At 70.8% G+C, this 53,747-nt stretch carries 65 protein-coding genes, 1 pseudogene and 1 riboswitch (1 of these 67 running past the window's edge); of the genes and pseudogenes, 53 read left to right on the top strand and 13 right to left on the bottom strand.

Annotated features, from left to right (window positions below; genetic code table 11):
- A protein-coding gene (locus NQU54_RS23135) for an FAD-dependent oxidoreductase (protein ID WP_257632757.1) crosses the window boundary here: on the top strand, positions 1–252 show its final stretch. The gene continues 951 nt to the left of window position 1, outside the view; the window shows 252 of its 1,203 coding nt (coding positions 952–1,203); its start codon lies off the left edge, out of view; it ends in the stop codon at positions 250–252.
- 155 nt (positions 253–407) lie between these two features.
- Here the strand turns inward: NQU54_RS23135 and NQU54_RS23130 are convergent, their stop codons facing one another.
- On the bottom strand, positions 408–1,877 hold the full coding sequence (locus NQU54_RS23130) for an FG-GAP-like repeat-containing protein (protein WP_257632756.1): 1,470 nt from the start codon (positions 1,875–1,877) through the stop codon (positions 408–410).
- 323 nt (positions 1,878–2,200) lie between these two features.
- On the opposite strand from NQU54_RS23130, the gene NQU54_RS23125 reads away from it, so the two are divergent.
- Positions 2,201–3,664 (top strand): GuaB1 family IMP dehydrogenase-related protein, encoded by a 1,464-nt coding sequence (locus NQU54_RS23125; protein ID WP_257632755.1) that lies wholly within the window; start codon positions 2,201–2,203, stop codon positions 3,662–3,664.
- Between the two features lie 89 nt (positions 3,665–3,753).
- On the opposite strand, the gene NQU54_RS23120 is transcribed toward NQU54_RS23125, so the two are convergent.
- Positions 3,754–4,509, bottom strand: a complete 756-nt coding sequence (locus NQU54_RS23120) for a DUF2637 domain-containing protein (protein WP_093705313.1) — start codon at positions 4,507–4,509, stop codon at positions 3,754–3,756.
- The gene (locus tag NQU54_RS23115) at positions 4,506–4,712 is read right to left on the bottom strand and encodes a hypothetical protein (RefSeq protein WP_257632754.1); all 207 of its coding nucleotides are present in this window, start codon (positions 4,710–4,712) and stop codon (positions 4,506–4,508) included. The genes NQU54_RS23120 and NQU54_RS23115 overlap by 4 nt, the downstream gene beginning before the upstream one ends.
- A gap of 298 nt (positions 4,713–5,010) precedes the next feature.
- Between NQU54_RS23115 and NQU54_RS23110 the strand changes: the two are divergent.
- The 4 genes and pseudogenes from NQU54_RS23110 to NQU54_RS23095 all read left to right on the top strand — a co-directional run bounded on the left by NQU54_RS23110 (position 5,011) and on the right by NQU54_RS23095 (position 10,039).
- A pseudogene (locus NQU54_RS23110) lies at positions 5,011–6,478 on the top strand (amino acid permease).
- Between the two features lie 10 nt (positions 6,479–6,488).
- Complete coding sequence (locus tag NQU54_RS23105) at positions 6,489–6,944, top strand: Lrp/AsnC family transcriptional regulator (RefSeq protein WP_257632753.1); 456 nt, start codon at positions 6,489–6,491, stop codon at positions 6,942–6,944.
- A gap of 520 nt (positions 6,945–7,464) precedes the next feature.
- The gene (locus NQU54_RS23100; RefSeq protein WP_257632774.1) at positions 7,465–8,262 is read left to right on the top strand and encodes a carbon-nitrogen hydrolase family protein; all 798 of its coding nucleotides are present in this window, start codon (positions 7,465–7,467) and stop codon (positions 8,260–8,262) included.
- 67 nt (positions 8,263–8,329) lie between these two features.
- Complete coding sequence (locus NQU54_RS23095) at positions 8,330–10,039, top strand: flavin monoamine oxidase family protein (protein WP_257632752.1); 1,710 nt, start codon at positions 8,330–8,332, stop codon at positions 10,037–10,039.
- Positions 10,040–10,090: 51 nt separating this feature from the next.
- Here NQU54_RS23095 and NQU54_RS23090 read toward each other — a convergent pair whose 3' ends face one another.
- Together NQU54_RS23090 and NQU54_RS23085 are read right to left on the bottom strand one after the other, a co-directional pair.
- The gene (locus tag NQU54_RS23090) at positions 10,091–10,792 is read right to left on the bottom strand and encodes a DUF5995 family protein (RefSeq protein ID WP_306278971.1); all 702 of its coding nucleotides are present in this window, start codon (positions 10,790–10,792) and stop codon (positions 10,091–10,093) included.
- An 89-nt stretch (positions 10,793–10,881) separates the two neighbouring features.
- On the bottom strand, positions 10,882–11,766 hold the full coding sequence (locus NQU54_RS23085; protein WP_257632751.1) for an NAD-dependent epimerase/dehydratase family protein: 885 nt from the start codon (positions 11,764–11,766) through the stop codon (positions 10,882–10,884).
- A gap of 132 nt (positions 11,767–11,898) precedes the next feature.
- Between NQU54_RS23085 and NQU54_RS23080 the strand changes: the two genes are divergently transcribed.
- Positions 11,899–12,765 (top strand): helix-turn-helix transcriptional regulator, encoded by an 867-nt coding sequence (locus tag NQU54_RS23080; protein ID WP_257632750.1) that lies wholly within the window; start codon positions 11,899–11,901, stop codon positions 12,763–12,765.
- A 54-nt stretch (positions 12,766–12,819) separates the two neighbouring features.
- On the opposite strand, the gene NQU54_RS23075 is transcribed toward NQU54_RS23080, so the two are convergent.
- The 3 genes from NQU54_RS23075 to NQU54_RS23065 all read right to left on the bottom strand — a co-directional run bounded on the left by NQU54_RS23075 (position 12,820) and on the right by NQU54_RS23065 (position 16,474).
- A complete protein-coding gene (locus tag NQU54_RS23075; protein ID WP_257632749.1) occupies positions 12,820–14,202 on the bottom strand; it encodes a uracil-xanthine permease family protein in 1,383 nt (460 codons plus the stop codon).
- Between the two features lie 68 nt (positions 14,203–14,270).
- Positions 14,271–15,155: an isocitrate lyase/PEP mutase family protein gene (locus NQU54_RS23070; protein WP_257632748.1), complete on the bottom strand. Its 885-nt coding sequence runs from the start codon at positions 15,153–15,155 to the stop codon at positions 14,271–14,273.
- A gap of 86 nt (positions 15,156–15,241) precedes the next feature.
- Positions 15,242–16,474 (bottom strand): MFS transporter, encoded by a 1,233-nt coding sequence (locus NQU54_RS23065; RefSeq protein WP_257632747.1) that lies wholly within the window; start codon positions 16,472–16,474, stop codon positions 15,242–15,244.
- A 145-nt stretch (positions 16,475–16,619) separates the two neighbouring features.
- Between NQU54_RS23065 and NQU54_RS23060 the strand changes: the two genes are divergently transcribed.
- The 11 genes from NQU54_RS23060 to NQU54_RS23010 all read left to right on the top strand — a co-directional run bounded on the left by NQU54_RS23060 (position 16,620) and on the right by NQU54_RS23010 (position 28,089).
- Positions 16,620–17,846, top strand: a complete 1,227-nt coding sequence (locus NQU54_RS23060) for an ROK family transcriptional regulator (RefSeq protein WP_257632746.1) — start codon at positions 16,620–16,622, stop codon at positions 17,844–17,846.
- A 138-nt stretch (positions 17,847–17,984) separates the two neighbouring features.
- Positions 17,985–19,289: an alginate lyase family protein gene (locus NQU54_RS23055; RefSeq protein WP_257632745.1), complete on the top strand. Its 1,305-nt coding sequence runs from the start codon at positions 17,985–17,987 to the stop codon at positions 19,287–19,289.
- Between the two features lie 328 nt (positions 19,290–19,617).
- Positions 19,618–19,748, top strand: a riboswitch (FMN riboswitch).
- Between the two features lie 155 nt (positions 19,749–19,903).
- Positions 19,904–21,013: a bifunctional diaminohydroxyphosphoribosylaminopyrimidine deaminase/5-amino-6-(5-phosphoribosylamino)uracil reductase RibD gene (gene ribD, locus NQU54_RS23050; RefSeq protein WP_257632744.1), complete on the top strand. Its 1,110-nt coding sequence runs from the start codon at positions 19,904–19,906 to the stop codon at positions 21,011–21,013.
- A gap of 1 nt (position 21,014) precedes the next feature.
- Positions 21,015–21,647: a riboflavin synthase gene (locus tag NQU54_RS23045; RefSeq protein ID WP_257632743.1), complete on the top strand. Its 633-nt coding sequence runs from the start codon at positions 21,015–21,017 to the stop codon at positions 21,645–21,647.
- A gap of 41 nt (positions 21,648–21,688) precedes the next feature.
- On the top strand, positions 21,689–23,020 hold the full coding sequence (locus NQU54_RS23040) for a bifunctional 3,4-dihydroxy-2-butanone-4-phosphate synthase/GTP cyclohydrolase II (protein ID WP_257632772.1): 1,332 nt from the start codon (positions 21,689–21,691) through the stop codon (positions 23,018–23,020).
- Positions 23,021–23,086: 66 nt separating this feature from the next.
- The gene (gene ribH, locus NQU54_RS23035) at positions 23,087–23,572 is read left to right on the top strand and encodes a 6,7-dimethyl-8-ribityllumazine synthase (protein ID WP_059145759.1); all 486 of its coding nucleotides are present in this window, start codon (positions 23,087–23,089) and stop codon (positions 23,570–23,572) included.
- A 36-nt stretch (positions 23,573–23,608) separates the two neighbouring features.
- The gene (locus NQU54_RS23030) at positions 23,609–23,881 is read left to right on the top strand and encodes a phosphoribosyl-ATP diphosphatase (protein ID WP_037951821.1); all 273 of its coding nucleotides are present in this window, start codon (positions 23,609–23,611) and stop codon (positions 23,879–23,881) included.
- Positions 23,882–23,931: 50 nt separating this feature from the next.
- The gene (hisG, locus tag NQU54_RS23025; RefSeq protein WP_069869828.1) at positions 23,932–24,780 is read left to right on the top strand and encodes an ATP phosphoribosyltransferase; all 849 of its coding nucleotides are present in this window, start codon (positions 23,932–23,934) and stop codon (positions 24,778–24,780) included.
- A gap of 59 nt (positions 24,781–24,839) precedes the next feature.
- Positions 24,840–25,295, top strand: coding sequence for a PH domain-containing protein (locus NQU54_RS23020; RefSeq protein WP_257632742.1), 456 nt, complete (start codon positions 24,840–24,842; stop codon positions 25,293–25,295).
- Between the two features lie 320 nt (positions 25,296–25,615).
- Complete coding sequence (locus NQU54_RS23015; RefSeq protein ID WP_257632771.1) at positions 25,616–26,983, top strand: hemolysin family protein; 1,368 nt, start codon at positions 25,616–25,618, stop codon at positions 26,981–26,983.
- The gene (locus NQU54_RS23010) at positions 26,980–28,089 is read left to right on the top strand and encodes a hemolysin family protein (protein ID WP_257632741.1); all 1,110 of its coding nucleotides are present in this window, start codon (positions 26,980–26,982) and stop codon (positions 28,087–28,089) included. The genes NQU54_RS23015 and NQU54_RS23010 overlap by 4 nt, the downstream gene beginning before the upstream one ends.
- A gap of 163 nt (positions 28,090–28,252) precedes the next feature.
- On the opposite strand, the gene NQU54_RS23005 is transcribed toward NQU54_RS23010, so the two are convergent.
- Together NQU54_RS23005 and NQU54_RS23000 are read right to left on the bottom strand one after the other, a co-directional pair.
- Entirely contained in the window at positions 28,253–30,145 is a 1,893-nt protein-coding gene (locus NQU54_RS23005; protein WP_257632740.1) for an AAA family ATPase, read from the bottom strand.
- Between the two features lie 399 nt (positions 30,146–30,544).
- A complete protein-coding gene (locus NQU54_RS23000; RefSeq protein WP_257632739.1) occupies positions 30,545–31,174 on the bottom strand; it encodes a uridine kinase family protein in 630 nt (209 codons plus the stop codon).
- A 171-nt stretch (positions 31,175–31,345) separates the two neighbouring features.
- Between NQU54_RS23000 and NQU54_RS22995 the strand changes: the two genes are divergently transcribed.
- Positions 31,346–32,782, top strand: coding sequence for a C39 family peptidase (locus NQU54_RS22995; RefSeq protein ID WP_257632738.1), 1,437 nt, complete (start codon positions 31,346–31,348; stop codon positions 32,780–32,782).
- An 86-nt stretch (positions 32,783–32,868) separates the two neighbouring features.
- Here the strand turns inward: NQU54_RS22995 and NQU54_RS22990 are convergent, their stop codons facing one another.
- Entirely contained in the window at positions 32,869–34,149 is a 1,281-nt protein-coding gene (locus NQU54_RS22990) for a tyrosine-type recombinase/integrase (RefSeq protein ID WP_257632737.1), read from the bottom strand.
- Positions 34,150–34,509: 360 nt separating this feature from the next.
- A complete protein-coding gene (locus NQU54_RS22985) occupies positions 34,510–34,983 on the bottom strand; it encodes a hypothetical protein (RefSeq protein WP_257632736.1) in 474 nt (157 codons plus the stop codon).
- 520 nt (positions 34,984–35,503) lie between these two features.
- Between NQU54_RS22985 and NQU54_RS22980 the strand changes: the two genes are divergently transcribed.
- The 26 genes from NQU54_RS22980 (at position 35,504) to NQU54_RS22855 (ending at position 46,186) form a co-directional block, all read left to right on the top strand.
- Entirely contained in the window at positions 35,504–35,761 is a 258-nt protein-coding gene (locus tag NQU54_RS22980) for a helix-turn-helix transcriptional regulator (RefSeq protein ID WP_257632770.1), read from the top strand.
- Between the two features lie 88 nt (positions 35,762–35,849).
- Entirely contained in the window at positions 35,850–36,260 is a 411-nt protein-coding gene (locus tag NQU54_RS22975) for a hypothetical protein (RefSeq protein WP_257632735.1), read from the top strand.
- A complete protein-coding gene (locus NQU54_RS22970; protein WP_257632734.1) occupies positions 36,257–36,550 on the top strand; it encodes a hypothetical protein in 294 nt (97 codons plus the stop codon). Before NQU54_RS22975 ends, NQU54_RS22970 begins: the two co-directional genes overlap by 4 nt.
- The gene (locus NQU54_RS22965; RefSeq protein ID WP_257632733.1) at positions 36,547–36,777 is read left to right on the top strand and encodes a hypothetical protein; all 231 of its coding nucleotides are present in this window, start codon (positions 36,547–36,549) and stop codon (positions 36,775–36,777) included. Before NQU54_RS22970 ends, NQU54_RS22965 begins: the two co-directional genes overlap by 4 nt.
- A complete protein-coding gene (locus tag NQU54_RS22960; protein WP_257632732.1) occupies positions 36,774–37,388 on the top strand; it encodes a hypothetical protein in 615 nt (204 codons plus the stop codon). Before NQU54_RS22965 ends, NQU54_RS22960 begins: the two co-directional genes overlap by 4 nt.
- Positions 37,385–37,849: a hypothetical protein gene (locus NQU54_RS22955; protein ID WP_257632731.1), complete on the top strand. Its 465-nt coding sequence runs from the start codon at positions 37,385–37,387 to the stop codon at positions 37,847–37,849. Before NQU54_RS22960 ends, NQU54_RS22955 begins: the two co-directional genes overlap by 4 nt.
- On the top strand, positions 37,846–38,226 hold the full coding sequence (locus NQU54_RS22950) for a DUF6197 family protein (protein WP_257632730.1): 381 nt from the start codon (positions 37,846–37,848) through the stop codon (positions 38,224–38,226). Before NQU54_RS22955 ends, NQU54_RS22950 begins: the two co-directional genes overlap by 4 nt.
- A complete protein-coding gene (locus NQU54_RS22945) occupies positions 38,223–38,420 on the top strand; it encodes a hypothetical protein (protein WP_257632729.1) in 198 nt (65 codons plus the stop codon). The genes NQU54_RS22950 and NQU54_RS22945 overlap by 4 nt, the downstream gene beginning before the upstream one ends.
- Positions 38,417–38,647, top strand: coding sequence for a hypothetical protein (locus NQU54_RS22940; RefSeq protein WP_257632728.1), 231 nt, complete (start codon positions 38,417–38,419; stop codon positions 38,645–38,647). Before NQU54_RS22945 ends, NQU54_RS22940 begins: the two co-directional genes overlap by 4 nt.
- On the top strand, positions 38,644–38,811 hold the full coding sequence (locus NQU54_RS22935; RefSeq protein WP_257632727.1) for a hypothetical protein: 168 nt from the start codon (positions 38,644–38,646) through the stop codon (positions 38,809–38,811). The genes NQU54_RS22940 and NQU54_RS22935 overlap by 4 nt, the downstream gene beginning before the upstream one ends.
- Positions 38,808–38,990 (top strand): hypothetical protein, encoded by a 183-nt coding sequence (locus tag NQU54_RS22930; protein WP_257632726.1) that lies wholly within the window; start codon positions 38,808–38,810, stop codon positions 38,988–38,990. The genes NQU54_RS22935 and NQU54_RS22930 overlap by 4 nt, the downstream gene beginning before the upstream one ends.
- A 103-nt stretch (positions 38,991–39,093) precedes the next feature.
- Positions 39,094–39,480 (top strand): hypothetical protein, encoded by a 387-nt coding sequence (locus NQU54_RS22925; RefSeq protein WP_257632725.1) that lies wholly within the window; start codon positions 39,094–39,096, stop codon positions 39,478–39,480.
- Complete coding sequence (locus NQU54_RS22920; protein ID WP_257632724.1) at positions 39,480–39,827, top strand: hypothetical protein; 348 nt, start codon at positions 39,480–39,482, stop codon at positions 39,825–39,827. Before NQU54_RS22925 ends, NQU54_RS22920 begins: the two co-directional genes overlap by 1 nt.
- Positions 39,827–40,327, top strand: coding sequence for a hypothetical protein (locus NQU54_RS22915; RefSeq protein ID WP_257632723.1), 501 nt, complete (start codon positions 39,827–39,829; stop codon positions 40,325–40,327). Before NQU54_RS22920 ends, NQU54_RS22915 begins: the two co-directional genes overlap by 1 nt.
- Positions 40,327–40,572, top strand: a complete 246-nt coding sequence (locus NQU54_RS22910) for a hypothetical protein (protein WP_257632722.1) — start codon at positions 40,327–40,329, stop codon at positions 40,570–40,572. The genes NQU54_RS22915 and NQU54_RS22910 overlap by 1 nt, the downstream gene beginning before the upstream one ends.
- Positions 40,569–40,904, top strand: coding sequence for a hypothetical protein (locus NQU54_RS22905; protein WP_257632721.1), 336 nt, complete (start codon positions 40,569–40,571; stop codon positions 40,902–40,904). Before NQU54_RS22910 ends, NQU54_RS22905 begins: the two co-directional genes overlap by 4 nt.
- Positions 40,904–41,194: a hypothetical protein gene (locus tag NQU54_RS22900; RefSeq protein ID WP_257632720.1), complete on the top strand. Its 291-nt coding sequence runs from the start codon at positions 40,904–40,906 to the stop codon at positions 41,192–41,194. The genes NQU54_RS22905 and NQU54_RS22900 overlap by 1 nt, the downstream gene beginning before the upstream one ends.
- Before the next feature lie 74 nt (positions 41,195–41,268).
- Positions 41,269–41,475: a hypothetical protein gene (locus tag NQU54_RS22895; protein ID WP_257632719.1), complete on the top strand. Its 207-nt coding sequence runs from the start codon at positions 41,269–41,271 to the stop codon at positions 41,473–41,475.
- Between the two features lie 60 nt (positions 41,476–41,535).
- Entirely contained in the window at positions 41,536–41,997 is a 462-nt protein-coding gene (locus tag NQU54_RS22890; protein ID WP_257632776.1) for a hypothetical protein, read from the top strand.
- Between the two features lie 65 nt (positions 41,998–42,062).
- Entirely contained in the window at positions 42,063–42,290 is a 228-nt protein-coding gene (locus NQU54_RS22885; protein WP_257632718.1) for a hypothetical protein, read from the top strand.
- 106 nt (positions 42,291–42,396) lie between these two features.
- On the top strand, positions 42,397–43,263 hold the full coding sequence (locus tag NQU54_RS22880; RefSeq protein WP_257632717.1) for a PD-(D/E)XK nuclease-like domain-containing protein: 867 nt from the start codon (positions 42,397–42,399) through the stop codon (positions 43,261–43,263).
- Positions 43,260–44,120, top strand: a complete 861-nt coding sequence (locus NQU54_RS22875; protein WP_257632716.1) for a hypothetical protein — start codon at positions 43,260–43,262, stop codon at positions 44,118–44,120. The genes NQU54_RS22880 and NQU54_RS22875 overlap by 4 nt, the downstream gene beginning before the upstream one ends.
- A gap of 73 nt (positions 44,121–44,193) precedes the next feature.
- The gene (locus tag NQU54_RS22870; protein ID WP_257632715.1) at positions 44,194–44,478 is read left to right on the top strand and encodes a hypothetical protein; all 285 of its coding nucleotides are present in this window, start codon (positions 44,194–44,196) and stop codon (positions 44,476–44,478) included.
- A gap of 210 nt (positions 44,479–44,688) precedes the next feature.
- On the top strand, positions 44,689–45,039 hold the full coding sequence (locus NQU54_RS22865) for a hypothetical protein (protein WP_257632714.1): 351 nt from the start codon (positions 44,689–44,691) through the stop codon (positions 45,037–45,039).
- Positions 45,036–45,248, top strand: a complete 213-nt coding sequence (locus NQU54_RS22860) for a hypothetical protein (RefSeq protein ID WP_257632713.1) — start codon at positions 45,036–45,038, stop codon at positions 45,246–45,248. The genes NQU54_RS22865 and NQU54_RS22860 overlap by 4 nt, the downstream gene beginning before the upstream one ends.
- Positions 45,245–46,186: a hypothetical protein gene (locus NQU54_RS22855; RefSeq protein ID WP_257632712.1), complete on the top strand. Its 942-nt coding sequence runs from the start codon at positions 45,245–45,247 to the stop codon at positions 46,184–46,186. The genes NQU54_RS22860 and NQU54_RS22855 overlap by 4 nt, the downstream gene beginning before the upstream one ends.
- A 164-nt stretch (positions 46,187–46,350) precedes the next feature.
- On the opposite strand, the gene NQU54_RS22850 is transcribed toward NQU54_RS22855, so the two are convergent.
- Positions 46,351–46,527: a hypothetical protein gene (locus NQU54_RS22850; protein ID WP_257632711.1), complete on the bottom strand. Its 177-nt coding sequence runs from the start codon at positions 46,525–46,527 to the stop codon at positions 46,351–46,353.
- Between the two features lie 202 nt (positions 46,528–46,729).
- Between NQU54_RS22850 and NQU54_RS22845 the strand changes: the two genes are divergently transcribed.
- The 8 genes from NQU54_RS22845 to NQU54_RS22810 all read left to right on the top strand — a co-directional run bounded on the left by NQU54_RS22845 (position 46,730) and on the right by NQU54_RS22810 (position 53,674).
- Complete coding sequence (locus NQU54_RS22845) at positions 46,730–47,626, top strand: hypothetical protein (protein WP_257632710.1); 897 nt, start codon at positions 46,730–46,732, stop codon at positions 47,624–47,626.
- On the top strand, positions 47,607–48,227 hold the full coding sequence (locus NQU54_RS22840) for a DnaA ATPase domain-containing protein (protein ID WP_257632709.1): 621 nt from the start codon (positions 47,607–47,609) through the stop codon (positions 48,225–48,227). The genes NQU54_RS22845 and NQU54_RS22840 overlap by 20 nt, the downstream gene beginning before the upstream one ends.
- Positions 48,224–48,616, top strand: coding sequence for a hypothetical protein (locus NQU54_RS22835; RefSeq protein ID WP_257632708.1), 393 nt, complete (start codon positions 48,224–48,226; stop codon positions 48,614–48,616). Before NQU54_RS22840 ends, NQU54_RS22835 begins: the two co-directional genes overlap by 4 nt.
- On the top strand, positions 48,613–49,980 hold the full coding sequence (locus tag NQU54_RS22830; protein ID WP_257632707.1) for a replicative DNA helicase: 1,368 nt from the start codon (positions 48,613–48,615) through the stop codon (positions 49,978–49,980). Before NQU54_RS22835 ends, NQU54_RS22830 begins: the two co-directional genes overlap by 4 nt.
- Complete coding sequence (locus NQU54_RS22825; protein ID WP_257632706.1) at positions 49,977–50,216, top strand: hypothetical protein; 240 nt, start codon at positions 49,977–49,979, stop codon at positions 50,214–50,216. Before NQU54_RS22830 ends, NQU54_RS22825 begins: the two co-directional genes overlap by 4 nt.
- Entirely contained in the window at positions 50,213–50,404 is a 192-nt protein-coding gene (locus NQU54_RS22820; RefSeq protein WP_257632705.1) for a hypothetical protein, read from the top strand. Before NQU54_RS22825 ends, NQU54_RS22820 begins: the two co-directional genes overlap by 4 nt.
- The gene (locus NQU54_RS22815; protein ID WP_257632704.1) at positions 50,404–53,031 is read left to right on the top strand and encodes a DNA cytosine methyltransferase; all 2,628 of its coding nucleotides are present in this window, start codon (positions 50,404–50,406) and stop codon (positions 53,029–53,031) included. The genes NQU54_RS22820 and NQU54_RS22815 overlap by 1 nt, the downstream gene beginning before the upstream one ends.
- A gap of 67 nt (positions 53,032–53,098) precedes the next feature.
- Positions 53,099–53,674 (top strand): hypothetical protein, encoded by a 576-nt coding sequence (locus NQU54_RS22810; RefSeq protein WP_257632703.1) that lies wholly within the window; start codon positions 53,099–53,101, stop codon positions 53,672–53,674.
- Positions 53,675–53,747 lie beyond the last annotated feature (73 nt).

Genomic DNA, 53,747 nt, shown 5'->3' with positions numbered 1-53,747 from the left:
GCGATGCTGGACGGCGCGGAACTCGCGCACGCCGTCAGCCGGGCGGCCGGCCTCGACGAGGCGGTCGCCCAGTACGAGTCGGGCATGTTCGCCCGCTCCGGAGAGCTGGCCGTGAGCTCGAACGAGGCCCTGGTGCGGTTCTTCGCCACCACCGACGAGCCGGACCTGCCGCCGGACCCCGAGCAGGAGCACCGGGATTACCTCGCCCGGGCGGAGGCATACCGACAGGAGCGGGCCCGGCGGGCGGGGTGAGCGCACCGGGGCTTGAGCACGTCGGGCATGCCGAGGTGCGCAGTGGTGTCTCGGGCTGACGAGTTGGCCGATTCCGTTGACGTCCGAGGTGTCGGCCCGTCGCCCGGCGGGTGAACCGGTGCTGTGGGGGTGGGTACGACGACCGCAGGTCGGACTCAGTGGCTGCTCAGCGGCTTGCCGTACTTCTGAGCCGTGGACAGGTACGGAAGGCCGAGCGTGCGGGGCGAGAAGGCCGTCGAGCCGTCGGCCGAGCCGCCGCGGAAGAGCCATGCGGCGCCCAGGGAACCGTTCTCGCCAGGGGATCCGACCGTGACATCCGGTACACCGTCGGCGTTGCCGTCGCCCGAGGCGACCGCCGCGCCGAAGGTGTCGCCCGGCTCGGCGACGCCCGGGACACCGGGCGTGTCCTGGTTCCAGGAGACGGATGTGGCGGCGCCGCCCGCGTCGAGCAGGCCCTGAGCGCTGCCGGAGAGCAGCCAGGCGGCGCCCGCTCCCGCTTTGCTTCCGATGGCCTCACCAGGAGCGCCCACGATCAGGTCGTCGCGGCCGTCGCGGTTGACGTCGGCGACCGCGAGGGCGGCGCCGAAGCGGTCGCCGTCCTCGGCCACGCCCGGGACGCCCGCCGTGTCCTGGTTGAGGGTCTGGGTGCGGCTGCCGAACGAGCCGCTCGCGGGGCTTCCGTAGTGGAGGTGGACGCCGCCGCCCTTGGCGAGTTCTTCGGGGCCGCACGGGTCGTCGATGTTCTCGTCGGCGATCTCACGGCACTCGCCGAGCGCCAGGTCGTCGTGGCCGTCGCCGTCGAAGTCGCCGACGGCCAGGGCGGTCACGCCGGCGTTGTCCGTGTTCCAGAAGTTGGCCATCTCGGACCGGTCGGCGTCCCACTTCCACAGGCGCACATGTGACTGCGTGTTGGGGTTGCCCGCGGTCCAGTACGCCACGGCCAGGTCCGCCGTGCCGTCGCCGTCGAAGTCGCCGGTGGCCAGGACGGGGGCGCGGCCGCCCATGGGAGCGGCGACGACCGTGGTGATCACGCTGTCCTCACCCTGGATGACACGGGCGACGACCTTGTCCGTGCCGCCGATCACGATCTCCTGGTCGTCGCCGCCGGTCAGCTCGGCGGCCGCGACCGATGTGCCGTACGCGGCCGATGGCGCCGGCCCGGTCAGGACCGTCGCCCCCGGTCCCGGCCCGTCCGTCGAGCCGCCTATGGCGATGACCATGCCCGCGTCCGTACCGCGGCCGGTGACGTCCTCGCCGGGGACACCGGCGAGCAGTTCCGCGATGCCGTCGCCGTTGAGGTCCACCAGGGCCACGGACGCGCCGAAGCGGTCGCCCGCCTCCGGGGTGCCGGGAACCTCGGGAGTGGCCTGGGTGACACGGATGCTTCCGTAGGCGCCGACGCCCTTCGGGCCGCCCCGCACGATGTTCACGTATCCGGCCCTGGCCTGGCCGCCGACGGTCCCGTCCGGGACGCCGACGGCGAGGTCCGCGTAGCCGTCGCCGTTGAAGTCGCTCATGACGGTACGGGGTGCGGCGGCGGTGGCGCCGGACGGGAACACGAACCCGGCGGTGGCCACGGCGCCGGCTGCGATGGCGTACGTCAGGATGCGGCTACTGCGTGGCACAAAGGCTCCCACTCGGTCGACGGGTGCGGGTCATCTGGTGTGACCGTCGAAGGGCGGAGCTGGTTGTACGGAGTTCACCGGCGGTTGGCGCCGGGTTAACGGTGGGCGGGCCGCCGGAGCGACCGTCAGCGGATGGGCGAGCACGCGACGGGGCAGCTCTCGGCTCGCTGGCCGGACAAACGCTCGGGTAACGTTTCGTACAAGGCAGGTCACGGCCCGGCCCGGAGCTTCCGTACCTCCTTGGAGGATTCCATGATCGCCAGGGTCGTTTGCTGGATCTTCGTGGGAGTGACCTGTGTCCCTTCGTGTGAAAATGTAGAAGTATGCATTTCCTTGAGCCCGGCACCGGACGTTACGTAAAGTCATCTCCGGCTCCTTACGACCTGACGTACGACGATGTGTTCATGGTGCCGAGTCGCTCCGCGGTCGGCTCCCGCCAGGGGGTGGACCTGGCCTCGCCCGACGGCACCGGCACCACCATCCCGCTCGTCGTCGCCAACATGACCGCGATAGCCGGCCGCCGGATGGCCGAGACGGTCGCCCGCCGCGGTGGCCTCGCCGTCATCCCGCAGGACATCCCGATCGACGTCGTCACCGATGTGGTCCGCTGGGTCAAGAGCCGCCATCTGGTGCTGGACACCCCGATCGTCCTCGCCCCGACCGGTACCGTCGCCGACGCGCTGTCGCTGCTGCCCAAGCGGGCACACGGCGCGGGTGTGGTGGTCGAGGACGGGCGGCCGGTGGGCGTGGTGGTCGAGTCCGACCTGACCGGGGTGGACCGTTTCACCCAGCTGTCCGAGGTGATGTCGCGCGAGCTGATGGTGCTCGACGCGGACATCGACCCCCAGGAGGCGTTCGGCCGCCTCGACGCCGCCCATCGCAAGCTGGCCCCCGCCGTCGACGCGGACGGCAAGCTGGTCGGCATCCTGACCCGCAAGGGCGCGCTGCGCGCGACGCTCTACAAGCCCGCCGTGGACGGGGCGGGCCGGCTGCGGATCGCGGCCGCCGTCGGGGTCAACGGCGATGTGGAGGGCCGTACGAAGGCGCTCATCGACGTCGGGGCGGACGCCCTCGTCGTGGACACCGCCCACGGCCACCAGGAGTCGATGATCAGCGCGCTCAAGGCGGTCCGGGACCTGGGCCCGCGGGTGCCGGTGGTGGCGGGCAACGTGGTCTCCGCCGAGGGGGTGCGCGATCTCATCGAGGCCGGTGCGGACATCGTCAAGGTCGGTGTCGGACCGGGCGCCATGTGCACCACGCGGATGATGACCGGCGTGGGCCGGCCGCAGTTCTCCGCGGTGCTGGAATGCGCCGCCGAGGCACGGAAGTCCGGCAAGCACATCTGGGCGGACGGCGGCGTCAGGCACCCCCGCGATGTCGCCATGGCGCTGGCCGCCGGGGCGTCCAACGTCATGATCGGCTCCTGGTTCGCGGGGACGTACGAGTCGCCCGGCGACCTCCAGCACACCGCCGACGGCCAGCCCTACAAGGAGAGCTTCGGCATGGCGTCGGCGCGCGCGGTGCGCAACCGCACCAGCGAGGAGTCGGCGTACGAGCGGGCCCGCAAGGGGCTGTTCGAGGAGGGCATCTCCACCTCGCGGATGTTCCTCGACCCGGCCCGTCCTGGCGTCGAGGACCTGATCGACTCGATCGTCGCGGGCGTGCGCAGCTCGTGCACCTACGCGGGCGCCGGATCGCTGGAGGAGTTCCACGAGCGGGCCGTAGTGGGCGTCCAGAGCGCCGCGGGCTACGCGGAGGGCCAGCCCCTCCACGCCAGTTGGGACTGAGGCGCGGCGGTCCGGTTCGCGTCCGGACACCACTGTGGCCCCATTCGGCTCGGGTGAATGGGGCCACAGTGGTGTCTCGGAGCGGTGTCTCACCTCGCCATTCCACGCGGCTCACCCCTGGTCCGGGGCAACGCGTGGCGTGGCGGGCTGGTGAGGGTGATCTGCCGTACCAACTGGTGGAACGAGACCAGCGCGGCCACCGGGGGAAGTCCGGCCACGGCCATGCTGGGCGCGTTCCGCGGGGCGTGTGCGACGCACAGGAACACCGCGATGGTGGAGAAGAGCACCACCACGGCCCATGAGTGCGCCGCGCCCCGCCGGTGCAGTGCGGCCCGCAGCACCGACAGCGAGGCGACCAGCCAGGGTCCGTAGACCAGCAGGGGCCACCATGCCGCCATGGACTCCGAGGTGCTCGGGGAGGCCAGATAGCGCAGCGGGCCGTAGGAGATCATCCCGCCGAGCACGCTCAGCATCGCGACGATGACCGTGGTGACCGCCGCGAAGATCAGGCTGATCACATGCAGCCACGGCATCGTCGGCAGCCGGAAGCGGACCCGGCGGCGCTTGCCGCGCCCCCGCACATGTGCGGGGGAGGGGGTGCGGAGCGGGGGGATGGGGCCGGTGGTGTGCACCGACTCCTCGGCGGAGCTCGTCTGGAGCAGCCGCGCCAGGTCTCCCTCCAGGTCCCAGCGGCCCTCGATGGTCTCCGGGTCGGGCAGGGGGAAAGGATTCATCTCATAATCGGCGGCCGCCTCGAACCGCTCCCCGGGAGGGGGCGCGGGGGCGGCGCGGTGGCCGGTGGGTGGGGGCCCGTAGCCGCCCGGCCTCGGCTCGGTGTACGTCATGCCTTGACGCCCGGTTCCGTCGTATCGGAGCGCTGGAGGAAGTCCGCCTCGATCCGGCCCAGGGCCCGGATGAAGTCCTCCCACACTCTCGCGCAGTATTCGAGCGGATAGCGTTCGCCGTCACCCCCCTGGTCGCGGGGCCGGAACACGGGTTCGGTGCCGGGTTGGGAGTGATCGGGTGGTTGCAGACTGTCAGTGGTCACGTCCCCACCAACGACCGCTAAAATCGTGCAGTATCGCGGCATTCGGGTGAAACGCGCGCTGACAAGCTCACTGTTTCGCAACGTTTCACCGCCGGGCGCCCCCGCGCGCAACGTTGCGACACGCATGCGCAACCATGGTCCATTACGGCCGTCGGCGGACGGCTCATAGGGTCTTGCGCTGACGTGGAGTGGCGAGGACCGGCTGCTCTCCGATTCCACCTGCGGGTTTGCCCCCGGGTGCCGGTATGTCCGCAGCCGGCCGCCACCGTCTGATGGCAGCGATTAAGGAGCCCCCCAAGTGTTGGAGCACGGCGCAGCACCGTCCGCCACCCAGCAACCGGAACCAGACCCTCCGGTCGGCGGACTGGGCGCCCGGCTGATGCGGCGCAAGCCGGTCGAACGGCTTGTCGCCGAGGGCGGCCAGGGCGAGGGCGGGAGCCTGCGGCGCTCGATGGGCGTATGGCAGCTCACGATGATCAGCATCGGGGCCACCCTGGGCACCGGCATCTTCGTGGTGCTCGGCGAGGCCGTGCCGGACGCCGGCCCGGCGGTCGTCGTGTCCTTCGTCATAGCCGGGCTCACCGCGCTGTTCTCGGCGCTGTCGTACGCCGAACTGGCGGGCACCATCCCCGTCTCCGGCTCCTCCTACTCCTATGCCTACGCCACGATGGGCGAGCTGATCGCCTGGGTCTGCGGCTGGTGTCTGATCCTGGAGTACGGCGTCTCGGTGGCCGCCGTCGCCGTCGGCTGGGGCGAGTACCTCAATGAACTGCTCGACCCTCGGCTTCACCATCCCCGACGTCCTGGCCGCCCCGCCCGGCGACGGCGGCGTCTTCAACCTGCCCGCTCTGCTCGTGGTGCTGCTTGCCATGGCATTCCTGCTGGGCGGCGCCAAGGAGAGCGCCCGCGCCAACACGGTCATGGTGGGCGTGAAGATCGCGGCGCTGATCCTCTTCTGCGGTGTCGCCTTCACCGGCATCCGGGCCGGTAACTACACCCCGTTCATGCCGCTGGGCATGGCGGGCGTCAGCGCCGCCGGCGCCACCCTCTTCTTCTCCTACATCGGCTTCGACGCCGCCTCCACGGCCGGTGAGGAGGCCAAGAACCCCCAGCGTGACCTGCCCCGCGCGATCATGCTCTCGCTGATCATCGTCACCGCGCTGTACTGCCTGGTGGCCGCCGTGGCGGTGGGCGCCCTGCCGTGGAAGAAGTTCTCCGGCTCCGAGGCCGCGCTCGCCTCGATCATGAAGGACGTCACCGGTCAGAGCTTCTGGGCCGTGCTGTTGGCCGCCGGCGCGGTCGTCGCCATCGCCTCCGTGGTGCTCACCGTGCTCTACGGGCAGACCCGCATCCTCTTCGCGATGTCCCGGGACGGGCTGGTGCCCAAGGTCTTCTCCACGGTCCACGCCAGGACCGGGGCGCCCCGCGCCAACACCGTGATCGTCTCGCTCTTCTGCGGTGTCCTCGCCGCCGCGATCCCGCTCGGCCAGCTCGCCGACGCCACCAGCATCGGCACGCTCTTCGCCTTCGCGCTGGTCAACATCGCCGTGATCGTGCTGCGCCGGACCCGGCCCACCATGCCGCGTACCTTCCGGGTGCCGTTGTCCCCGCTCTTCCCGCTGATCGGCTTCGCGCTGTGTCTGTGGATGATGGGCAGCCTTCAGCTCGTGACCTGGGTGGTCTTCGGCGCGTGGATGGCCCTCGGCCTTGTGCTGTACTTCGCATACGGCTTGCGCCGATCCCGACTGGCCACAGCAGAGAAGTGATTGCCCCCCAGTGCGACTGAATGATCTCGACGAACGCATCGTCCACGCCCTCGCCGAGGACGCCCGCCGCTCCTACGCCGACATCGGCGAGCTGGTCGGACTCTCCGCGCCCGCCGTCAAACGGCGGGTGGACCGGCTGCGCGCGGAGGGAGCCATCACCGGCTTCACCGTACGGGTCGACCCAATGGCGCTGGGATGGGAGACCGAGGGCTTCATCGAGCTCTTCTGCCGCCACAACACCTCGCCGGACGACATCCGCCGCGGTCTTTCGCGCTACCCCGAGGTGGTGTCCGCGTCGACCGTCACCGGTCACGCGGACGCCGTCGTCCAGGTCTTCGCCTCCGATATGCGCCACTTCGAGCGGGTGCTGGAGCGGATCGCGGGGGAGCCGTTCGTGGAGCGCACCAAGTCCGTGCTGGTGCTGTCGCCGCTGCTGCGGAGGTTTGGGGCGGGGGCCCCTACGTAAGCGCTCCGCTGGGTGCGCCCTGATCGACTGGGGGTGCCCCGGCCTGCCGGTGGGCGTCTGCGGCGTCGTTGTGGCTGGGCGCGCCCACGTACGTGGCGGAGGCGCACGGGGCGTCTGCCGTGACCTGTTGTTGGGCGGGTGCGGCGCCGTCGTGGCTGGTCGCGCAGTTCCCCGCGCCCCTTTGGGGCGCGCCCCCGGGGCGGAGCCGGACATCGATACAGTCCCGCGGTGCTGTGGGGCGCGCCCACGTACGTGGCGGAGGCGCACGGGGCGTCTGCCCCTACCTGCCGGTGGGCGTCTGCGGCGCCGTCGTGGCTGGTCGCGCAGTTCCCCGCGCCCCTGCGCGGCGGAGCCGGACATCGATACAGTCCCGCGGCGCTTTGGGGCGTGCGCAATGAATCGTCGTGTGCGGATCCCCATACGTCATGAATCGACGCCGGACGCAATGATCCCGTCTTGTTGGGCGATCCGGAGGCAACGTACTGTTTTTATGCCCGTACTCCTCCTCCCGAGGTCTGCCATGCCGCCGCTGCGCACCGCCCTGCTCCAGAACTCCGGTCACCCCGGCGACCCCGCCGGAAACCTCAAGGTCCTCGACGAGGCCGCCGCCCGCGCGGCAGCCGACGGGGCCGGGCTGCTGGTCACCGCGGAGATGTTCCTCACGGGGTACGCCATCGGCGGCGGTGTGCGGGATTTGGCCGAGCCCGCCGATGGGCCGAGCGGCCGGGCCGTGGCCGATATCGCCGCGGCGCACGGCCTCGCCATCCTCTACGGCTACCCCGAGCGCCACGCGGGCGCCGTCCACAACTCGGCACGGCTCGTGGGCGCGGACGGCACCGAGCTCGCCAACTACCGCAAGACCCATCTCTACGGCTGCTTCGAGCGGGCGTCGTTCACCCCCGGTGAGACCCCCGTCGTCCAGGCCACCGTCGGCGAGCTGACCGTGGGCATCCTGGTCTGCTACGACGTGGAGTTCCCGGAGAACGTACGGGCCCATGCCCTGGCCGGGACCGATCTGCTGCTGGTGCCCACCGCGCAGATGCACCCCTTCGAGTTCGTCGCCGAATCCCTGATTCCGGTGCGGGCCTTCGAAAGCCAGATGTACATCGCGTACGTCAACCGCAGTGGTCCCGAGGGCGAGTTCGACTTCGTCGGCCTGAGCTGTCTGGCCGGGCCGGACGGCGCCACCTGTCTGCGCGCCGGCCGCGGTGAGGAGCTCCTCATCGGCGATGTCGACCCCAAACTGCTGACCACCTCGCGCCGGATCAACCCGTATCTGCGCGACCGCCGCCCCGGTCTCTATCCCTCGCTCGGCTGATCCGTCCGGCCCCCTGCCGCACCCCGAACCACCCTTTGAGCACCAAGCAGCAAGGAGTCCGTACCTCATGACGTCCACGGTGCCCACCGCCGTCCATGACCAGCAGGAAGAGCGGGCCCTCGACGCCCTTCCGCCGGTCACCATGTTCGGCCCGGACTTCCCGTACGCCTATGACGGCTACCTCGCCCACCCGGCCGGTCTGGGCCAGATACCCGCGACCGAGCACGGCGGCGAGGTCGCGGTCGTCGGCGGCGGTCTCTCCGGGGTCGTCACCGCGTACGAGCTGATGAAGATGGGCCTGAGGCCCGTGGTCTACGAGGCGGACCGGATCGGCGGGCGGCTGCGCACCGTCGGCTTCGACGGCTGTGACGGCTCGCTGACCGCCGAGATGGGCGCGATGCGCTTCCCGCCGTCCTCCACCGCCCTCCAGCACTACATCGACCTGGTGGGCCTGAAGACCAGGCCGTTCCCCAACCCGCTGGCCCCCGACACCCCCTCGACCGTCGTCGACCTCAAGGGCGAGTCCCACTACGCCCGCACCATCGACGATCTGCCGCCGGTCTACCGCGAGGTGGCCGATGCCTGGAGCGCCTGTCTGGAGGAGGGCGCGGACTTCTCCGACATGAACCGCGCCATCCGCGAGCGGGACGTGCCCCGGATCCGGGAGATCTGGTCCCGGCTGGTCGAGAAGCTGGACAACCAGACCTTCTACGGCTTCCTCTGCGACTCCACGGCCTTCACCTCCTTCCGGCACCGGGAGATCTTCGGACAGGTCGGCTTCGGCACCGGCGGCTGGGACACCGACTTCCCCAACTCCATCCTGGAGATCCTGCGGGTCGTCTACACCGAGGCCGACGACCACCACCGCGGCATCGTCGGCGGCAGCCAGCAGCTTCCGCTGCGGCTGTGGGAGCGGGAGCCCGGGAAGATCGTCCACTGGCCCCAGGGCACCTCGCTGGCCTCGCTGCACGGCGGCGCGCCCCGCCCGGCGGTGACCCGGCTGCACCGGGCCGCGGGCGACCGCGTCGTGGTGACGGACGCGAGCGGCGACATCCGTTCATACCGGGCTGTGGTCTTCACCGCGCAGTCCTGGATGCTGCTCTCCCAGATCGACTGCGATGACTCGCTCTTCCCGATCGACCACTGGACGGCGATCGAGCGCACCCACTACATGGAGTCCAGCAAGCTCTTCGTCCCCGTGGACCGGCCGTTCTGGCTGGACGAGGACGAGACGACGGGCCGGGACACGATGAGCATGACGCTCACCGACCGGATGACCCGCGGCACCTATCTGCTGGGCGACGGCCCCGACCGGCCCGCCGTGATCTGCCTCTCGTACACCTGGTGCGACGACAGCCTCAAGTGGCTGCCGCTGTCGGCGAACGAGCGGATGGAGGTCATGCTCAAGTCGCTCTCGGAGATCTATCCGAACGTCGACATCCGCAAGCACATCATCGGCAGCCCCCTCACCGTGTCCTGGGAGAACGAGCCCTACTTCATGGGCGCGTTCAAGGCCAATCTGCCCGGCCACTACCGCTACCAGCGCCGGCTGTTCACCCACTTCATGCAGGACCGGCTGCCCGCCGACAAGCGGGGCGTCTTCCTCGCGGGCGACGACATCTCCTGGACGGCGGGCTGGGCCGAGGGCGCCGTCCAGACCGCGCTCAACGCCGTGTGGGGCGTCATGCACCGCTTCGGCGGCACCACCGACCCGAAGAACCCCGGGCCGGGCGATCTGTACGAGGAGATCGCGCCCGTCGAGCTCCCCGAGGACTGAGCCGGTCCGGCGGAGCCCGGACGCGGACGGCAGATCTCAGGACGCGGAATCTCAGGGCGCCGACGGCAGAGGCGTGAGCAGAAAGCGCCCGACCAGGCCCACGGTCGTGTCGACGCGCTCGGCGAACTCCGCCGCCAGCTCCGGCAGCCCGCGCAGCCCCCACAGCGCGCGGAACGCCGCCCATGCGGCCTCCCGCGCCTTCTCCAGGCTCCAGGAGCCCATGAGATGGGTGAGCGGATCGGCCACGTCCAGCAGGTCGGGGCCGGGCATCAGCTCCTCCCGGATCCGCTCCTCCATCCCCGTGAGCAGTGCGCCGATCCGGTCGAAGTCGCCCTCCAGGGCGTCCGGTTCGACACCCCGCGCCCGGCAGGTGTCCAGGAGCGCGAGCGCCAGGTCATGGCCGATATGGGCGTTGATCCCGGCGAGCGCGAACTGCACCGGCCGGACCCCGGGATGGCGCCGCGACTGGAACAGCGGCCGCCAGCAGGCGGGCGGCCGACCGCCCGTGGCCACCGCGTCGACCGCCGCCAGATAGCGTCCGGCGAACCGCGCGTCCAGCTCCTCGGTGGCGGACGGGTCCTGGAAGTACCCGTCCACGAGCTGGCGGCCGACCTCCTCGGTGACCGACAGATACACCCCGTTGAAGACCGCCACCCCGTCCCCGGGCGGCAGCGCCGCGCCGAGCGCGCTCATGCGCGCCACGGCGCTCCTCACGGTGCGCGGTGCGGGCCGCGTGTGCGTGGGCATCGTCATGGACGCCAGAGTGGCAGGCCGGACCGGTGCGGTCCCCGCCGTACGCCGCCGCTTCCCCTGGACGGTCTAACGCCCCGTCAACCGCCGTATCACAGCACCCCCGCGTCGCGCGCCGTCCACATCGACGGATACAGCGGCCGCCAGCCCAGCTCATCGCGCAGCCGGAGGTTGGAGGTGATCCCGAACCAGGGGTCGTCGGTCGTCCGCTCGGTCATGCCCTCGGGCAGCGGCGCGCCCTTGAGCCGGTGGATTTCGACGACGGTCGCCGGGGCGTCGTCGACGATGTTGTACTTGCGCCCCGACACCGAGCCACCGGCCGAGCCGCCCGGTGCGCGCAACAGCCGCAGCAGCGCCGCTGTCGCGTCGGCGTGGTGGACCATGGCGAGCCGCTGGTCCCCGGCCCAGTCCCGTGAGTGCGGCAGAAAGTTGTCCACATGCGGATCGCCGTCCCCGTACACAAAGGCCAGGCTGCCGATCCGCAGATCGAGGCCGTGCTCGCGGTGCAGCGCCAGCAGCTCACGCTCCGCCTCCGCCTTCGAGGCAGGGTAGGCGCCCCACAGCAGACCGCCGGGCCTGCTCTCGTCGTCCTCGGTGAACGGCCGGCCGCGGGAGACGCCGTACACCAGATTGGTGCTGACCTGGAGGAACCGGCTCGTCCCGGCCTCGACCGCGGCCCGCCCGAGCGCGACCGCCGCGTCCCGGTTGACCGCCCACGCCTCCTCGTCCGGCACCCCGCGGAAGGCCGCCGCGATATTGACCACCGCATGTGCCCCCTCCATGGCCCGCCGCAGATCCTTCTCCTCGCGCAGATCGCCGACCGACAGCTGTGCGCCCAGCGCCGCGAAGGGCGCACCGCGCTCCTCGTCGCGCACCAGCACCCGTACCTCGGTACCGGCCGCGGCCTGCTCCAGCAGCCGCTTGGTGAACCGCCGTCCCACCTGCCCGGTCACCCCCGTCACCAGAATCAAAGGCATGAGCGTCCGCCTTTCTTCTCGTTCGTCGCTCGGCCCCAGCCTGCGGCGGTCCCGGCGGGACCGGGAGAGACCTCCCCATCCAGGGATTCGCAGACCCTGGATACGGGCGGCGGGTGCGGCGACCATGGGAGCGTGCATCGAACCGAACTCGCGGACTTCCTGCGCCGCTGCCGCGCCCGCCTCGGCCCCGCCGAGGTGGGGCTGACGCCCGGCCCCCGGCGGCGTACGCCCGGACTGCGCCGGGAGGAGGTGGCCCAGCTCGCCGGCATGTCTCCGGACTACTACACCCGGCTGGAGCAGGCCCGCGGCCCGCGCCCGTCCCGCCAGATGCTGACCGCGCTGGCCCGTGCGCTACGGCTCACCGACGACGAGCGCGACTATCTCTTCCACCTGGTGGGGGAGGAGCCGCCGCGTAACCGCGGCACCTCGGGGCATGTGCGGCCCGGTCTGCTCAGGGTGCTGGACCGGCTGTACGACACCCCGGCCCAGGTGATCACCGACTGGGGCGAGGTGCTGGCGCAGAACGCGATGGCGGCGGCGCTGGTCGGCGACATCACGGCGCGGCCGCCCGGCGACCGCAACATCATCCGGAGCTTCTTCACCCGGCGCGACGACACCCCCGGGATCTTCCCGAGCGAGGAGATCGAGGAGCACGCCCGGCTCCATGTGGCCACCCTCCGGGCCGTGCTCGCGGCCCGCCCGGACGATCCGGGCCCGGCGTCCCTGGTGGCCGAACTGCTCTCCGGGAGCGAGGAGTTCGCGGCGATGTGGGCGGACCATGAGGTGGCCATACGGCACTCCACGGTCAAGCGGTTCACCCATCCGGTGGTGGGGACGATGGAGCTGGACTGCGAGGTCCTGCTGAGCTCGGAGCACGCCCAGCGGCTGATCGTCCACACCGCCCGCCCCGGCAGCGAGTCCGCCGAGCGGCTCGAACTGCTCCGGGTGGTGGGGCTTCAGAACCTCGCCCCGAGGGACGAGGAAAGCCCCGCGGGTTAGGGCCTGTGGTCACCTTCCCGTCTGCGGGCGACGACGGGAAGGTGACCACAGGCCCTAGGCCGGCCGCTCGTTGTCGTATTCGCTGGTGCCCGCGTCCAGCAGGGGCTCCTGCCGCTTCAGATGGGCCGGGGCCAGGGCGCGCAGCACGTGGTAGCCGAGCAGTACCACGATCGTGCCGAGCGCGATCCCGCCCAGTTCGAAGTTGTCGCTGATCTTCAGGCTGACGCCGCCGACGCCGATGATGACGCCCGCCGCGACCGGCACCAGGTTGAGCGGATTGCGCAGATCCACCTTGTTGTGCACCCAGATCTGCGCACCGAGCAGCCCGATCATGCCGTAGAGGATGACGGTGATCCCGCCCAGCACCCCGCCCGGCACCGCCGCCACCACCGCGCCGAACTTCGGGCACAGCCCGAAGAGCAGCGCGAAGCCCGCGGCCGCCCAGTACGCGGCGGTGGAGTACACCCGGGTGGCCGCCATGACCCCGATGTTCTCGGAGTACGTCGTATTGGCCGGGCCGCCGACCGAGGTGGAGATCATGGTCGCCGCGCCGTCCGCGGCGATCGCCGTGCCGAGCTGGTCGTCGAGCGGATCGCCGATCATCTCGCCGACCGCCTTCACATGCCCGGCGTTCTCGGCGATCAGCGCGATCACCACCGGAAGCGCCACCAGCACCGCCGACCAGTGGAAGCTGGGCCCGTGCAGGGAGGGCAGACCGATCCAGTCCGCCTTGCCCACGGCGGACAGATCCAGCCGCCAGTGGTCGGTGATCCGTCCGCCGCCGCCGACGGAGTGGATCTTGCCGAAGACGCGGTCGAGGACCCAGGAGAGCGCATAGCCGAAGACCAGTCCCAGGAAGATCGCGATACGTGACCAGAAGCCCCGCAGACAGACCACCGCCGCCCCGGTCACCAGCATCGTCAGCAGTGCGGTCCACTGATCGGCGGGCCAGTACGTACCGGCGGTCACCGGTGCGAGATTGAACCCGATCAGCATGACCACCGCACCGGTCACCACCGGTGGCATCGCCGCGTGGATGATCCGGGCGCCGAACGTCCGCACCGCGAGACCGCTCAGCAGCAGCACCCCGCCGACCACCAGGATCGCCCCGGTGACCGCGCCGCTGCCGCCGCCCTGTGCCCTGATCGCGGCGGCCACACCGACGAAGGACAGGCTGCACCCCAGGTAGCTGGGGATCCGGCCGCGGGTCGCGACCAGGAAGAGGATGGTCGCGACCCCGGACATCATGATCGCGAGGTTGGGGTCCAGCCCCATCAGCACCGGGGCGACAAAGCTGGCCCCGAACATGGCCACGACATGCTGTGCGCCGAGCCCCACCGTTCTCGGCCATGACAGCCGCTCATCCGGTTTGACGACGGCGCCGGGGGCGGGGGTGCGCCCATCGCCGTGCAGGGTCCAGCGCACGCCGAGGCCCATGACTGCTCCACTTCATCGCTACGGGGAATCGCAGCAATGTTAGTTGGCCGAAAATATGCGCCATACGGCTATGTGCGGGTGGCCTCGGCGGCGTCCTGCGCGAAGTCCCCGGCCAGTGACTGTGCCTCGGCGTAGGAGAGCAGGTCAGCGGCCCGATCGAGGTCGTTCCGAGCCTCGGGGCGGGGGTGGGCGATCGTCCAGGCCAGCTCGACGGCCCGGTCCAGGGCGGCCCGGAAGAGCAGCGAACCACAGCTGATCCGCCGCACCCCGAGCTCCGCCAGCCGCTCATAGGTGTGGCGGCCGGGCGCGAAGAGGATGTTCAGCGGGGTCTCGCCGAGGTCGTCGGCCAGTGCGCCGATGTCCTGCTCATCGGTGAGCGCGGGCACGAAGATGCCGTCCGCGCCCGCCCTCAGATACGCCTCGATGCGCTCGGCGGTGGTGGACAGCGAGGGCGGGGTGCCGCCGTCGATCGCGGCGAGCCAGTGGGTGTCGGTCCGCGCGTTCACGAACAGCCGGGGCACCCGCTCCTTGACGGCCGCGATCACCGCGCACTGCCGGGCCAGCGGTGCGAGGGTGCCGTCGGGGCGCCCGTCCTCGATGTTCACGCCGACCACCCCGGCCCGGTCCAGCTCGGCCGTGAGCGCCGCGACCTCCTCGGGCCGTTCGCCGAACCCGCCCTCGATATCGACGCTCACCAGCGCCGGAAGCCGGGCGAGGCCCCGGGCGAGGGCGAGCGTCCCCTCGCGGGCGGCGCCCGTCGCGTCGGGCAGCCCGGCCGCCGCGGCCACGCCCAGGCTGGTGGTGCCGATGGCGGGGAAGCCGCGCCGGACGAGGGCGGCGGCGGAGGCGTGGTCCCATGCGTTGGGCAGCAGCAGGGGCCGGTCGGCGTGGTGGAGCCGGTGGAAGGCGGTGTGGCGGTCGGGCGCCGGGCCGTCGCCCGTGTCGTCGGTCATATCACCGACCGTAGGGCCGGATCACTTCGGCGCTCACCGAACGATGGCGGTGTGCGGGCAGCCGGTGCACCGCCCTGGCCCCCGGGTCAGGGAAGGCTTGCCCGGGACGTGGACGGGTCGGAGTGCGGGGCGGAGCCCGCGGCGTCCGTCCCGGCCGGGATCCGCAGCACCCCGGCCCCCGCCACCAGCCCCAGCGCCAAGGTCGTGACCAGGCAGAACGAAATCGTCAGCGAGGTCAGATCCGCGATCGAGCCCATGGCCGCCGGAGCGATCAGCCCCGAGGTGTACGTGATCGTGGCGACGCCCGCGATGGCCTGGCTCGGGGCCGGGCCGCTGCGCCCCGCGGCGGCGAAGGCCAGGGGCACCACGACCGCGATGCCCAGGCCGATGAGGCCGAATCCGGCGATGGCGAGGGCGGGAGTGGAGGCGGTGACCACGAGGAGGCCACCGGCGGTGGCGAGGACGCCGCCCGTCCGTACGGTCCGCACCGCCCCGAAGCGGCCCACCACCGCGTCGCCGACGAGCCGGGCGCCGGCCATCGTGCAGGAGAAGGCGGTGGTGCAGGCGGCGGCGACACCGGGGGAGGTGTCCAGGACGTCCCGCAGATAGACCGCCGACCAATCCAGGCTCGCCCCCTCGGCGAAGACCGCGCAGAACCCCACCGCGCCGATGATCAGCGCCGAGCGGGGCGGCAGGGCGAACCGGGGCGGCGGGTGCTCTTCGGGGGTGCTGCGCAGGTCGAGGACCCAGTGGCAGACCACCGCGCCGAGCACCGTGAGGACCGCGGCGGCGATGCCGAGGTGGAGCCGGGCGTCGGCCTCGGCGTGCGCGGCGACCGTGCCCGCCGCCGAGCCGGTGAGCGCGCCCACGCTCCACATGCCGTGCAGCCCGGACATGATCGAACGGCCGAGGCGGTTCTCGACCTCCACACCCAGGGCGTTCATGGCGACGTCGGACATCCCCGCGGTCGCGCCGAAGACGAGGAGCACACCGCACAGCCAGACCAGACCGGGCGCGAGCGGGGGCATCACCAGCCAGGCGGTCCACAGGGCGAGCAGCCCGCGCAGCGCCGCGCGGGCGCCGAAGCGATGGCTGATCCGCCCGGCCAGGGGCATGGCCAGCGAGGCCCCGATGGCGGGGAAGGCGAGCGCGAGGCCGAGCTGACCGGCGCTGAGGTCCAGCCGCTCCTGGATCCAGGGGATACGGGTGGCGAAGTTGCCGGTCACCGCGCCGTGCACGGCGAACACCGCGGCCACGGCGATCCGTGCCCGCCGTACCGGGCGCATCTCGGACGCCCCGGTCTCCTTGAGCCTGCCCATACCTGTCGCACCCTCCCCGTAGCGCCGGTCCGTGCCCGGCGTGTGCCCGGCCTGTGCCCGGCCCGTGCCGTGGCCCACCGGAAACTATCAGGAAGGGTCCCTGATAGATAGGGCTTTTCCGGTGGCCTTCTGGAAGGATCCCGGCATGACCTCGACGAGCGTGTCCCCGCTGGGCCGCACCGCCTCCCCGAGTACGGCGCGGGCCATCAACGACGGCCTGGCCCTGCATCTGCTCAAGGACAAGGGGCCGCTGACCGCGGGGCAGCTCAAGTCGCTGACCGGGCTGTCCCGTCCCACCATCGCGGACCTGGTCGAACGTCTTCGGCAGACCGGGCTGGTGGCGGTCGTGGGGGAGGCGGGGGCGGAGCGCCGGGGGCCCAACGCCCGGCTGTACGGGATCGTCGCCGACAGCGCGCATGTGGCCGGGGTCGACGTCCGTACGGACAGCGTGGCCGTATGCGTGGCCGATCTGCTGGGTCGGACCCTGGTCGAGGAGTCCCTCCCGGTGGCCCCGGACGTGGATCCGGCGCACACCGTGGCGGCCGCGGTGGCCCTGGTGGAGCGGGCTGCCGAACGGGCCGGGGCGGCGCGGCTGCACCACATCGGCATCGGCGCGCCCGGTCTCATCGACCCCGCCACCGGGGAGCTCAACTCCACCGGCGCGCTTCCCTCCTGGCACCGTGAGCTGGCCACCGCGCTGCATGACGGTCTCGCGGCACCGGTGCTGCTGGAGAACGAGGTCAACCTCGCGGCCGTCGCCGAGCAGCGGCTGGGCGCGGTGCGCGACCGCGACACCTTCGTCCTGCTCTGGCTCGGCCATGGCATCGGCGCGGCCGTGGTGCTCGACCGGGTGCTGCGGCGCGGCGCCTCCGGCGGCACCGGGGAGATCGGCTTTCTGCCGGTGCCCGGCACCTCGGAGCTGCCCTCCGCCACCAGTTGCGACGGCGGGTTCCACTCGCTGGTGAGCGGCGGCGCGGTCTGTGAACTCGCCCAGCAGCACGGCCTGGTGGCCGCGGCGTACGGCGAACGCGGGGCGGGGGCGGAAGGCTCCGGCGCGGCGGAGGCGGTGATCCGCGCGGCCCTCGGGGCGGGGGAGCGCGGCGAGGCGTTCCTGGACGCGCTGGCGGCCCGTATCGCGCTGGGCGTCGCGGCGATCTGCGCGGTGCTCGACCCGGGGTGCGCGGTGCTCGGCGGCGAGGTCGGCCGGGCCGGGGGCGATGGGCTCGCCGGGCGGGTGGAGGACCATGTCGCCCGGCTGTCACCGCTGCGGACGCGGGTGCGCGCGGGGGCGGTGGGCGGCGGCGGGGTGCTGCGGGGCGCCGTGCTGATGGCGCTGGACGCGACGCAGAACGAGCTGTTCGGCGCCCCGTAGACCGCGTGCCGGGCCCCTGCCGGGCCCCTGCCGGGCGACCGGACCCCTGCGCGCTCTCTTGTCGTGCTCATGGAGCCGCCCTACTCTGAGCCCGATCTCGATTCTGAATAGCGTTCAGCTATCTGATGGGAGTGCTCGATGGGCGCACCTCCAGCGGGACGTGGGCGGCTCGCCCGGACGATCATTGCCACCGCCGCCCTCCTGGCCGTACTGGCGATCCCCTCCGCCCCCTCCGCACAGGGCGCCGAGCGGGCCCCGCATGCGGGGCCGGTGCCCCGGACGGTGGTGCTCGACGGGTCCCGACTGTCCCTCACCAAGCTGAAGTTGCAGCTCGGGGACGAGAAACTACGGCGGACCGTACGCGATCTGACCACCCGGGCCGACCGGTGGATGGAGCAGGGCCCCTGGACGGTCACCGACAAGGACCAGGTGCCGCCCAGCGGCGACAAACACGACTACTTCAGCCAGGCGCCCTACTGGTGGCCGAGCCGGCCGAAGACCGAGGACAATCCGTACGGCTGCCCCTACGTTCAGAAGGATGGCCAACGGAACCCCGACGTGGACAAGATGACGGACCGTCCCGAGGTCGGCAAGGTCTTCGAATCCGCCTACGAGCTCTCCCTGGCCTGGTACTACACCGGGGAGCGGGCCTACGCCGAGCACGCCGCCGACATCCTGCGCACCTGGTTCGTCACCCCGGCGACCCGGATGAACCCGAACCTCGACCACGCCCAGTTCATCCCCTGCCAATACGACGGCCGCTCGATCGGGATCATCGACTTCTCCCAGGCGTTCACCAGCCTCCTCGACGCCGCCGCCCTCCTCGACACCGGCGCCCCCGGCTGGTCCAAGAGCGACCACGAGGGCTTCCGCACCTGGCACGAGCAGTTCCTGGACTGGCTGGTGAACAGCGACTTCGGCAAGGAGGAGGGCGCCGCACAGAACAACCACGGCACCTTCTACGACATGCAGATCGCCGCCATCGCCACCGCCGTGGGCGACCGGGACCTCGCCCGCCAGGTGCTCCGCGACGCCCGCGCCAAGCGCATCGACACCCAGATCGCGGCCGACGGCACCCAGCCCCAGGAACTCGCCCGCACCCGCAGCTTCCACTACTCGACCTTCAACCTCGTCGCGTACACCCGGATGGCCGCCACCGGCGAGCACATAGGGGTGGACCTGTGGCACTACACCGGGCCCGGCGGCGCGAACCTCTTCAAGGCGGTCGACGTGCTGCTCCCGGCGGCCACCGGCGCCGAGCCCTGGCCGTACCCGGAGCTCGACTTCCGCGCCTACGCGGCGAGCGACATCGTCCACGCGGCGGCCGGCGCCGGGGACCGCGAGGCCCGCGCGGCGGTGGACAAGCTCCAGGCCCCGCCCGGCGGCGACCTGTGGGCGCTACGGCCCGCGGTGGAGCAACTGGACAGCATCGCCCAGGGGTAACACGGGGCTGCACCTGGGTCCGGGGAGGGTCGGGCGCGGATCCGCTCCGGAGTCCCGGCGCCGCGCAGGCGGTGGGGCGGGGTGGGCCCGCGGCGAGTGGCTGCGGTGGCCCCCGGGGCGCCGGCGGGTGAAGTGCCCGCGCTGCCGGGGGGCCGGGGGCCGTGCCCCCGGTTCGGGAAGGGGCGGGGTGGGGAATCCGCCCCCCGGGGGGGGCAAGGACCGGCGGCCAGGAGCCGGGGCCAGTGTTCGGCGGGTGAGCGAGGCCACATGGGGGTCGCCTCCCACCTGCGCTGATGGACATGGCACACTGGGCCCGTACCAGTGACGTCAGCGCACTCCGGGGTCGGTGAAAATCCGAACCGGCGGTTACAGTCCGCGACCCGTCCGCCGCCAGCGGCCGGTTGACCAGGTGAAATTCCTGGACCGACGGTGAAAGTCCGGATGGGAGGCAGTGCGCGGCGGTAGCGACATCACGGGTGCGCCGCCTCGGCGGCCCGCTCTCGCGGATGCGGGATGCGGGCGTTCCGTCGACCCGGCGTGCTGACGGTGGCGTTTCCGCTTCCATGTCATCTCGACAGCCCCGGAGTCCGTGCCCGAAGAGGCAGGAGGACCCGGTGGCCACCGCAGCCGAAGCTCAAGCGATGCGTCATGCTGTCGCGCTCGCCGCCCGCGGCATCGGCCGCACCAGCCCCAACCCCGCCGTCGGCTGCGTCATCCTCGACGTCGGCGGCCGCGTGGTCGGCGAGGGCTGGCATCAGCGGGCCGGTGGTCCGCATGCCGAGGTCCACGCGCTGCGCGCGGCGGGGGAGCGGGCCCGAGGCGGCACCGCACTCGTCACCCTCGAACCGTGCGACCACACCGGCCGTACCGGCCCCTGTTCCCAGGCGCTGATCGCCGCCGGGATCGCCCGCGTCCACTACGCCGTGGCCGACCCGACCGCGCAAGCCGCAGGCGGTGCCGCGACGCTCGCCGCCGCCGGGGTCGAGGTCGACGCCGGGCTGCTGGCCGAGGAGGCCGAGGCGGTCAACGAACCCTGGCTGACCTCGATGCGCCGCGGCCGCCCGTTCGTGCTGTGGAAGTTCGCCGCGACGCTGGACGGCCGCAGCGCCGCCGCCGACGGCACCAGCCGGTGGATCACCTCCCCCGAGTCCCGCGCCGATGTGCACCGGCTGCGCGCGGAGGCCGACGCCGTCGTGGTCGGCTCCGGCACCCTGCGCGCCGACGACCCCCAGCTGGCCGTACGGGACCGGGAGGACGCCACCCAGCCGCTGCGGGTCGTCGTGGACACCCGCGCGACCATCAAGCCCGGCGCCCGGGTGCTGGACGACGCCGCGCCCACGCTGATCGCGGTCGCCGAGGACGCCGGTATCGGGCATCTGCCCCGGCGGCCGGGCGTGGAGACCGTAAGGCTGCCACGCGCGGAAACCGGCCTGCGGATCCCCGCGCTCCTGGCCGAGCTGCACGACCGCGGGGTGCGTTCCGTCCTGCTGGAGGGCGGGCCCACCCTGGCCGGTGCGTTCCTCGCCGCGGGCGTCGTCGACAAGGTCGTCGGCTATCTCGCCCCCGTCCTGCTCGGCGCGGGCCCCGCGGCCCTCGCCGACGCCGGAATCACCACCATCGCGCAGGCGTTGCGCCTGGAGACGGCCGATGTCACTCGGCTCGGCCCGGACCTGCGCGTCACCGCCGTTCCCGTCGCCCCCACCCCTCTCGCCGAGGAGAACTGAAGTGTTCACCGGAATTGTCGAAGAACTGGGTGAGATCGTCGCCATCGAGCACCTCGGCGACGCGTCCCGCTTCCAGGTGCGCGGACCCGTCGTCACCGAGGGGGCGAAGCACGGCGACTCCATCGCCGTCAACGGGGTCTGTCTCACCGTCGTCGACATCACCGAGGACGCGGAGGGCACCCGGTTCAGCGCCGACGTCATGGCCGAGACCCTGAACCGCTCCAGCCTCTCGGCGCTCGACATCGGCTCCCGGGTCAACCTGGAGCGCCCCATGGCGCTGGGCGGGCGGCTCGGCGGCCACATCGTGCAGGGCCATGTGGACGGCACCGGCACCATCGTGGACCGCAAGCTCTCCGAGCACTGGGAGATCGTGAAGATCTCGCTCCCCGCCGAACTGAGCCGCTATGTCGTCGAGAAGGGCTCGATCACGGTCGACGGCATCAGCCTCACCGTCGTCGACGCGGGCCCCGACCACTTCACCGTCAGCCTCATCCCGACGACCCTCGCGCTCACCACGCTCGGCGTCAAACAGGCCGGTGACCCGGTCAACCTCGAGGTGGACGTGCTCGCCAAATACGTCGAGCGGCTGCTGGGACGGGACAACGGCACGCAGGAGAAGGAGATCACAGCATGAGCGTCGCGCACGCGGCCGCCGGACCGTACGAGGGGCACAGCATGAGCGAGCCATCCGCGGCCACCGACCCGGACCCGAGCGCACCGGCCCCTGCCCTGCGGGCCGCGCACTGGCCCGACGAGCTCGCGCTGGACCCCATCGAGCGGGCCGTCGCCGAGATCGCCGCGGGCCGTCCCGTGGTCGTCGTGGACGACGAGGACCGGGAGAACGAGGGCGACCTCGTCGCCGCCGCCGAGACGATCACCCCGGAGATCATCGCCTTCATGATGAGCGAGTGCCGCGGGCTCATCTGCGCGCCCATGGAGGGCGCCGACCTCGACCGGCTCCGGCTTCCGCAGATGGTCGACGAGAACACCGAGTCGATGCGGACCGCCTTCACCGTCACGGTGGACGCCACCGCCGAACACGGCGTCAGCACCGGGATCTCCGCCGCCGACCGGGCCACCACCCTGCGGCTGCTGGCCGACCCGGCCACCACCCCCGGCGACCTCGTGCGCCCCGGCCATATCTTCCCGCTGCGCGCCCGCCCCGGCGGGGTGCTCGCCCGCGACGGCCACACCGAGGCCGGGGTGGACCTCGCCCGGCTGGCCGGACTGCGCCCGGCGGCCGTGATCTGCGAGATCGCGGGGGAGGACGGCGTGATGCTGCGCCTGCCCGACCTGGTCGCCTTCGCCCGCAAGCACGATCTGGCGATCGTCTCGATCGCCGATCTGATCGCGTACCGCAAGCCCGCCGAGCCGCTGGTGCGGCGCGAGGCCGAGACCCGGCTGCCCACCGCCTTCGGCGACTTCCGGGCGTACGGCTACCGCGCGTCCGACGGTGTCGAGCACATCGCGCTGGTCCAGGGCGACCTCCAGGACGGCGAGGACGTGCTGGTCCGCGTCCACTCCGAATGCCTCACCGGCGATGTCTTCCACTCGCTGCGCTGCGACTGCGGCCCCCAGCTGCACGCCGCGCTGGAGCGGGTCACCGCCGAGGGCCGTGGCATCGTCCTGTATCTGCGCGGCCACGAGGGGCGCGGCATCGGGCTGCTGTCCAAGCTGCGCGCGTACGAACTCCAGGAGCTGGGCCGGGACACCCTGGACGCCAATCTGGAGCTCGGGCTGCCCGCCGACGCGCGGGACTACGCCGCGGGCGCGGAGATCCTCGCCGACCTCGGCGTGCGCTCGCTGCGGCTGATGACCAACAACCCGGAGAAGACCACGGCGCTGGTCCGGCACGGGCTGCGGGTCACCGGCCGGGAGCCGATGCCCGTCCAGGCCGGGGAGCACAATCTCCGCTACCTCCGCACCAAGCGGGACCGGATGGGGCATGACCTGCCCTGGCTGGACGGCGACCGCGCCGAACCCGTATCGGCCTGCGGCAACCAGTGACCACCACCTCAAGCACACCTGTACGACCCGCACACCAGCGCTGCTGGAGAAATGCCGAGGAGAGACGTGAGCGGTAAGGGCGCCCCCGAACTGTCCGTGAAGAACTGCGGGGACCTGCGCGTCGCCGTCATCGCCGCACAGTGGCACGAGAAGGTGATGGACGGGCTGCTCGACGGCGCCCTGCGCGCGCTCGGAGAGCTCGGCATCGACGAGCCCACCGTGCTGCGGGTGCCGGGCAGCTTCGAACTGCCGGTGGTCGCTAAGGTGCTCGCGGGCCGCGGCTACGACGCGATCGTGGCCCTGGGAGTCGTCATCCGCGGCGGCACCCCGCACTTCGACTATGTGTGCCAGGGCGTCACCCAGGGGCTGACACAGGTGAGCGTGGACACCGGAGTTCCCATCGGCTTCGGCGTGCTGACCTGCGACACCGAGGAGCAGGCCCTCGACCGGGCGGGGATCGCGGGCTCCAGCGAGGACAAGGGCCATGAGGCGGTCACCGCGGCCGTCGCCACCGCCACCACCCTGCGGTCGGTAGCCGAACCCTGGCGCTGAACCGGGTCCCGTGACCCAAGTAGGATGACGGACACGATGCCCAAGAAGACGTTCGAGGAGCTCTTCGCCGAGCTCCAGAAGAAGGCCGCCACGGCCGACCCCGCCACTTCCCGCACCGCCGAGCTGGTCCACTCCGGTGTGCACGCCATCGGCAAGAAGGTCGTGGAGGAGGCCGCCGAGGTGTGGATGGCCGCCGAGTACGAAAGCGACGAGGCGACCGCCGAGGAGATCTCCCAGCTCCTGTACCACCTTCAGGTGATGATGGTCGCCAAGGGGCTGACCCTCGACGACGTCTACGCCCACCTCTGATCACCCCACCAGCACCCTCACCCGCCGCGCCACCGAAGGAAAGAGCACTCATGCTGCGCATCGCCGTCCCCAACAAGGGTTCACTGTCCGAGCCTGCGTCGGCGATGCTGCATGAGGCGGGCTACCGGCAGCGCAAGGACCGCAGGGAACTGGTCCTCGTCGACGCGGAGAACGAGGTGGAGTTCTTCTTCCTCCGCCCCCGTGACATCGCCGTGTACGTGGGCTCCGGCCGGCTCGACATCGGCATCACCGGCCGCGATCTGCTGCTGGACTCCGGCTCCCAGGCCGAGGAGATCATGCAGCTCGGCTTCGCCGGGTCCACCTTCCGCTACGCCACCCGCCCCGGCACGGCGAAGGACGTCGGCGAGTTCGGCGGGATGACGGTGGCCACGTCCTTCGCCGGACTGGTCACCAAGCACCTCGCCGACAACGGCGTGGACGCCGCCGTGGTCCACCTCGACGGCGCCGTGGAGACCGCCATCCAGCTCGGTGTCGCCGAGGTCATCGCGGATGTGGTCGAGACCGGCACCACCCTGCGCAACGCCGGGCTGGAGATCATCGGCGAGCCCATCCTGGAGTCCGAGGCGGTCGTCATCCGCCGCACCGGCGCCCCCGCCGACGACCCCAAGGTCCAGCAGTTCCTCCGCCGGATGCAGGGCGTCCTGGTCGCCCGGCGCTACGTGATGATGGACTACGACATCCGGGTGGAGCAGGTGGAGCGCGCCGTGGCGCTCACCCCGGGCCTCGAGTCGCCCACCGTCTCCCCGCTGCACCACGAGGGCTGGGTCGCGGTCCGCTCGATGGTCCCCACCCGGGAAGCCCAGCGGATCATGGACGAGCTCTACGACCTGGGGGCACGGGCCATCCTCACCACCGGCATTCACGCCTGCCGCCTCTGACGGCCCGCCCGCGCCCCACCTTCCAGCAAGCACACCCTCCCACCCGAGAGGCCGACCACGTGTCCGCCGCCGCGCCCGCGCCCGCCCTGCCCGTCACCTTCCGGCCGACCAGGACCCGGGCCGTCCTGATGACCGTCGGTGTCGCCGTCCTGGTCGTCCTCACGACCGTGGCCCTGCTGCTGGAGCGGCTGGGGCCGGGCGAGCGGGCCAGCTTCATCGTCACCGGACTGCTGTTCTTCGGGGTGCTGACGCTGCTCAGCCGCCCCAAGGTGGTGGCCGAGGAGGACGGTGTGACCGTGGTCAACCTCACCACCAAGCGCCGGCTGGAGTGGGCGGAGGTGCTCCGGGTCAATCTGCGCCCCGGCGACCCCTGGGTCTATCTGGACCTCGCCGACGGCACCAGCCTGCCCGCGATGGGCATCCAGCCGGGTATCGCCAAGGCACGCGCCATCAGCGACGCGCGCGCTCTGCGGGCCCTCGCCGAGCGTCTCGGAACGGGCCGTGCCGTGGACTGAGCCATCGGGCAGGGCCGCCCGGCCCAGCCGTGCTGAGCTGCCCCTTTACGTCCGCTTCCGCCGGGTGCCGGGCGGGTCCCCGCCAACCGGCCGGTGAACCGCCCGGCACTCCAACGGCGCGAGGGGCCTGCCCGACACGCCCCATCCTTGATTACTCTGTTGCCGGGGCCGAACGGTGCCCCGCCCCGCCTCTGTCTGTGCGCACGTCCGCGTGTGCCTCGGCGGGCTCCCCTGCGACCCGAGGAGTGACTCCCTCCGCAGATGGACGGATCGTCCTGTAGTACCTGCGCCGCCGCCGACCTCGAGGCGGCGGCATGAGCATCACCCTGTCCCTTCTGCTGCTCTCCGCGGCACTTGTCCTGATCCTCGCCAACGGCTTCTTCGTGGCCGCCGAGTTCGGCCTGGTCACCGTGGAGCGGCCGGACGCCGAGCGAGCCGCCGACGAGGGCGACAAGCGCGCCCGTACCGTCGTCGAGGCGCTGCGCGAGCTGTCCTTCCAGCTCTCCGGCACCCAGCTCGGCATCACCATCACCTCACTGATCGTCGGCATGCTCGCCGAGCCCGCACTCGGCCATCTGCTGACCGCGCCGCTTGAGGCGACCGGACTGCCGCACGGCGCGGTCTCCGGTGTCGCCGTCGTCCTCGGCATGCTGCTGGCCTCCGCCGTCCAGATGGTCATCGGCGAGCTGGTGCCGAAGAACTGGGCGGTCTCCCGGCCGCTCCAGGTCGCGCGCTTCGTCGCGGGCCCGCAGTACGCCTTCGCCCGTTTCTTCCGGCCCATGATCTCCCTGCTGAACACCGTGGCCAACCGGCTGGTGCGGGCGCTGGGCGTGGAGCCCACCGAGGAGCTGGCCTCCGCCCGCACCCCCGGTGAGCTGGTCTCGCTCGCCCGCCACTCGGCGCGGGCCGGCGCGATCGAGCAGGACACGGCCGATCTGTTTGTCCGGACCCTGTCCCTGGGCGAGCTGACCGCGCAGCATGTGATGACCCCGCGGGTGCGGGTGAGCGCGCTGCACTCCACGGCGACCGCCGTGGATGTGCTCAACCTCACCCGGGCCACCGGGCTGTCCCGCTTCCCCGTCTACCGCGACCGGCTGGACGAGGTCATCGGGATGGTGCACCTCAAGGACGCCCTCGCGGTGCCCACCGACGACCGGCTGCGCACACCCGTCAGCCGGATCGCCCAGCCCCCGGTGCTGGTTCCCGAGACGCTCCCGGTCCAGCCGCTGCTGGAGCAGCTGCGCAGCGAGCAGCCGATAGCCGTGGTCGTCGACGAGTACGGCGGCACGGCCGGTGTGGTCACCCTGGAGGACATCGTCGAGGAGCTGGTCGGCGAGGTGCGCGACGAGCACGACGACGAGGCCGCGGAGAACCCCGACCTGGTGCAGACCCACACCGAGGACGGCCGCACCGCATGGGACGCCGACGGCGGCTGCCGCGTCGACACCCTGCGCCGGAAGATCGGCCTCGACGCGCCCGACGGGCCGTACGAGACCGTGGCCGGGCTGGTGGCCGATCTGCTGGCGCGGATCCCCGCCCCCGGCGACACCGCCGAGCTGCCCGGCTGGAAGCTGGCCGTCCGGCAGGTCGGCCACCACCGGGCGGAGCTGGTGCGCATCGTCCGTACGGGTACGCCGCCCGCACAGATGAGTGCCCCCGCCATGGCTGGGAAGGCGGACGGACGATGAGTCTGGTACAGCTTCTCTTCGCCGTTCTGCTGGTCCTCGCCAACGGCTTCTTCGTGGGCGCCGAGTTCGCCCTGGTCTCGGTGCGCCGCAGCCAGATCGAGCCGCGTGCGGCCGAGGGCTCCGGACGCGCCCGTACGGTGCTGACGGGCCTGGAGAACCTGCCGCAGATGATGGCGGCCGCGCAGTTCGGCATCACCATCTGCTCGCTGACCCTCGGCGCGGTCGCCGAGCCGACCGTCGCCCAGATGCTGGAGCCGGTCTTCCACGCCGTTCACCTCCCCGGGCAGCTGGTGCACCCCCTCGGCTACGCCATCGCGCTCGCCGTGGTCGTCTTCCTCCATCTGGTCATCGGCGAGATGGTGCCGAAGAACCTGGCCATGGCCGCGCCGGACAGGACCGCGCTGTGGCTCGGCCCCGGGCTGGTCGGCTTCGCACGGCTGTGTCGGCCGGTCACCGCGCTGCTGGGGGCGTGTGCCCGGCTGGTGCTGCGGCTGTTCCGGGTGGAGCCCAAGGACGAGGTCGAGGCCGTCTTCACCAGTGAGCAGCTGACCCATCTGGTCGAGGACTCCCGGCAGGCCGGGCTGCTCGACCCCGGTGAGCACGAGCGGCTCGCGGACGCCCTGGAGCTGGGCAGCCACCCGGTCACCGATGTCCTCCTGGACCCGGCCGGGCTGGTCACCGTAGACCCCTCGGTCACCCCCCGGCAGATCGAGGAGCTGACCGTGCGCACCGGCTACTCGCGCTTCCCGGTGTGCGGCCCCGGCGGCGCCTTCATGGGCTATCTGCATGTGAAGGACGTCCTGGAGCTGGAGTTCCCGGAGCGGGCCGTACCGCAGCGGGTCTGGCATCCGATCGAGACGCTGCGGGCGGAGCTGCCGCTGGACGACGCGCTCACCGTGATGCGCCGGGCCGCCTCCCATCTGGCGGCCGTCGCCGACGCGTCCGGTACGGTGCTGGGGCTGGTCGCCCTGGAGGACGTCCTGGAGAAGCTGGTCGGCGAGGTCCACGACCCCTCGCACCGGGGTGAGGCCCGGGAGCGGGTGGCCGAGCCCAGGGGCGAGGCGGCGCCCTCGCCCTCCGCGGAGGAGCGGGCGATGGTCGGCTGACCGCGGCGGTCGCGCCTGCGGCGGGCTTTTCCCCTACCCGCCCCTTCCCACAACCGGGGCTCCGCCCCGGACCCCGCTCCTCAATCGGCGGAGCGGCTGATTTCAGCCCGTCCGGGGTCCGGGGGCGGAGCCCCATGGTTCGGGAAAGCCCGCCGCAGGCGCGCTACGTCAGGGGTGGGTCCTGGGGGTCGCGGTACATGGGGCCGCGGCCGGACAGGACCTCCCCGTACGCCTGCATCAGATCCGGCAGCCGCAGCGTGGCGAGGTCATCGCGGGTCGGCGTGCCGCTCCAGCCGGAGAGCCGCAGATCCCGGTAGGCGCAGCTCTTCTCGTACAGCGTGCGCAGAAACCTGCCGTTCCCCAGCTCGTCGATCCAGCCCTGGTCCACCACATGGCCGCTGATGCTGCGCAGCTCCTCCACGGCCTCCTCGTCCCACACGTCCCCGTTCTCCGCCGCCAGCACCTCACCGATCCGGGTGAGCTCCAGCGGGCGGTAGCTGGGGAAGTCCACACGGGTGGTGAAGCGCGAGCTCAGACCGGGGTTGGCGGCCAGCAGCCGGTCCATGCCCTCGGGGTAGCCGGCGAGGATCACCACCAGCCGGTCGCGGTTGTCCTCGGCGCGCTTGAGCAGCACCTGAAGCGCCTCGTCGCCGTAGGCGTCGCCCTTGCTGTAGCCCGAGTTGGACAGGCTGTACGCCTCGTCGACGAAGAGCACCCCGCCGAGCGCCGAGTCGATCAGCTCATTGGCCTTCACCGCCGTCTGGCCCAGGTACTCGCCGACCAGATCGGCGCGCCCGGCCTCCACCAGATGGTCGCCGCCGAGCAGCCCGAGGGCGTAGAAGACCCGGCCGAGGATGCGGGCCACGGTGGTCTTGCCGGTGCCGGAGGGGCCGGAGAAGACGAAGTGCCGCTTGGGCGGCTGGACCGGCAGGCCCTGCCCGGCGCGCAGCCGTGCCATGTGGAGCTGCGCCGACAGCGCCCGCACCTGCCGCTTGACCGGCTCCAGGCCGACCATGCGCTCCAGCTCCTGGAGCGCGCTCTCCAGCAGCACCGGATCGGAGGGGCCGGGCTGGGACGGCATTCCGGCCCGGTCGCGGGTGCCGCCCGCGCCCATCACGGCGGGGCCCATCAGCGGCGGGCCCTCGGGCCCCTCACCCGCGGCGCGCGGGTCGCGGCCGTCGGCGGCCAGCGGATCGGCGGGGTCGGTGGCGGCGCCGTCCCGGCCGTCCGTGGCGTCCTGGCCACCGGCCCCGGCCAGTGAGACGGCGGCCAGGTCCGCGGGCTCGTCCAGCCCGTCGGACTCGGCTATCGCCGCGAGCCGTGCCGAGGTGTCCATGAAGGTGGAGTCGATGCGGTGGACCGCGCGGTAGAGGGGGAGCGCGGCGGCGCTGCGGCCGGTGCCCTCATGGGCGCGGGCCAGCCAGTAGCGCAGCTCCTTGCGCTGGGGCTGTTCGCTGCGACAGCGCATCAAGGCGGCGGCGAGCAGCGGTTCGGCCTGGCTGTACATCTCCAGCCGGACCCGAGCCATCCCGGCGAACAGACCCGCCTCGATGCCCAGGAACGGATCGTCCAGCAGCGGCTCGGTGTGGCGGACCAGCTGCTCCCAGTCCTTGACCAGATAGGCGCGGCAGGCGTGCAGAAAACGGGCCTGTGGATCGGCCTCCACCGGGGGGCAGCCGGCCAGCGCCCGGTCCAGCTCGGGCACATGGCGGCCGTCGAGCCAGTGGGAGGCGTGGGCGAGCAGCAGGTCCCGGCTGGTCTCCAGCACCGGTTGAACCCACCAGCCCAGCCAGTACCAGGAGTTGAGGGTGCGGCGGTGCCGGGCGCGCTGCTCGCCGAAGCGGTCGCGGTGCCGGTACATCCGCAGCAGCGCCGCCGCCGTGTCGGCCCGCAGCGCATGCAGTCCGAGCCAGGCGTCGGCCATTCCCGGATCGAGCCGCGTGGCGGCCCGGAACTCCTCCTCGGCCTGTGCGTACGCGCCCATCGTGTAGGCGTCGACGGCTCGCAGCCAGGCGAGGTCGGCCGGGGCGTGCGAACCCTGCGTGCCGAAATCCATCACGTCCCCCACAACCCCTGCCCCCGTGGATGCCGCAGGGGCGACTGCCCCTTTCGCATCGTACCTGCGTAACTCCTATGGGCCGAGGGTGCCGCACTGTTGTTCGTTGCAATCACACAAGGCCGGGCGGGTGTGCGCGGGGGCGTGTAGGGGGCGCACGGGGTTCGGCGCCGTTCGTCACCCAGGGTGATGGTGTGGCGGCGCAAAGCAGCGAAAAACCATCGCCAGACAGGACGAAGCCCCCGATCACGGGGGAACAACCGGGGGCTTCGCGTTGTGGGACGACTCGTACGAGTCGCACATTGAGAACGTAAGACCTGTATGGGCCCCAGGTCAAGCCGAGTTGGGGTACGCGTCATGCGTCCGGTGCGGGCGTACGGTCCGGTCGGGGGCATGGGCTCACGCTGTGTGAGGCCAAGGCGTGTTTCCGTCGGTCGCCGCGGGTCCCGGGAGCGCCTCATACCCCTCCTTTCGCTGTCTTACCAACGTTCCGGCGTGCGGACGGGAGGGGTCGGCGGCGAAATGCGCACGCTCGGCGGGCAGCCATCCGTCCCAGAATGCGGACAGTTCCGGGCCGTCCCGCAGCTGCCCGCGCCGCCAGGAGTCCCGTGCGGGCAGATCCATCCACAACAGCCGTGCCAGCCGCGGCCGCACCGCGCGCCGGCCGCTGCCCACGCCCTCCAGCAGCACCACCGGCGCGGGATCGAGCCGCCGCCGGGCGGTGGCGAAGCGGCGCTCCACCCAGTCGTACGGGGCGTAGCGCGCGGTCGTGCCCTCCGCGAGCGGGGTGAGCACCTCGGAGTGCAGCCGGCCCGCCCAGTCGAAGAGCTCCTCATGGGTGGCGAAGTCGTCCGTGTGCAGCACGGGCGCGCCGCCGAGCGCCTCGGCGAGGTGGCGGGCGAAGGTGGTCTTCCCGGAGCCGGCGTGGCCGTCGACCGCGACCAGCCGGACCGGCCCGCAGGACGGCGGCAGCGCACACAGGTGCCGCGCCAGCGCGTCCAGGCTGCCAACCGGTGGGTAAGTCCGCATCGGGGACCACCATACGACCCTTTCGGCTCGTTCACTCCATTGGTTCACACCAATATTGAGGGGGCGGGTGCTGGGGGAATCACTGGCCTGAGACCACTCGCAGCGGCCATAGTTGTGCGACTGTCGCGCACCCGCCGCCATGGGACCGGACGACGACTGGGGGAACCCCGCATGACCAGATCTGGATCCACGCCTCGCCGCTCCGTGCTCGCCGCCGCCATCGGCGTCGCGGGCGCCGCCGCCGTCACCACGACCGCCGCCGCTGCCGCCGGGGCGGCCCGCCCGGCCCCGTCCGCGGCACGCGGCTCGGGGGCCCCCGGGGCCGCCGGAGCCCCGGCGGGCTCCGAGACCAAGACCGAGGCCGGCCGTGTCGCGGAGTACCACGGCTGGAGCGGCCACGCCGACTGGCTGGCCGGTGCCGCCAAGGGCGTCCGCGCCGATGCCGGGGCCCGCCCCGGCATCGTGATCTCCCGCCCGCTGGGCAGCGTGGACTACACCGATCCGCACACCGGCACCAAGGCCGCCTGGGAGTACGCCACCTGGACCTCCCCGGTGCGCACCCTCTCCGTGCCCGCGACCGAGGCCATCGTCTCCTGGAACGCCCACACCCCCGCCGGCACCTGGATCCAGATCGAGCTCAAGGGCAGCTACACCGACGGCTCCGCGACCCCCTGGTACGTGATGGGCCGCTGGGCCTCCGACGACGGCGCCTCCTCCATCCGGCGCACCTCGGTCGACGGCCAGAGCGACGACAAGAGCTCGGTGTGGACCGACACCTTCTCCATCGACGACCCGGCGAGCGGACTGCGGCTGGCGAAGTACCAGGTGCGGCTCACCCTCCACCGCAAGCCCGGCACCACGCTCACCCCCACGGTGTGGCGGGTCGGCGCGATGGGCTCCGACGTCCCCGACCGGTTCGAGGTGCCCGCCTCCACGCCGAGCCTGCCCAAGGCGCGCGAACTCGCCGTACCGCGCTACTCGCAGGAGATCCACAAGGGCCAGTACCCGGAGTACGACAATGGCGGCGAGGCGTGGTGCAGCCCCACCTCCTCGCAGATGATCATCGAGTACTGGGGTCGCAAGCCCTCCGCGAAGGACCTGGCCTGGGTCAACCCGGACTACGCCGATCCGCAGGTCTGCCACGCCGCCCGGGCCACCTTCGACTACCAGTACGAGGGCTGCGGCAACTGGCCGTTCAACGCCGCCTACGCCGCCACGTACCGCGAAATGCAGGGCGTGGTCACCCGGCTCGGCTCGCTCACCGACGCCGAGAAGCTGATCGGCGCCGGCATTCCGCTGATCACCTCGCAGTCCTTCCTCAAGACGGAGCTGGACGGCGCGGGGTACGGCACCTCGGGCCATCTGATGACCGTCATCGGCTTCACGGCGGACGGCGACATCATCGCCAACGACCCGGCGTCGCCCAGCAACGAGGCGGTCCGCCACGTCTACAAGCGGCGGCAGTGGGAGAACATCTGGCTGCGCACCAAGCGGTACGACGCCAACGGCAAGGTGGTCTCCGGCACCGGAGGCGTCTGCTACCTCTACTTCCCGGCCAAGCTTTCCGCAGATCAGAAGGCTGCACTGGCTAGCGTGGGCGTCCGCTGACACGCATCAAGGGCCCCGATCGTAAGGCGGTCGGGGCCCCCGAATCTTCTTGATCCATATCTCTGGGGAGCGGCTGGGGAGATCTTTTAGGAACTCGCCTTGAGCCAGGCATCCATGGCGTCCCTGCCGCGGCCGTCCGCCTCCGGCATCATGTGCGCGTAGATCCGCAACGTGATCGACGCATCCTCGTGGCCAAGCCAATTCGAGACTGACACGATCGACTCCCTCGCGTCCAGCCACACCGACGCCGCCGTATGCCGCAACGCATGGAAGCCCTCCTCCCGGGCCTCCACGTACTTCCACACGGCCCGCTGATCCTTCCCCTGCCGAACTTGCACAGGCGGCGGGATCACCCCCGCAGCGGCCAGCGCGGGCTTCCACTCGCGGTCGTTGAACGAGTCGCGCCGCAGAGCCCCGCCCTGCGCCCCCGTGACGATCAGCTCGAACGTCTGCGGCGCCCGCTCCTTCGCCTCCCGGTCTGTCTCCGGAGGCCGCGGGTCCTTCCACGGCAGAGTGACCTTCTTCGCGGGGAACTCCTCGAGGTGGGCCCTCAGGCGCTCCAGCAGTTCGGGCGGCGCCGGTGCGGTGCGGGTCTTGCCTCCCTTGGGCAGAGCGAAGACCAGCTTCGCGCCTACCTTCTTCACCTGCCGCCGCACATGGATGATCTGCTTGGCTTCGTCGATGTCCTCGACGGCGAGCCCGAACACCTCGGACTGGCGCAGGCCCGCACTGACCCCGATGTCGACCATGATGCGAACGCGGGGCTTCAGTCCCTCGCGCACGGCGGCGACGCGCTCGCGGCTCCACGCACGGGCCTTCCTCGGAGGGCGTGTTGGGAGTTTGATGCTCTTTGAGGTCTTGCAGTAGTTCTTCGTGATGCGCTCGTCGTCCACGGCCGACTGCAGGATCGACGAGAGGTAGCCCCACGCCTCGTGGATGGTGCCGGGCCCGATCGTGGACTCGAGCTGCTTCAACAGGGCGCGCAGCTGCGGCGTTCTGATGCTGTTGAGCGTGAGCGCCCCCAGGTGGGGGAGCAGGTGGGTCCAAACCCTGCCCTTGATGGTGGTGAGGGTCGCCGGGTCGCCGCTCTTGCTCGGCCACCACTCGTCTTCCACGTAGGCCCGGAAGAGGATCTGGCCGCGGCGCGAGTCGATGAACTCGCCGCTCTTCGACTCGTGCTCGGCCTTGGCTTTCCAGGCGTCCGCATCGGCTTTGCGGTCGAAAGATCGGGCGCGGACTCCGGGGATGCCGGTGACCTTGTATCGCTTGCCCTGGCCGTGCCGGGCGGTCTTCTCGCGGGTGCGCTTCCCCGTGGCCGGATCGGCGGGGCCTCTACGGAACCAGCGGTCCTCGATGTATCCGGGCATCGAACTCCCTCAACTCTGGCGAGTGCATGGACACGATCTCGCCCCTCCATAGCTGGAACCACTGTCCCCCAGCCAGGAGCTGGTGGACAGCAGAGTTGAGACCCGCCACCCCTTGGGGTTGGAAGAGTCCTCTGCAGAGTTTGAAGCGGATGCTCCCGCGTCGTTCCTCGGCCTCGACCGGCTGCTCCCATGTGCAGTCGTCGCTGTAGATGTACCGGACGTCGATCATCTGCACCCCCTTGAAGCGCAGGGGTGTGGGGGGTCCCCTGGGACGGATGTGCTCGGATCCGGAAACTTACCCCTCGCGCATGGCATGCGACAACAGTTTGTAGACGATTCGTCGTAGACGGTAAACGGGGACTAGTCTTCGTCGATCCGATCGGCGGCCTCAAGCATCCTTCGCCACCGCTTCCTTTCGCGGGGATCCATCCCCGCCAGGTGGGCGACGATCACGCGCACGTCGTCGTCGTAGCCGCTGAGCTCGGTCGCCTGGTAGTTGAGGTACTGGATGGCAGCTGCGCGCTGGATAACGGCCACGGGCTTCCTCAGGGCGGCGGCGATCCCCTCCAGTCGATCGGGGCTCGGAGCGGTTGCGACAGCGTTCGTGGCCAGCTTCTGCAAGTACGGCTTGGAGACTGGGTAGCCGGCGGCTTCGGAACGGTCGGCCATCTCCTGGTAGGAGAGGCCCATGTAGTTGGCGTCGCGGATGAGGCGGCTGAGGTTGTCGCGGTCCATGTCGCGTGCGGCTTCGGGAAGTGGGTCGTGGCCGGTGTTGCCGCGGCCAAGGTCGGGGGCCGGAGCCTCCATGGGGGGTGTCCCTTCCGTCTCTTCCATATCGGTCGTCTCTCGTTTGGTTCGCCCTGGTGCAATGAAATCGCAGGCCAGGCCGCACAACCATTCCCCGTCGCAGACGAATCGTCTACAGATCAAGACTAGTAGGCAAGCTACTTCGCGGAAACTTCACATTTAGCCGTTCGGATTCATAGACGAATCGTCTCCAGTCTGCTTCACTGTTCTCAAGCGAAGACAGAACGTCCCAATGGAGATCCATTGAGAGTGCGATACACGCTCCGCGACACCGAGATGCTGCGAAAGGTCATGCAGCACCCCGGCAGGGGCACTCCGTACACCGTCCGCTCTCTAGCTGACGCCATAGGCCTGAGCCACCATTCGCCGGTCGGTCACCTGCTGACTGGCGAACGAGATGACTGTGACTCGAGCGTCGCCCACGCCATCGCGGGGGCCCTCGGGGTCGCGGTACTGGTGCTTTTCGCGCCTCCAGCGTCTCCAGATTCGACCGAACCGTCTATGGAACGGCAACCCCCCATCTAAAGAAGGGACCCCTGTGACCACCATGCCGAAGAAGGCCCCACCCGGGTGCCTCTGGCTCGCTGACGCCGCCGATTACCTCGGTTACGACATCACCACCCTGCGTAAGTGGCGCCTCAAGAAGAAGGGGCCGGCCAGCTTCAAGGCTGGCGGAAAGGTGGCCTACCGCATCGCGGTCTTGGATGCGTGGCTCACCGAGCAGGAGGCGTCCGACCCGCACAGCAACCCGGCTCTGGACCCGGTGAACGCCCCAGTCGAGTCGCGTCTCGCAACCGCCGCCTGAGCGGTATGCGGCCGACGCCGGGGGCCTAGACCCGACGCCGGCCTCGGATCCACACCACCCAGAACCCTGAAGAACAGGAGCGTGGACCGTGTCCACATTCTTCCAGAACCCTGAACCCAACACGATCTTCGAGGAGCTGACCACCGGTCTCCGCCGCGTCTCCCCCCTGGCCGCGATGTTCGACGCGGCCGAGGACACGCTGCGGGCGGACCGTCCGGAGGGTTTCACCCCGGAGGACATTGGCCGTCTCGCCTACGAGTCGCTGCCGGAAGCTGAGCGCGGCGACGCATGGGACGAGCTGCTGTACACGTACTGGTCGGCGCGCGAGAACGACCGCGAGGAGCTGGCCCGCTTCGAGCGGGAGCAGAAGACCCGCACCGCACTGGCTGCCGCTCTGGATGAGCGTGAGATGGCGCTGGTGCTGGGCAACGAGGCGTCCCCGGAGCTGGACGCGGACATTGCCCGCCTGGCCCGCACCCTGATCGGCGGTGCGCGATGAACCCCACCGCCCCGCTGTCGCCGGAGCGCGAGGCCGAGATCCGCTCGGAGCGGTACACGGTCCGCTCGCTCGCGTCGGCGGACGCTGCCCTCGATGACGTACTCGCCGAGCTGGACCGGGTCCGGGCTGAGCGGGACGAACTGAAGAAGCGCGTCGCCGAACTGGAAACCCACGCGTTCGAGGCGGAGTACCAGGGCGAGAGCGATGCGAAGCGGAGGCTGGCCCGCTGCAAGCACTGCTCGGGCACACGCTTCGATGCCGTGCACGCCGAGTGGGGTGAGTCCCGGTGACCACCCCGACCACGCCTCGCCCGATCGCCGCCCTGGGTGTGCCTGCCGAGCAGGTGGCGGCTGAGGTGCCGCTGCGTACCGCGCTGCTCTTCGACTCGCTGCAGCAGGCCCAGCCCGTCGCTGACGGCCGGTTCGCCGAGCAGCGCCACTTCCTCGATGCCGACCCGGACACGTGCGTGCCGCTGCCCGGCATCCCCCACCCCAAGCCTTCTGGGAGGACCGCATGACCGAGTATCCCGAGATCGCCAAGCGGTTCGCCCGCGAGACGGCAGGACATCAGATGACCGTCAAGCACGAGGACGGCTTGTATAGGCACCTGCGGTTCGGGCGCCCGGAGCACGGCAGCTTCGGCGTCTACGAGCTGATCACGTGGCCGTACAACCTCGTCGTCAAGGCGGGCTGGACATTCCACTTCGACATCGACGCCACCCCCGACATGTTCGATCTGTTCCGCAACACCGCGTTCAGCGGCGAGATCAACCCCAGCTACTGGCAGGAGAAGGTCCGGGCTGGCCGTGACGAGATCGAAGGGTTCGACGAGAACCTCTTCGAGCAGCGGGTCAAGCAGCACGTCGTCGAGGCGATCCGCAACGGACGCGCCCCGCGCGGTATCGGGGCCGAGGTCACGCGGGACATCTTCGAGTGGGGTGACATCAGCCACGAGGCCGGGGCTCGCGCCGAGTTGGACGCGTTCAGCTACCAGGGCTGGACGTTCGGCGAGACGTGGGAGTGGAACTTCTGCGACTACACACCGGGCTTCCTCTGGTGCTGCCACGCGATCCGCCACGGCATCGACCTGTACGACGCCGCCCGCAAGACGGCGGAGGTGGCCGCGTGAACGCCGAGCAGTTCAACTCCCGCTACCCGGTCGGTACTCCGGTCATGGCCTACCCCGGCGCCCGTCCGGAGAAGTTCCCCAACGAGAAGCGGCTCCAGACCCGCACCCGCTCCGTGGCGTGGGCGCTGGGCCACGGCGAGCCGGTCGTCATGGTCGACGGCTACGCGGGCGGCATCGCCCTCACCCACGTGGACGTCATCGAGAAGCCGGACGCCACCGAGGTGGAACGGCGGCTGCTGACCAGGAAGAACCTGCCCGCCATCGACGACTGGCTCGACCAGGTCGGCGTGTTCGCCAAGGGCTACTGGGAGGACGTGGACGGCAAGTTGACCGTCACTGGTCTCCGCATCGGCAGCGACTACCAGAACCGCATCGTCGCGAAGTTCGGCGACACCATCGTCCGCCACACCGACGGCACCCACACCGTCCGCCGCGTCATCGAGGCGGGTGAGGCGTTGTGACCGCCCTGATCGCCGACTACGCCGCTGTCTACCGCCGAGCCGCCAACATAATCCGCGCGAACGGCCACAACAAGGGCTACTGGTACCCGATGGCCGAGACCGAGATCGCCCCCGCCGAATGCCCGGTGTGCGCCGCCGGGGCCATCAGCATCGCACTGACCGGGTCGCCGAAGCCCGCCAGGTGCGACGTGCCGCTCGTGGAGGCCGCTGTGCGGCGACTGATGGAGCACCTGATCCCCGGCTACAAGCGGGCGTTGGCGATCTGGGATTTGGGCGTCCTGTGGAACGACGTGCCCGAGCGCACAGCCGACGACGTGATCGCCGCGTTCGAGGACGCCGCCCGCGCCGAGGAGACGGCAGGGGTGATGGCGGCGTGACCATCATCGACGAAACCGTGGTGGCCCAGCTTCCGGCGGCCGATGTGGTGCAGCTGGAGCTCGCCGACCTGGACGAGCGTTTCCACGAGCTGTACGGCCGGGACGAGGCTGGTTGGCTGCCCGCGCAGGTGGCCGCCTACAACACGGCGATCAACAGCGTGTGGGCTGCGCACCCCAAGGGGGTGGCGGCGTGAGCGCATCAACCGACCGCGCCCGTATCCGCACCCTGCTCGCCACCGTGCGCCGCGAGGGCGGCATCTGGACCACCAGCCGCGCCCAGGACGTGTACCGGCCGCTCGGCATCGTCCAGCGCGGCACCGCCCGCCGAGACCTGGCCCTGCTCGCCGAACACGGCCACCTCGTCGAGGTGCCGGGCCATGACCGCACCTACCGGGTCAACCAGGCCAGGGATGCCGCATGAGCGCCCCGCTGATCGCCGTGGATCCGGCCCTGCTGATGCTCCTCGTCATCCGCATCGCCGTACTCACCGACGCCGTCGACGCAGCCCGGCAGGCAGTAGAAGCCGAGCAGGAATCCCACTCGGCCTACCGGCTCGCCAACCCGCCCCGCCGGGAGACGCCGTGACCAACTTCAGCAGCATCCTCGGCCACCCGGACGTCACCATCGCCGACCTGGAAACCACACGAGCCCGCTGCCTGCAAGCAGTCCGCAACCCGGCCCCCGGCCTTGAGGCCGACCCCACCTCGGCCGACTTCGCCGACCGAATCTCCGACGAGATCGACCGGCGCCAGGCCGCCCAGTGACCCGCTTCACCGCCCAATGCATCGCCGCCCTGGCCATCTGCTGGGGCACCGCCGCCGGGCTCATCGCCCTCGGCCACCGACTCAACCACCCCAAGGGGGAACAGTGAACCTGACCATCCCGACGCCACACGGCGACGTGACCGTCGAAGCCAAGCCCACCGAGACAGGTGGACTCGTCACCAACCCGGTGCTGCTCTTCGACGACCCCGCCACGCAACGTGTGATCGCCGACCTCGACTGGCGCACTGTCACTCACACACCGAGCGGAATGCGGTTCCCGGTGATCTTCCCGGACGACCAGCACGCCGCCGACTTCGCCAAGAGCATCGGCCACCTCGCCGACTGGCAGCAGGCCAAGCCCAACATCCCCGAGGCCGAAGTGCTCAAGGTCGCGTTCCAGCACGGCGGCATCCCCGAAGACATCTACTACCTCGACGCCTACCAGCCCGAGCGCACCGCCGCCGCTGAGGTCCGGAAGGCGGGCGAGTGATGAGGATCAAGGTCCGAACCACCAAGGGCACACAGATCGACGTGCAGGCGACACCCACCGACACTCCCGGCCTTGTGGCACACCGACGTCTCTGCCAGGAGTCCGCACACGAGCAGTGGATCGTCACCCACGTCCAGAGCGGCAAGCATCTCGGCTGGGACTTCTGGAGCGAACTGGAGGCCCTGAACTTCGCTCGCGACGTCGGCCCCCTCGCCGACTGGCAGCAGAGGCTCACCGAACTGCCCGAGCACGAGGCGATTTCCCGGATCGCGCGTCGACACGTCGGCCGGGACACCCCCGGGAGCGCATACCGCCGCCTCGCGGCCGAGCGGAAGGCGGGCGAGTGATGAGCGAGCGCAACGACCTGCGTCCCCGCCTCGTGGAAGCCCTGGGCAACGCCTCCAAGACCCACCCCTGCACCTGCGGATCCACCACCTGGTCCACCTGCTACCACCAGGGCGCTCCCTCGAACGATGAGCGCCGAGCGACAGCAGTGCTCGAGGCAGTCGACAGCTACATCGACGAGGAGAAGCGCAAGACGGTCGACATGGCCGCCCTCCTCCGAGACGCCGAGCGAATCCCCGCCCTCACGGCCAAGGTCGAGCGCGCCGAGGAGCAGACGGAGCAGGCCCGCCGCATCGCCGTCGAGCTGGAAAACCAGGTCGCCCAGCTGACCAGCACCGACCCGTGGCAGCGCGCAGTCGACGGCCTCAACGCCCTCGTCGACGCCGGAGTCGGCTTCTGGATCGAGTCCGACGGCCACATCTCCAACCCCACCGGCAGCGAGCACATCGAATACGACCGCGAGACCGAGCGCTGGCAGCTCGTCCACGACGAGGAGGCGTGATGTCCGACCGCAAGTTCTGGATCCGCATCAACCCGCAGGGCTGCGTCGAGGGCTCCGCGCTCGGCGAGTACATCGGCCCGCTCGTCGAGGACGCGCACAAGCAGTTCACCCCGCGCGTCCGCGACCGGCGCCGGGAAGCAGCGGAGGGCTACCGGCACGAGCTTGTCGGCCACGACGAGTGGAAGCAGCGGGCCGAGCCGTGCCTCCTCGGTAGCTGCCAGCACAGGAAGCAGGCCGCCTCGTGATCCTCCACCTGCCCCGCCCGCACGGCCGCCACCGGGCTCCCACCCTGGCCGAACACCACGACCTCCAAGCCCGGCTCGCCGCCAGCGAGAAGAAGAACGACGACATCGCCGTCGACTACTGCTGCCTCAAGCAGCGGTACGAGGCCACCGTCGCCGAGATCCGCCGGCTCCAGCAGCAGCGGATCAATGACGCCATCGAGAAGGCGCGCCTCCGCCGGGAGCTGGCCAACGCCCAACCCCGCATCACTGCAGCCGCAACCCACGGCGGTGACGCCAGCCACGTGCAGCTCCCGTACCCGGTGCCCGTACAGGCCACACAGGAGGCGGCCTGATGTACACCCCCACCCGCGACGAGGTCGCCGACATCTACTACGGCGTCGGAGTCCTCGACTTCGAAGACCACGAAGCCGCCTGCACCCACGACCGACGGAAAGCTATAGCGGCACTCAACGCCTTCCACCGCCACTACTGCAGCGAGCGCCTCGTCGACATCGACATCGTTCCCGAGCGCGACATGAAGACGGGCTGGGCCCGCTTCGAGGACCGGTCCGACGGCCAGTGGACGGTCGGATCCGACGCCGACGATCCCGGCGCTTTCCCCGTCACCTGGCTCCGTCTCTAAGCCGCCCGCGCCCCGCCGCATGACACCGGGCGGCGAGGGCGCGGGCCACCAGCCACAACCCAAGGAGAACGCACGTGACCAAGCTCCCCGACGAGATCGCCTGGACCCTCATCAACACCGAGGACTGGGGCGGCGGACTCGAACGCACCTACCGAGCCGAGAACGTCGAGCACGCCGGCTGCGGCGGCGACGTACTCCTCGTCCACCTGCACGACGAGATGGGGGCCGTGACCGGGGCCCACTCCCGCTGCGCCGAGTGCAACGAAGACCTCACCGCCTGACCCACAGGAACGCCCCCGCCGAGGCGAATTCGGCGGGGGCGCCCAGACCAAGGAGAACACGTGACCGACCACCCGTACACCAACGCCGACCTCCGCGCGACCGCCGCCGAAGTCGTCGCCACCGCCATCCGGGAAATTACCCCCAGCGAGATCGCCGACCGGATGGACCGCAACTACGTCCAGTCCACTAACCCCGGCGACGGAAACGGCCGCACCTGGGAGCAACTCCTCAACGGCGACGGCCTCGACACCACCGAGTTCCTCGCAGCCCGCCAGCAGATCGACGACCTCATCCGCGATGCCGCCGACGTCTCCGAATGGGCCATCCAGCTCAGCGCCGCCAGCCTCACCCCGCACCCCGCGATGGCCTGGCAGTCCACCACCGGCGGCTACGACGTCGCCGTACAGGTCGCCACCGCCAACGACCTGATCCCCGCCGCCCGCGACGAGCTGATGGCCGAGCTTCGCAAGGCGGTCGGAGAGACCGTCTGCCGAGTTCTCGGCCTCAAGCCCGTCGCCTGACCGAACCTCCGGCCCGAGCTGGCCGCCCCGTCACCCCACCGCGGGGCGGCCACCAAGGAGACCCCATGCGAACCCGCATCGGCCGCTGGCAGATCGAACTCCACCAGCGCGCCATCTACATCACCCGCGAACCCGACCCGAACTGCCCCGACTGCACCGGGTCCCGCGGCGGCTGGCAGCCCCAAAGCACCGGCGCCGACTGGGGCGAATGCCCGTGCCTCGACCAGCTCCGCACCTGGCGACTGCCCCTCTGGCGCCGCAACCCCAGCTACTACCCGGAGGCCCCGTTCTGATGAGCCCCATCACCTGCCCTTGCGGCGACACCAGCGGCCCCTTCGTCCGCGTCAACGGCCGCCACCTCTGCGAAGACTGCGCCGACAAGAAGAAGGACGGGAAGAAGTGACCGCCACGCTGGACACGCCGATAGCCCCGGCCCTCGGCCTGCACGACGACCTGACCAACGAGGAGTACCACGCCGACAAGACCAGCCTCTCCTCGTCCGGCGCCCGCAAGCTCCTGCCCCCGTCCTGCCCCGCCAAGTTCCGCTACGAGCAGGACCACCCCCAGCCCGCCAAGAAGACGTTCGACTACGGCAACGCCGCCCACAAGCTCGTCCTCGGCAACGGGCCCGAACTGATTCTCGTCGACCGCCCGGCATGGACCACCAAGGCCGCCAAAGCCGAGGTCGCCGAAGCCCGAGCCCGCGGCGGCATACCCCTCAAGCAGCACGAGATCGACATGGTCCACGCCATGGCCGCCGCCATCCGCCGCCACCCGCTCGCCGCCGCACTCCTCGACCCCGCCTACGGCGCCCCCGAACAGTCCGGGTTCTGGATCGACGGCCCCACCGGCATCCGGCGACGGGTCCGCTTCGACTGGCTGCCGTCCATCCACTCCGGCCCACTGATCATCCCCGACTACAAGACCACCACCGACGCCAGCAACGACGCCATGGAAAAGGACATCGCCAAGTACGGCTACAACTGCCAGGCCGCCTGGTACGAGGAAGCCGCACAAGCCCTCGACCTGGGCGGCAAAGACACCGAAATGCTCCTCATCGTCCAGGAGAAGACAGCCCCCTACCTGGTCAACGTCATCGGCGTCGACTTCATGTCCCGCGAGATAGGCCGCGGCAAGAACCGGGCCGCCATCGAAACCTTCGCGGACTGCATGGCCACCGGCAATTGGCCCGGCTACGGCGACGAACCCAACTACCTCTCGCTGCCCGGGTGGGCCGAGAACCGCGACAAGGAGATCTACCTGTGAACTTCCCCGCCCAGACCCAGCCGGCCAACCACATCGGGCAGGCCACCGCGATCGAACTGTCCCGTGCCGAGGCCGAGGTCAAGGCCGCGGTGTTCGTCGCCAAGCAGAATCCGCGCAACCGGCAGGCCGCGCAGGAAGAGATGCGGTTCGCCTGCAACCAGCTCGCCATCGCCGAGAAGGCGTTCTTCTCCTACCCCAAGGCCGGGCAGACCGTCTCCGGCCCGTCCGTCCACCTCGCCCGCGAACTGGCCCTCATCTGGGGCAACCTCCAGCACGGCACGATGGAGCTGTCCCGCGACACCGCCCTCGGCCAGTCCGAGATCCTCGCCTACGCCTGGGACCTCGAGCGGAACTCCCGCAGCTCACAGATCTTCATCGCACCCCACGTGCGCGACACCCGCAGCGGCAAGAAGAACCTCACCGACCTGCGCGACGTGTACGAGAACAACGCCAACCTCGGCGCCCGACGGCTGCGCGAGGCGATCTACGCGGTGCTGCCCGACTACTACACGGCCGAGGCCATCCAGATCTGCCAGCAGACCCTCGCCAAGGGCGACGGCGCCTCCCTCGACGACCGCATCGAGCAGGAGGTCAGCCGCTACGAGCGGGTCGGTGTCAGCGTCAAGCAGCTGGAGACGAAGGTCGGCCGGCCGCGCCAGAAGTGGGACGAGCAGGACGTCGCCAAGCTCGGCACGATCTTCCGCTCCGTCGAGCGGGGCGAGATGAGCCGCGACGAGGCGTTCCCGCCCGAGCGCATCACCGCCGCCGAGATTCAGGGCCAGCGCCAGCAGCAGGGCGCCCAGACGGAAGAGCCGACCTCTTGGCCCGAGACCGCCCAGCCCGGATCCGCCGCCTAACCGGCACCAGGGCCGCCCCGCCGGAATCGGGGCGGCCCCCCTCCACGGAACCACACCCGGAAGGACACCCGCCATGAGCCAGCCCATCGAACTCACCGCCGGAACCATCACCGAGGTCGTCTTCCTCGATCCCAACCGCCCGCACACCGAGCCCGACGAGCGCGGCTGCCCCGACTGCGGCCAGCCCGCTTACGACTCCGGCTGCGAGTCGCCCGGCTGCAACGGCTGGGGCTGCCCCGACTGCGGCACCGGCTGCGACCTCGACTTCGTCAGCGCCGAGGACGGTGGCCAGTGCTCCGCATACCGCGACCAGGACGACGCCATCGACGAGTACCTCGACCAGGACGACGCCATCTGACCCACCCCGGGCTGCCGCCGACCGAACCGGCGGCAGCCCACCACCCAGAGAAGCACACCTCGAGTACTTCCTCGACGAAGAGACGGACATCTTGCGGCATCCGCGCTCGGGCCGCGTGACCTGGAGAAACCCGCCATGACGAAGATCGTGAAACATCTCGGAGATCGTGAAACGTCCTCTTGTGTCGGTGCCGTGGCGCCAATGGGGGATATGGCCAACCACATCCAGCCCGCACTCGACGGCATGCCCGAACCCGACCCCAAGCCCGCGCCCCGCCCCCGCTCCGAGGACTACGAGACCTGGCTCGACATCGTCTGGCCCAAGTACGTGCAGGCCGCCGAGTCCGGCCGCGTCTTCACCTGCTTCGAAATAGCCGACGCCCACCAGCTGCCCGACCCGCCCAACCCCCAAGCCCACTGGGGACGGCTCATGACCCTGCTGAAGGACGAGGGCTACGTGCGCACCGCCGGCTGGGCCTGCACCAACCGGCCCACCGCCCACCACAGCGGCGTCCGCACCTGGAAAGGCACCCGCGCCGCACAGCGAGGAGAGGCCGCATGAGCCCCGCCGTGGCCTTCGCCCTCCACATGGCCGCCGGAATCCTCATCGGCTGGGCCGCCACCTGGGCCATCCGGCGCCGCCATCGCCGCGCCAAAGCCCGCGCCCGACTCACCCGCGAACTTTTCCTGCTTCGCCACCACGACCCCCGCTGGGCCCGCCAAACCCTCAACGACATCCACGCACTCCCCACCACCCAGGGGGACCGATGACCACCGACCAGGCCATCCGAGACGCCAAAGCCCGCTGGCAGCGCCGCCGCCGACGCCTCATCGGCTACGGCCAATGGCAGCCCTTCACCAACGCCGAACCCGTCCGCGCCCACGTCCGCGCCATCCAAGCCGCCGACATGTCCGTCAAGAACATCGCAGCCGCCACCGGCGTCACCGTCTCCACCCTCGACTACCTCCTGTACGGCGACGAGGAACACACCCAGCCCGCCAACATCCGAACCGAAGCCGCACAAACCCTCCTCGCCTACTGGCCCACCCTCGACGACTACTTCGACGGCGCCATCATCAACGCCACCGGCACCAACCGCCGCCTCCGCGCACTGGCCGCCATCGGCTGGCCAGCCAGAGCCATCCACCAGCACATCGACTTCGTCACCATTTCCACCATCGAACGAGCCCGCTTCAACCCCCGCGTCCGCGCCCGCCTCGCACGCGCCGTCCGCGACCACTACAACCACGCCTCCGTCCAGAAGCCCGAAGACCACGGAATCAGCGCCTGGGTAGCCAGCCGCACCCGCAACGCGGCAGCACAGTACGGCTGGGAAGACCCCGGAGCCTGGGACGAAGACACCATCGACGACCCGCAGGCCCAGCCCGACTGGACCGGGCACTGCGGCACTGACCACGGTTGGTGGCTCCACTCCCTCAACCACATCCCCACCTGCCAGCGCTGCGAGACCGCCCACCAGGAATGGCTCAAGGCCCTCGGCCCCGTCAGCCACAGCGAACGCTTCGCCGCCCTCGGCAAAGCCCGCGCCGCCGCCTCCAGCCGAGGCGCCGACCTCGCCGACGAAGCCCGCGAACTCCTCGACCTCGGCTACAGCCACGACGCCGCCGCCGAGAGCCTCGGCATCACCAAAGACCACCTGCGGCAGACCCTCAAACGCCACCCCGACGGCTACCAAGAGGCGGCGTGATGCCCGGACCAGCCCCCCGAAAGGGCGCACAAAGGGCCGGTAGAAGACCGGCGAAAAGACCTGGTCAGACGGCCTAGCGCTGACAAGAGTCGATCAACAGCCAGCTGTAGCCGCACACGACAAAGCCCCGCCGATGGCGGGGCAAGGAGGGGACAGGGATGAGGTCAGGACTCGGAGGCTTCGGCCTTCTGCCGGCGCCGGAACGCGGCCACCTCGCGCTTGATGTAGACGCGCAGGTCAGCGGCGCGCGACAGGCCCTTGGCCTCGCACACCTCGCCGTAAGCCGCCCACGTCTCTTCATCCACGCGAATCACGCGGCCGGGGGTCCCCTTCGTCGTCATGGCACAACCATAGCTGACCTGACACACGAGGGGCACCTTCACCGCGCCGAGTGCCTCTCGGTTGCATCTCGGGTGCACGGGCACCTTGAGGTAGGATTGGCGCAGCCGGAGGGCAAGGACCGTGCCCTGCTGAAGCCTCCATGAGCGCTGCCCGCACGCAGCCGAAACCAGCAGCGAACCCCCTCCTGAGAGAAGAGATCCGATGGGCTACGAGCTCCGACGCGAGATCCGCGAGGCGTTGGGCCCCAACGTCACGGGCCTCCAGCGCGCCGTCGCGTTGGAGATCGCCGATGACGCGCGCCACGACGCCGATGGGCGCCGGAGCAAGGCATCGCTCAAAGACCTGGCCCGATGGACTGGCGCCAAAGACACAGCCGTCGTCCGCAACGCGCTCAAGCGACTGGCCGAAGCTGGCTGGGAGTTCCGGGTCGCCATCGGCAAGGGCAAGGACGGGCGGGTGCTCTACGCGGTCCCCGGCCGATCCATGGAGTTCCGTGTCCCCCACCCGCCAGAAGGAGCCACGGCTCACTCTGGCGAAGGAACCCAAGGGGGAGCGGGGGCTCACTCAGAAGGAGCCGCGGCTCACTCAGAAGGAGCCACGGCTCACTCAGAAGGAGCCCCCGCTCCCCCCTCCCCACATTCCACACTCCACACATCACCTTCTTCCGCTGACGCGTTCAACGAGCAGTCCACCGACAACAGCGACGAACCCCAGCCGCCGGACGAGCCGGACGTCCCCGCTGCCGCCAAGAAGGCGGCGAAGAAGGTCATCCGTAAGGCGGGCGAGAAGAAGCCCGGCGCACACGAGACCGCCGATGAACTCACCAGCGCCTTCTGGGAGCGGCACGGCAAGGGCCGAGCCCAGTCATACCTCGCCGTCCGCGGCGTCATCCGTACCGCCATCGGCAACGGCGTCGAGCGCAACGACCTCGCGCGAGCCCTCGACCGAGTCGCCCGCGAGGGCCGATCCATCTCCGGCGCAACCCTCGACATCGCCCTCACCGCCATCCGCCGCCCTGGCCCCAGCAAGAGCGGCCCATCTACCGCGCCCCGAACCATGACCGACGAGGAGAAGAAGCGTGCACTTCAGTTCGGCTGACACACCCAGCCCCCGCGACGGCGTCCTCATCGAACGCCGCGCCCACGTCCTCAACCGATTCGACGACCGCATCCCCGTCATCTACCGCCAGCCCATCGACCTCCACGAGGACATTGCCAACTGGATCGCCGGATGGGGCGGCGGCAGCCTGTTCCTCACCGGCTCGATCGGAGTCGGGAAGACGCACACCGCGTGGCACACCTGCCGCCGCTGGCTCCAGGCCCAGTACGCCCCCGGCGAGCCGTGGCAGGGCAGCCCGCTGGTCAAGACCTACCGGTCGACGGCCCTGTTCGACGCGCTGCGCCCGGATGCCCCCGGGGGCGAGGGCCGGTCGCTGGTGCACGAACTGCAGGAGTGCGACCTGCTGTTCATCGACGACCTTGCTGCGGCCAAGGCGTCGACATGGACGCAGGAGCGGTTGTTCGAGCTGTTCGACGAGCGGTACATCAACCGCCGCCCCGTGATCATCACGTGCGATGTGCTGCCCAACGAACTGTCCGAGGTGACCGGGCCGCGAGTCGCCTCGCGTCTCGCCGAGATGTGTCGCAACAGCGTCGTGCTCCTTGAGGGCGACGACCGCCGGACGGGAGCCGCCGCGTGAACGCCACACCAAAAGCCGTTGAGTACCTCTACGAGGTCTGGGACGCCAACTGGGACAACGGTCCCCTCGGCAACTACAAGATCCTCCGCCACCCGATCAGGAAGAAGACCGCCAAGCGGATCTACTTCGATTACGTCAGCGGCCGTCCCGGATGCGTGGACCGGCAGCAACTCGAAGCCGATGGAGAGATCTACAACGGCTACACGCGCCGCCGTCTGCACCTGGCGCCGCCGGAGATCCCCAGTCGTCCGAAGAAGCCGTCTCTGTCGGAACTGCGGAAGGCAATGGCCGACGCCCACCCGGACCGGGGCGGCACCGACGCCGAGTTCATCGCCGCCCGCGAGCGCTACGAGCGCGCCCGCGATGCGCACAAGGGAGCCGCCGCATGACCACCGACGTCGAACTCTGGGGGGCCGACGACGCCGCACCCGTGTCGTCCACGCCCCACGACCTCGAGGCCGAGAAGATCCTCGCCGCGTCGGTCATGGCCCGCACCCAGCTCGTCGACGACCTCGCCGCCAAGGGCTTCGACCCCGCCGACATCGGCGACGAGCGCTACCGCTGGATCTGGTACGCCGTCGAAGACCTCTCGAGCGACCTGGCCGCCGGGGAGATCCGCTGGGAGGCGGTCGCCCGCAAGCTCGCCGCCTGGCACGCCGAAGGCCGCATGGTCACCATTCCGCTCAACAGCGAGCAGCTCGCCGAGCTGTACAACCAGGCGATGCCCGGCAACGCCGACTACTGGGCCAAACGCATCACCGACACCGCTGTCGCAGCCCGTGCCGCCGCACTCGGCGTCGTCATGCGCGTCAAAGCCACCAGCCCGGCCTTCGACCCGGAGGCCGACGTTGCTGCATTCCAGACCGAGATCGACAACCTGATCCGGCCGGCCGCCATGTCGCAGGCGTCCACGCTCGGAGACCTGCTGCCCGACGTGCTGATGCGCGCCGTCACCCCGCCCAGCACCGAAAACCGCATCCCCACCGGGTTCATCGACCTCGACGGCCTGCTGTGCGGCGGCTGGGCCCCCGGGCAACTCGTCGTCATCGGGGCCCGCCCCGCCATGGGCAAGACCACGATCGCCTCCAACTTCGCCCGCGCCGCCGCGGTCACCAACAACATCCCCACCTACTTCTCGTCACTGGAGATGGGCAAGGACGAACTCGCGGCGAGCATCATGTGCGCGGCCGTCACCATCCCGCTGCACCACCTCAAGCAGGGCATCGTCGACGACACCGCCATGGCCCGCGCCGCATCCAAGACCCCGGAGCTGGCCGCCGCACCACTGCACATCGACGACAGCCCGCTCGTCACCCTGCCCGGCCTGCGCGCCACCGTCCGCAACCTCGTCCGCACCGCCGGGCTGCGCCTCCTGGTGGTCGACTACCTGCAGCTCATGCAGGCACCCCGCGCCGAATCCCGACAGGTTGCCGTGTCGATGCTGTCCCGCGGGCTCAAGCTCCTCGCCAAGGAGTTCAGCATCACCGTCGTCATGCTCGCCCAGCTCAACCGCGGCCCCGAGGGCCGCACCGACAAGAAGCCGATGGTGTCCGACCTGCGCGAATCCGGGTCGATCGAGCAGGACGCCGACATCGTGATCCTGCTCCACCGCGAGGACGCCTACGAGAAGGAATCCCCGCGAGCCGGCGAAGCGGACCTGATCGTGGGCAAGCATCGCGGGGGGCCCACGGCGACGATCACGTGTGCTTTTCAAGGGCATTATGGTCGTTTTGTCGACATGGCCGCGACGTGACCGCCCAGTTCGACGCCGCCGACATTGCGGCCATGCGCGCCGAAGGCAGCCTTGAGGAATTCCTTCGCCTCCTCACCGGCAAGGCCGCCCCCAAGCCGCCGACCGTCGAGAAGCCGGACGTCGTCCACTACGTCATCCCGCGGCCCGGGGCCTGGCCCATCGGCACCGCCGCCAGCGGGCCCATACCCGCCGTGTGCGACTGCCCCAACTGCGGCCAGAACGGAGCGGACCGATGACCGACTCCTGCCCGTCGTGCTGCCGCCGCGACATAGCCCCCGCCGCGACCCGCTGGCGTGGCGTCCGCATCGTCCACGGCTACCACTGCCCCGGATGCGGCGCCACCTGGGCCACGACCCGCCACCTCCCCGCCTACTCCGACATCCACCACCGCCGCGCCCAGCGGCCCACCCGAAAGGCCGCCTGATGAGCTACCGCCACGACAACGACGCCCTCACCGTCATGGATTGGTTCTGCGCCGACATCGAGACCGAGATCCTGACCGCCCATGGATGGCGGCGCTACGACGAGGTGCAGGTCGGAGACCTGGTGGCCAGCCTCAACACCGAGGACGGCGTCGCCCGCTGGGTGCCGGTCCAGAGGATGAATGTCTTCCAGGTGGCCGGCGCGAAGATGCTGAAGGTGGAGGGCAAGGCGCTCTCGGCGCTGGTGACGGAGGGCCACCGCTGGCCCGTGCAGCAGCGCGTCGGCAAGACGTCCGCCCGCCGCCTCGCCTGGCAGGTGCGAACCTCTGACCAGCTCACGCTGGAATCCTCGGTCGTCCGGAGCGCCCCCTTCGAGGCCCCGACGCACAGCAGCCACGATGACGCGCTGGTCGAGCTGGTCGGCTGGGCATGGACCGAGGGCAGCTACCGCGAGAACGGCGGGCTGCACCTCTCGCAGTCGCCCTCGGTGAACCCGGGTAAGTGCGACCGGATCGAGCGGGCGCTGACCGCGCTCTACGGGTCGCCCATGGGCCGAGCCGGCCGCCGGGTTAGTCAGCCAGCCTGGAACGTCGCGGACTACGAGGGCACCCGGTACTGGCGGCTCAACGTCGCTGCCGCGGCGCCCATCCTCGCCGCCGCTCCGGACCACGTCCTTGACCCGGCCTGGCTGCTCGCTCTGACCGCAGACCAACTGGACCTGCTCATCGAGACGTCGATGCTCGCCGACGGCACCACGCGGGTTCGGGACGGCGCGCGAGACTCGTCCCTCTCGCAGAACCGGCAGGACCGCGCGGAAGGGCTCCAGTTCGCCGCCATCCTCGCCGGGCGGGCGACATCGATCCACCGATGGGAGATGCAGCACAAGGGCGCGGCCTACCCGATGTGGCGGGTGTCGCTCCTGGAGCGGGTCACCGCCAAGCCACTTCGTCAGGCAGTCGCCGAGTGGACCACCTACACCGGCACCGTCTGGTGCCCCACCGTCGAGCACGGGACGTGGCTGTGCCGCCGCAACGGCCTGGTGCACTGGACCGGAAACTGCGGGGCCGGAGGCTCCAGCCAGGGAGCGCACGCCGTGCCCGGACTCCGCGTGACCCGTGCCGCGAACCACTGGGAGCGGGCGATCGAATCCCACGCGGCGAACTTCCCGGAGACTGACCACTACCGCGGCGACATCCGCCAGGCCCCCGTGTGGGCGTGGCCCGTGACCGACATCTTCTGGGCCAGCCCGGAGTGCACCAACTGGTCCGTAGCGAAGGGCAAGAAGCGGGACTTCATCAACGCCATGCAGGGCGACCTGCTGGACCTGTACGCGGAGATGGAGCAGCAGAAGTTCGAGGCCGACGACGATGGCGGGCCGTCCCTCGAGGAGGAGTCCCGGGCCTTGATGGAGGAGGTGCCGCTGTACCTGCGGGGCGTCATAGAGCGCGGCGGCCTGGTCAAGGCTGGGGTGGTCGAGAACGTGGTCGACGTCCGCGCGTGGGACGAGTGGGGCCGGTGGATCGGCGAGATCCACAAGATGGGCTACAAGACGCGCATCATCGCCCTCAACTCGATGCACGCCAACCCGCGCACCGTGCACAAGGCCCCCCAGTCCCGTGACCGGCTGTACGTCGGCTACTGGCACGAGTCCCTCAACCGCGCCCCCGACTGGGACAAGTGGCTGCGGCCCCGCGCTTGGTGTGAGCCGTGCGGCGAGTGGGTGCAGGCCGTCCAGGCATGGAAGCGTCCCGGTGTCGACATGGGTCGGTACCGGCAGCAGTACGTGTACCGGTGCCCGCGAACCTCGTGCCGCAACAGCGTGGTGGAGCCGGAGGCGCTGCCCGCGCTGGCGGCGATCGACTGGTCCCTGCCCGGTCAGCGCATCGGCGACCGCACGAAGCCGCTCGCTGCTAAGACCCTGGCGAGGATCCAGGCGGGGCTGGAGCGGTTCGCCCGACCGGTGCCGATGATGGTCCCGGCCGGCGGTACGTGGCGGAACGACGCGACCAGCGTTCTGGATCCGATGCCGACCCGCACCACCCGCGAGAACGACGCGCTGGCGATCCCGCCGCTGATGATCCCCGTCGAGGGGCGGGACGGGAAGGAAGCCCTGTCGGCGGACCTGCCGCTGCGCACCCAGACCACCCGCAACGAGACGGGCCTGGCGTGGCTGCCGTTCATCGCCGAGCTCCGTGGTGGCGGATCGGTGGCCCGGTCGGTGTCCGAGGCGCTCGCGACCGTCACCGCGTCCGGCAACCACCACGGGCTCGTCACGCCGAACCACGTGTCGGAGCACATGCTGATCCCGTACTACGGGGCCAGCGGCGCCCGCCCGGTCGTCGAGCCGATCGGGGCGCTCACCACCAGGGACCGGTACGCCCTGGTGCACGGCAAGCCCGCCATCGAGGACGTGCGGTTCCGAATGCTCGAGCCGCACGAGATCGGCCGGGCCATGTCGTTCGCGGACGACTACAAGGTCCTCGGCTCCAAGCGTGAGCGGGTCCGCCAATACGGCAACGCCGTCACGCCGAACGCGGCCGAGGTGCTGCTGTGCGCCCTCGTCGAGGCCATCACCGGCGAGGAGATCTCCCGCCACGAGCCGACGGCCGACTTCCACGCCGCCGCCTGACGCACTGCGGGCCGCCTCCGGGGCTATCGGGGCGGCCACCCACTGATCACACCACACGAGGAGAACCATGAACCGCAACCCGATCACCCCCGCCACCGACCCCCGCATCGTCCAGCTTGCCGAGGCGTACCACGGATCCATCCAGCCGAAGTCTGCTGCGCCCCAGCCCTGGCGTGACCTGACCGGCCGCGAGCAGAACCGGCTTCTGGCGGATGCCGCGATGTGGCTGCGCGCCGCCGTCGAGTCCGGGATCACCCCCATGGCCGAGCGCCCCACTCCGGACCACAGTGCGGTCTGGGTCGACGACGCCGGGGATCTCTACGGCGAGTACCAGGCCAGCCCGCCCAGCCCGCTGGCCGCGCCCGCCGACACCGACCTCCGCGAGCCGGTGGACGAGGCACGCCGCGAGCGGTACGCGGCGGCACTGCGGCAGGCCGACGTGGGCGTCGAACTCTACGAAGAGGGCTACTGGCGCTTTGGTGCAGCCGCCATGGCCGTCGCGGACACGGAACTCGCACGTGAACGAGCCTGGCGCAAGGAGATGCAGGCCGCAGCCAGGGGCCAGGAGCATCGCGCAGACAACTACGAGGCCGAACTCCGCCGTCTGGCCGACGAGGCGCAGCAGACGGGGGAGGGCGGGTGACTGCCGACGACGGGCCGGAACCCCTCGAGCGGCCGATCACCCACTGCCCGCTGTGGCAGGCGCGCACCGAGGA

It is taken from the genome of Streptomyces malaysiensis subsp. samsunensis, from assembly GCF_024519315.1.
GTDB lineage: Bacteria > Actinomycetota > Actinomycetes > Streptomycetales > Streptomycetaceae > Streptomyces > Streptomyces malaysiensis.
Note: the sequence above shows the minus strand (reverse complement) of the source record. Positions and strands in the feature narration are given on the sequence as shown.

Excerpts from the sequence above, each read along its gene's own strand:
- NQU54_RS22855 (WP_257632712.1), top strand. The coding sequence starts at position 45,245 with ATGACCACCGACCAGGCCATCCGAGACGCCAAAGCCCGCTGGCAGCGC.
- NQU54_RS22810 (WP_257632703.1), top strand. The coding sequence starts at position 53,099 with ATGAACCGCAACCCGATCACCCCCGCCACCGACCCCCGCATCGTCCAG.
- NQU54_RS23125 (WP_257632755.1), top strand. The coding sequence starts at position 2,201 with ATGCATTTCCTTGAGCCCGGCACCGGACGTTACGTAAAGTCATCTCCG.
- hisG (WP_069869828.1), top strand. The coding sequence starts at position 23,932 with ATGCTGCGCATCGCCGTCCCCAACAAGGGTTCACTGTCCGAGCCTGCG.
- NQU54_RS22990 (WP_257632737.1), bottom strand. The coding sequence starts at position 34,149 with ATGCCCGGATACATCGAGGACCGCTGGTTCCGTAGAGGCCCCGCCGAT.
- NQU54_RS22960 (WP_257632732.1), top strand. The coding sequence starts at position 36,774 with ATGACCGAGTATCCCGAGATCGCCAAGCGGTTCGCCCGCGAGACGGCA.
- NQU54_RS23065 (WP_257632747.1), bottom strand. The coding sequence starts at position 16,474 with ATGGGCAGGCTCAAGGAGACCGGGGCGTCCGAGATGCGCCCGGTACGG.
- NQU54_RS22830 (WP_257632707.1), top strand. The coding sequence starts at position 48,613 with ATGACCACCGACGTCGAACTCTGGGGGGCCGACGACGCCGCACCCGTG.
- NQU54_RS23100 (WP_257632774.1), top strand. The coding sequence starts at position 7,465 with ATGCCGCCGCTGCGCACCGCCCTGCTCCAGAACTCCGGTCACCCCGGC.
- NQU54_RS23095 (WP_257632752.1), top strand. The coding sequence starts at position 8,330 with ATGACGTCCACGGTGCCCACCGCCGTCCATGACCAGCAGGAAGAGCGG.
- NQU54_RS23055 (WP_257632745.1), top strand. The coding sequence starts at position 17,985 with ATGGGCGCACCTCCAGCGGGACGTGGGCGGCTCGCCCGGACGATCATT.
- NQU54_RS23070 (WP_257632748.1), bottom strand. The coding sequence starts at position 15,155 with ATGACCGACGACACGGGCGACGGCCCGGCGCCCGACCGCCACACCGCC.
- NQU54_RS22920 (WP_257632724.1), top strand. The coding sequence starts at position 39,480 with ATGAGGATCAAGGTCCGAACCACCAAGGGCACACAGATCGACGTGCAG.
- NQU54_RS22995 (WP_257632738.1), top strand. The coding sequence starts at position 31,346 with ATGACCAGATCTGGATCCACGCCTCGCCGCTCCGTGCTCGCCGCCGCC.
- NQU54_RS22980 (WP_257632770.1), top strand. The coding sequence starts at position 35,504 with ATGCCGAAGAAGGCCCCACCCGGGTGCCTCTGGCTCGCTGACGCCGCC.
- NQU54_RS22815 (WP_257632704.1), top strand. The coding sequence starts at position 50,404 with ATGAGCTACCGCCACGACAACGACGCCCTCACCGTCATGGATTGGTTC.
- NQU54_RS22970 (WP_257632734.1), top strand. The coding sequence starts at position 36,257 with ATGAACCCCACCGCCCCGCTGTCGCCGGAGCGCGAGGCCGAGATCCGC.
- NQU54_RS23120 (WP_093705313.1), bottom strand. The coding sequence starts at position 4,509 with ATGACGTACACCGAGCCGAGGCCGGGCGGCTACGGGCCCCCACCCACC.
- NQU54_RS22985 (WP_257632736.1), bottom strand. The coding sequence starts at position 34,983 with ATGGAAGAGACGGAAGGGACACCCCCCATGGAGGCTCCGGCCCCCGAC.
- NQU54_RS22870 (WP_257632715.1), top strand. The coding sequence starts at position 44,194 with ATGAGCCAGCCCATCGAACTCACCGCCGGAACCATCACCGAGGTCGTC.
- NQU54_RS23090 (WP_306278971.1), bottom strand. The coding sequence starts at position 10,792 with ATGACGATGCCCACGCACACGCGGCCCGCACCGCGCACCGTGAGGAGC.
- NQU54_RS23030 (WP_037951821.1), top strand. The coding sequence starts at position 23,609 with ATGCCCAAGAAGACGTTCGAGGAGCTCTTCGCCGAGCTCCAGAAGAAG.
- NQU54_RS23085 (WP_257632751.1), bottom strand. The coding sequence starts at position 11,766 with ATGCCTTTGATTCTGGTGACGGGGGTGACCGGGCAGGTGGGACGGCGG.
- NQU54_RS22935 (WP_257632727.1), top strand. The coding sequence starts at position 38,644 with ATGAGCGCCCCGCTGATCGCCGTGGATCCGGCCCTGCTGATGCTCCTC.
- NQU54_RS22915 (WP_257632723.1), top strand. The coding sequence starts at position 39,827 with ATGAGCGAGCGCAACGACCTGCGTCCCCGCCTCGTGGAAGCCCTGGGC.
- NQU54_RS22820 (WP_257632705.1), top strand. The coding sequence starts at position 50,213 with ATGACCGACTCCTGCCCGTCGTGCTGCCGCCGCGACATAGCCCCCGCC.
- NQU54_RS22865 (WP_257632714.1), top strand. The coding sequence starts at position 44,689 with ATGGCCAACCACATCCAGCCCGCACTCGACGGCATGCCCGAACCCGAC.
- NQU54_RS22860 (WP_257632713.1), top strand. The coding sequence starts at position 45,036 with ATGAGCCCCGCCGTGGCCTTCGCCCTCCACATGGCCGCCGGAATCCTC.
- NQU54_RS23075 (WP_257632749.1), bottom strand. The coding sequence starts at position 14,202 with ATGGGCCTCGGCGTGCGCTGGACCCTGCACGGCGATGGGCGCACCCCC.
- NQU54_RS22910 (WP_257632722.1), top strand. The coding sequence starts at position 40,327 with ATGTCCGACCGCAAGTTCTGGATCCGCATCAACCCGCAGGGCTGCGTC.
- NQU54_RS23040 (WP_257632772.1), top strand. The coding sequence starts at position 21,689 with ATGAGCGAGCCATCCGCGGCCACCGACCCGGACCCGAGCGCACCGGCC.
- NQU54_RS22885 (WP_257632718.1), top strand. The coding sequence starts at position 42,063 with ATGCGAACCCGCATCGGCCGCTGGCAGATCGAACTCCACCAGCGCGCC.
- NQU54_RS23060 (WP_257632746.1), top strand. The coding sequence starts at position 16,620 with ATGACCTCGACGAGCGTGTCCCCGCTGGGCCGCACCGCCTCCCCGAGT.
- NQU54_RS22845 (WP_257632710.1), top strand. The coding sequence starts at position 46,730 with ATGGGCTACGAGCTCCGACGCGAGATCCGCGAGGCGTTGGGCCCCAAC.
- NQU54_RS23005 (WP_257632740.1), bottom strand. The coding sequence starts at position 30,145 with ATGGATTTCGGCACGCAGGGTTCGCACGCCCCGGCCGACCTCGCCTGG.
- NQU54_RS23000 (WP_257632739.1), bottom strand. The coding sequence starts at position 31,174 with ATGCGGACTTACCCACCGGTTGGCAGCCTGGACGCGCTGGCGCGGCAC.
- NQU54_RS22900 (WP_257632720.1), top strand. The coding sequence starts at position 40,904 with ATGTACACCCCCACCCGCGACGAGGTCGCCGACATCTACTACGGCGTC.
- NQU54_RS23010 (WP_257632741.1), top strand. The coding sequence starts at position 26,980 with ATGAGTCTGGTACAGCTTCTCTTCGCCGTTCTGCTGGTCCTCGCCAAC.
- NQU54_RS22850 (WP_257632711.1), bottom strand. The coding sequence starts at position 46,527 with ATGACGACGAAGGGGACCCCCGGCCGCGTGATTCGCGTGGATGAAGAG.